The organism is Variovorax sp. GW821-FHT09A10, assembly GCF_059418385.1.
Map to the genome: position 1 here is coordinate 1 of NZ_JBWKPT010000012.1, position 56,167 is coordinate 56,167.

General features: G+C 69.6%; 50 protein-coding genes (1 of these 50 cut by a window edge). 27 read left to right on the forward strand and 23 right to left on the reverse strand.

Annotated elements, in window-relative coordinates; genetic code table 11:
* The first annotated feature begins 343 nt into the window (after positions 1 to 343).
* Together AC07Q9_RS28580 and AC07Q9_RS28585 are read left to right on the forward strand one after the other, a co-directional pair.
* Positions 344 to 2,251 carry an ATP-binding cassette domain-containing protein gene (locus AC07Q9_RS28580; protein WP_492682903.1) on the forward strand — a complete coding sequence of 636 codons (1,908 nt, stop codon included), beginning with the start codon at positions 344 to 346 and terminating at the stop codon, positions 2,249 to 2,251.
* A gap of 106 nt (positions 2,252 to 2,357) precedes the next feature.
* Complete coding sequence (locus AC07Q9_RS28585) at positions 2,358 to 4,079, forward strand: phospholipase D family protein (protein WP_495312625.1); 1,722 nt, start codon at positions 2,358 to 2,360, stop codon at positions 4,077 to 4,079.
* 18 nt (positions 4,080 to 4,097) lie between these two features.
* Here AC07Q9_RS28585 and AC07Q9_RS28590 read toward each other — a convergent pair whose 3' ends face one another.
* The 4 genes from AC07Q9_RS28590 to AC07Q9_RS28605 form a co-directional block, all read right to left on the reverse strand.
* On the reverse strand, positions 4,098 to 5,024 hold the full coding sequence (locus AC07Q9_RS28590; RefSeq protein WP_495312626.1) for a copper chaperone PCu(A)C domain-containing protein: 927 nt from the start codon (positions 5,022 to 5,024) through the stop codon (positions 4,098 to 4,100).
* A gap of 32 nt (positions 5,025 to 5,056) precedes the next feature.
* On the reverse strand, positions 5,057 to 7,345 hold the full coding sequence (locus AC07Q9_RS28595; RefSeq protein ID WP_495312627.1) for a TonB-dependent receptor: 2,289 nt from the start codon (positions 7,343 to 7,345) through the stop codon (positions 5,057 to 5,059).
* Positions 7,346 to 7,464: 119 nt separating this feature from the next.
* On the reverse strand, positions 7,465 to 7,836 hold the full coding sequence (locus AC07Q9_RS28600) for a DUF2946 family protein (protein ID WP_492682909.1): 372 nt from the start codon (positions 7,834 to 7,836) through the stop codon (positions 7,465 to 7,467).
* Between the two features lie 11 nt (positions 7,837 to 7,847).
* Positions 7,848 to 9,104, reverse strand: coding sequence for a TraB/GumN family protein (locus AC07Q9_RS28605; protein WP_495312628.1), 1,257 nt, complete (start codon positions 9,102 to 9,104; stop codon positions 7,848 to 7,850).
* A 64-nt stretch (positions 9,105 to 9,168) separates the two neighbouring features.
* Here AC07Q9_RS28605 and AC07Q9_RS28610 point away from each other — a divergent pair, with 64 nt between their 5' ends.
* Both AC07Q9_RS28610 and AC07Q9_RS28615 read left to right on the forward strand, forming a co-directional pair.
* A complete protein-coding gene (locus AC07Q9_RS28610; protein ID WP_495312629.1) occupies positions 9,169 to 9,582 on the forward strand; it encodes a VOC family protein in 414 nt (137 codons plus the stop codon).
* A 2-nt stretch (positions 9,583 to 9,584) separates the two neighbouring features.
* Positions 9,585 to 10,784, forward strand: a complete 1,200-nt coding sequence (locus AC07Q9_RS28615) for a toxin-antitoxin system YwqK family antitoxin (RefSeq protein WP_495312717.1) — start codon at positions 9,585 to 9,587, stop codon at positions 10,782 to 10,784.
* A 21-nt stretch (positions 10,785 to 10,805) separates the two neighbouring features.
* On the opposite strand, the gene AC07Q9_RS28620 is transcribed toward AC07Q9_RS28615, so the two are convergent.
* From AC07Q9_RS28620 to AC07Q9_RS28630, 3 genes are read right to left on the reverse strand one after another with little or no spacing between them, the layout of a single operon-like run.
* On the reverse strand, positions 10,806 to 11,780 hold the full coding sequence (locus tag AC07Q9_RS28620) for a Bug family tripartite tricarboxylate transporter substrate binding protein (protein ID WP_492744470.1): 975 nt from the start codon (positions 11,778 to 11,780) through the stop codon (positions 10,806 to 10,808).
* Between the two features lie 4 nt (positions 11,781 to 11,784).
* Positions 11,785 to 12,021: a hypothetical protein gene (locus tag AC07Q9_RS28625; RefSeq protein ID WP_492744468.1), complete on the reverse strand. Its 237-nt coding sequence runs from the start codon at positions 12,019 to 12,021 to the stop codon at positions 11,785 to 11,787.
* Positions 12,018 to 13,769, reverse strand: coding sequence for an FAD-dependent monooxygenase (locus tag AC07Q9_RS28630; RefSeq protein ID WP_495312630.1), 1,752 nt, complete (start codon positions 13,767 to 13,769; stop codon positions 12,018 to 12,020). The genes AC07Q9_RS28625 and AC07Q9_RS28630 overlap by 4 nt, the downstream gene beginning before the upstream one ends.
* A gap of 83 nt (positions 13,770 to 13,852) precedes the next feature.
* Here AC07Q9_RS28630 and AC07Q9_RS28635 point away from each other — a divergent pair, with 83 nt between their 5' ends.
* Positions 13,853 to 14,650, forward strand: coding sequence for a helix-turn-helix transcriptional regulator (locus AC07Q9_RS28635; RefSeq protein WP_159279687.1), 798 nt, complete (start codon positions 13,853 to 13,855; stop codon positions 14,648 to 14,650).
* Here the strand turns inward: AC07Q9_RS28635 and AC07Q9_RS28640 are convergent.
* The 3 genes from AC07Q9_RS28640 to AC07Q9_RS28650 form a co-directional block, all read right to left on the reverse strand.
* Entirely contained in the window at positions 14,637 to 15,764 is a 1,128-nt protein-coding gene (locus tag AC07Q9_RS28640; protein ID WP_070063846.1) for a zinc-dependent alcohol dehydrogenase family protein, read from the reverse strand. The two genes, AC07Q9_RS28635 and AC07Q9_RS28640, sit on opposite strands and share 14 nt — an antisense overlap.
* Positions 15,765 to 15,791: 27 nt before the next feature.
* Positions 15,792 to 16,976 (reverse strand): ABC transporter substrate-binding protein, encoded by a 1,185-nt coding sequence (locus AC07Q9_RS28645; protein WP_495312718.1) that lies wholly within the window; start codon positions 16,974 to 16,976, stop codon positions 15,792 to 15,794.
* A gap of 172 nt (positions 16,977 to 17,148) precedes the next feature.
* Positions 17,149 to 18,240, reverse strand: a complete 1,092-nt coding sequence (locus tag AC07Q9_RS28650; RefSeq protein WP_495312631.1) for a fumarylacetoacetate hydrolase family protein — start codon at positions 18,238 to 18,240, stop codon at positions 17,149 to 17,151.
* Positions 18,241 to 18,358: 118 nt separating this feature from the next.
* Here AC07Q9_RS28650 and AC07Q9_RS28655 point away from each other — a divergent pair, with 118 nt between their 5' ends.
* On the forward strand, positions 18,359 to 19,531 hold the full coding sequence (locus AC07Q9_RS28655; protein ID WP_495312632.1) for a DUF3108 domain-containing protein: 1,173 nt from the start codon (positions 18,359 to 18,361) through the stop codon (positions 19,529 to 19,531).
* A 109-nt stretch (positions 19,532 to 19,640) separates the two neighbouring features.
* Positions 19,641 to 19,922 (forward strand): BTH_I0359 family protein, encoded by a 282-nt coding sequence (locus tag AC07Q9_RS28660; protein WP_062478455.1) that lies wholly within the window; start codon positions 19,641 to 19,643, stop codon positions 19,920 to 19,922.
* Positions 19,923 to 19,991: 69 nt separating this feature from the next.
* On the opposite strand, the gene AC07Q9_RS28665 is transcribed toward AC07Q9_RS28660, so the two are convergent.
* Entirely contained in the window at positions 19,992 to 21,047 is a 1,056-nt protein-coding gene (locus AC07Q9_RS28665; RefSeq protein WP_495312633.1) for an AbrB family transcriptional regulator, read from the reverse strand.
* A gap of 64 nt (positions 21,048 to 21,111) precedes the next feature.
* Here AC07Q9_RS28665 and AC07Q9_RS28670 point away from each other — a divergent pair, with 64 nt between their 5' ends.
* Together AC07Q9_RS28670 and AC07Q9_RS28675 are read left to right on the forward strand one after the other, a co-directional pair.
* Positions 21,112 to 21,939, forward strand: coding sequence for a ChaN family lipoprotein (locus AC07Q9_RS28670; protein ID WP_495312634.1), 828 nt, complete (start codon positions 21,112 to 21,114; stop codon positions 21,937 to 21,939).
* A gap of 1 nt (position 21,940) precedes the next feature.
* Complete coding sequence (locus tag AC07Q9_RS28675; protein ID WP_495312635.1) at positions 21,941 to 22,309, forward strand: VOC family protein; 369 nt, start codon at positions 21,941 to 21,943, stop codon at positions 22,307 to 22,309.
* Between the two features lie 19 nt (positions 22,310 to 22,328).
* Here the strand turns inward: AC07Q9_RS28675 and aptA are convergent, their stop codons facing one another.
* Positions 22,329 to 23,663, reverse strand: coding sequence for an omega-aminotransferase AptA (gene aptA / locus AC07Q9_RS28680; RefSeq protein WP_495303027.1), 1,335 nt, complete (start codon positions 23,661 to 23,663; stop codon positions 22,329 to 22,331).
* A gap of 70 nt (positions 23,664 to 23,733) precedes the next feature.
* Between aptA and purU the strand changes: the two genes are divergently transcribed.
* Both purU and AC07Q9_RS28690 read left to right on the forward strand, forming a co-directional pair.
* Positions 23,734 to 24,591: a formyltetrahydrofolate deformylase gene (purU, locus tag AC07Q9_RS28685; RefSeq protein WP_495312636.1), complete on the forward strand. Its 858-nt coding sequence runs from the start codon at positions 23,734 to 23,736 to the stop codon at positions 24,589 to 24,591.
* Between the two features lie 29 nt (positions 24,592 to 24,620).
* Positions 24,621 to 25,862 (forward strand): S1 family peptidase, encoded by a 1,242-nt coding sequence (locus tag AC07Q9_RS28690; protein ID WP_495312637.1) that lies wholly within the window; start codon positions 24,621 to 24,623, stop codon positions 25,860 to 25,862.
* A gap of 9 nt (positions 25,863 to 25,871) precedes the next feature.
* Here the strand turns inward: AC07Q9_RS28690 and AC07Q9_RS28695 are convergent, their stop codons facing one another.
* From AC07Q9_RS28695 to AC07Q9_RS28710, 4 genes are all read right to left on the reverse strand, one after another.
* Complete coding sequence (locus tag AC07Q9_RS28695; RefSeq protein ID WP_070063838.1) at positions 25,872 to 26,246, reverse strand: YXWGXW repeat-containing protein; 375 nt, start codon at positions 26,244 to 26,246, stop codon at positions 25,872 to 25,874.
* Positions 26,247 to 26,358: 112 nt separating this feature from the next.
* On the reverse strand, positions 26,359 to 27,693 hold the full coding sequence (locus tag AC07Q9_RS28700) for a GDSL-type esterase/lipase family protein (RefSeq protein WP_495312638.1): 1,335 nt from the start codon (positions 27,691 to 27,693) through the stop codon (positions 26,359 to 26,361).
* Positions 27,694 to 27,758: 65 nt separating this feature from the next.
* The gene (locus tag AC07Q9_RS28705) at positions 27,759 to 31,055 is read right to left on the reverse strand and encodes a carboxyl transferase domain-containing protein (protein WP_495312639.1); all 3,297 of its coding nucleotides are present in this window, start codon (positions 31,053 to 31,055) and stop codon (positions 27,759 to 27,761) included.
* Positions 31,056 to 31,068: 13 nt separating this feature from the next.
* Positions 31,069 to 32,712, reverse strand: coding sequence for an AMP-binding protein (locus tag AC07Q9_RS28710; protein WP_495312640.1), 1,644 nt, complete (start codon positions 32,710 to 32,712; stop codon positions 31,069 to 31,071).
* An 85-nt stretch (positions 32,713 to 32,797) separates the two neighbouring features.
* On the opposite strand from AC07Q9_RS28710, the gene AC07Q9_RS28715 reads away from it, so the two are divergent.
* The 3 genes from AC07Q9_RS28715 to AC07Q9_RS28725 all read left to right on the forward strand — a co-directional run bounded on the left by AC07Q9_RS28715 (position 32,798) and on the right by AC07Q9_RS28725 (position 38,219).
* Positions 32,798 to 33,487: a TetR/AcrR family transcriptional regulator gene (locus AC07Q9_RS28715; protein WP_070063835.1), complete on the forward strand. Its 690-nt coding sequence runs from the start codon at positions 32,798 to 32,800 to the stop codon at positions 33,485 to 33,487.
* A 32-nt stretch (positions 33,488 to 33,519) separates the two neighbouring features.
* Positions 33,520 to 34,785 carry a branched-chain amino acid ABC transporter substrate-binding protein gene (locus tag AC07Q9_RS28720; RefSeq protein WP_495312641.1) on the forward strand — a complete coding sequence of 422 codons (1,266 nt, stop codon included), beginning with the start codon at positions 33,520 to 33,522 and terminating at the stop codon, positions 34,783 to 34,785.
* Positions 34,786 to 35,000: 215 nt separating this feature from the next.
* On the forward strand, positions 35,001 to 38,219 hold the full coding sequence (locus AC07Q9_RS28725; protein WP_495312642.1) for a bifunctional cytochrome P450/NADPH--P450 reductase: 3,219 nt from the start codon (positions 35,001 to 35,003) through the stop codon (positions 38,217 to 38,219).
* 75 nt (positions 38,220 to 38,294) lie between these two features.
* On the opposite strand, the gene AC07Q9_RS28730 is transcribed toward AC07Q9_RS28725, so the two are convergent.
* The 5 genes from AC07Q9_RS28730 to AC07Q9_RS28750 form a co-directional block, all read right to left on the reverse strand.
* The gene (locus tag AC07Q9_RS28730; RefSeq protein WP_139701313.1) at positions 38,295 to 39,068 is read right to left on the reverse strand and encodes an esterase/lipase family protein; all 774 of its coding nucleotides are present in this window, start codon (positions 39,066 to 39,068) and stop codon (positions 38,295 to 38,297) included.
* An 85-nt stretch (positions 39,069 to 39,153) separates the two neighbouring features.
* Entirely contained in the window at positions 39,154 to 39,789 is a 636-nt protein-coding gene (locus AC07Q9_RS28735) for a TetR/AcrR family transcriptional regulator (protein WP_070063831.1), read from the reverse strand.
* A 30-nt stretch (positions 39,790 to 39,819) separates the two neighbouring features.
* The gene (locus AC07Q9_RS28740) at positions 39,820 to 40,320 is read right to left on the reverse strand and encodes a phasin family protein (RefSeq protein ID WP_495312643.1); all 501 of its coding nucleotides are present in this window, start codon (positions 40,318 to 40,320) and stop codon (positions 39,820 to 39,822) included.
* A 56-nt stretch (positions 40,321 to 40,376) separates the two neighbouring features.
* Positions 40,377 to 40,928: a hypothetical protein gene (locus AC07Q9_RS28745; RefSeq protein ID WP_159274669.1), complete on the reverse strand. Its 552-nt coding sequence runs from the start codon at positions 40,926 to 40,928 to the stop codon at positions 40,377 to 40,379.
* Positions 40,929 to 41,073: 145 nt separating this feature from the next.
* Positions 41,074 to 42,777, reverse strand: coding sequence for a WS/DGAT/MGAT family O-acyltransferase (locus tag AC07Q9_RS28750; protein ID WP_495312644.1), 1,704 nt, complete (start codon positions 42,775 to 42,777; stop codon positions 41,074 to 41,076).
* A 246-nt stretch (positions 42,778 to 43,023) separates the two neighbouring features.
* Here AC07Q9_RS28750 and AC07Q9_RS28755 point away from each other — a divergent pair, with 246 nt between their 5' ends.
* Together AC07Q9_RS28755 and rocF are read left to right on the forward strand one after the other, a co-directional pair.
* On the forward strand, positions 43,024 to 45,075 hold the full coding sequence (locus tag AC07Q9_RS28755) for a prolyl oligopeptidase family serine peptidase (RefSeq protein WP_495312645.1): 2,052 nt from the start codon (positions 43,024 to 43,026) through the stop codon (positions 45,073 to 45,075).
* Positions 45,072 to 46,001, forward strand: a complete 930-nt coding sequence (rocF, locus tag AC07Q9_RS28760) for an arginase (protein ID WP_495312646.1) — start codon at positions 45,072 to 45,074, stop codon at positions 45,999 to 46,001. The genes AC07Q9_RS28755 and rocF overlap by 4 nt, the downstream gene beginning before the upstream one ends.
* Before the next feature lie 13 nt (positions 46,002 to 46,014).
* Here the strand turns inward: rocF and AC07Q9_RS28765 are convergent, their stop codons facing one another.
* Together AC07Q9_RS28765 and AC07Q9_RS28770 are read right to left on the reverse strand one after the other, a co-directional pair.
* Positions 46,015 to 46,707, reverse strand: coding sequence for a DUF2242 domain-containing protein (locus tag AC07Q9_RS28765; protein WP_492682955.1), 693 nt, complete (start codon positions 46,705 to 46,707; stop codon positions 46,015 to 46,017).
* 104 nt (positions 46,708 to 46,811) lie between these two features.
* On the reverse strand, positions 46,812 to 48,086 hold the full coding sequence (locus tag AC07Q9_RS28770; RefSeq protein WP_492687258.1) for a Glu/Leu/Phe/Val family dehydrogenase: 1,275 nt from the start codon (positions 48,084 to 48,086) through the stop codon (positions 46,812 to 46,814).
* A 252-nt stretch (positions 48,087 to 48,338) separates the two neighbouring features.
* On the opposite strand from AC07Q9_RS28770, the gene AC07Q9_RS28775 reads away from it, so the two are divergent.
* From AC07Q9_RS28775 to AC07Q9_RS28825, 11 genes are all read left to right on the forward strand, one after another.
* A complete protein-coding gene (locus tag AC07Q9_RS28775; protein WP_495312647.1) occupies positions 48,339 to 48,794 on the forward strand; it encodes a hypothetical protein in 456 nt (151 codons plus the stop codon).
* A 143-nt stretch (positions 48,795 to 48,937) separates the two neighbouring features.
* The gene (locus tag AC07Q9_RS28780; RefSeq protein WP_062478450.1) at positions 48,938 to 49,405 is read left to right on the forward strand and encodes an Lrp/AsnC ligand binding domain-containing protein; all 468 of its coding nucleotides are present in this window, start codon (positions 48,938 to 48,940) and stop codon (positions 49,403 to 49,405) included.
* Between the two features lie 115 nt (positions 49,406 to 49,520).
* The gene (locus AC07Q9_RS28785) at positions 49,521 to 50,210 is read left to right on the forward strand and encodes a GntR family transcriptional regulator (protein ID WP_099793338.1); all 690 of its coding nucleotides are present in this window, start codon (positions 49,521 to 49,523) and stop codon (positions 50,208 to 50,210) included.
* Between the two features lie 229 nt (positions 50,211 to 50,439).
* On the forward strand, positions 50,440 to 51,378 hold the full coding sequence (locus AC07Q9_RS28790; protein WP_495312648.1) for a fumarylacetoacetate hydrolase family protein: 939 nt from the start codon (positions 50,440 to 50,442) through the stop codon (positions 51,376 to 51,378).
* 64 nt (positions 51,379 to 51,442) lie between these two features.
* Positions 51,443 to 52,459, forward strand: a complete 1,017-nt coding sequence (locus AC07Q9_RS28795; protein WP_495312649.1) for an ABC transporter substrate-binding protein — start codon at positions 51,443 to 51,445, stop codon at positions 52,457 to 52,459.
* Between the two features lie 17 nt (positions 52,460 to 52,476).
* Complete coding sequence (locus tag AC07Q9_RS28800) at positions 52,477 to 53,040, forward strand: VOC family protein (RefSeq protein ID WP_495312650.1); 564 nt, start codon at positions 52,477 to 52,479, stop codon at positions 53,038 to 53,040.
* Positions 53,041 to 53,099: 59 nt separating this feature from the next.
* Positions 53,100 to 53,870 (forward strand): ABC transporter permease, encoded by a 771-nt coding sequence (locus AC07Q9_RS28805; protein WP_495312651.1) that lies wholly within the window; start codon positions 53,100 to 53,102, stop codon positions 53,868 to 53,870.
* A gap of 57 nt (positions 53,871 to 53,927) precedes the next feature.
* A complete protein-coding gene (locus tag AC07Q9_RS28810) occupies positions 53,928 to 54,329 on the forward strand; it encodes a VOC family protein (RefSeq protein ID WP_070063818.1) in 402 nt (133 codons plus the stop codon).
* Complete coding sequence (locus AC07Q9_RS28815; protein ID WP_495312652.1) at positions 54,326 to 55,141, forward strand: ABC transporter ATP-binding protein; 816 nt, start codon at positions 54,326 to 54,328, stop codon at positions 55,139 to 55,141. Before AC07Q9_RS28810 ends, AC07Q9_RS28815 begins: the two co-directional genes overlap by 4 nt.
* 46 nt (positions 55,142 to 55,187) lie before the next feature.
* Positions 55,188 to 56,081, forward strand: a complete 894-nt coding sequence (dapA, locus tag AC07Q9_RS28820; protein WP_495312653.1) for a 4-hydroxy-tetrahydrodipicolinate synthase — start codon at positions 55,188 to 55,190, stop codon at positions 56,079 to 56,081.
* 6 nt (positions 56,082 to 56,087) lie between these two features.
* Positions 56,088 to 56,167, forward strand: partial view of an alpha/beta hydrolase gene (locus AC07Q9_RS28825; protein ID WP_495312654.1) — the beginning only. It continues 763 nt past the right edge of the window; only the first 80 of its 843 coding nucleotides appear in the window; the start codon lies at positions 56,088 to 56,090; the stop codon falls past the right edge of the window.

Sequence of the window (56,167 nt, forward strand, 5' to 3'; positions counted from 1 at the left end):
AGCCGTTTCAGCGAAGCCTTCGATTATGCACTGTTTTTTCAAACCGCGTCAACTTTCGAAGACTTTCTTCACCACTCACAACCAGCACCCCTGAGAGCACCAGTCGCTTCAAACACCAGAGGTATTCAGCAGCGAAGCCCACGAGTATATGACAGATTTCGGCTCGCGCAAGCCAAGTCGGAAGAAACTTGAAGAAGACCTTTGCCGCCCACTTCGAGTCTCTTCCCTGGCTGCCAGCGTCTCTCCCAGGAGACTCCGGCCCCTTCTATATAGGGCGTCACAAAGAAGCCTTCTTCCCCAGCCGCCAGGCGCCTTCACCCGCCCCTCCGATAATCCGTGCCACATGGCACTCATCACACTCCTCGACGCGCAGCTCGCGTTCGGTCACGTCCCGCTACTGGATCATGCGGACTTCTCTCTCCTCGAATCGGAACGCATCGGCCTGATCGGCCGCAATGGCGCCGGCAAGTCGTCGATGCTCAAGATACTGGGCGGGCTGGAAAAGCCAGACGACGGCACGCTGCAACTGCAGCAGAACCTGCGCGTGGCCTACGTGGCGCAGGAACCCGCACTCGACATGGATGCGGACGTCTTCACCGCCGCCAGCCAGGGCCTGGGCGAAGTCATCGCCATCCGTGACCTGTACCTCTCCGGTGCGGACGGCCTCGACCTGGACGCCCTGCAGTCCAAGATCGAAGCCTACGACGCCTGGAACTGGGAGCAGCGCGTCGAAGAGACGCTGCACCGCCTCCACCTCGACCCCACCGCGCGCGTCGGCTCCCTCTCCGGCGGCACGCGCAAGCGGGTCGCGCTGGCCCAGGCCCTGGTGGCCGCGCCGGACGTCCTTCTACTAGATGAACCCACCAACCACCTGGACCTCGACTCCATCGAGTGGCTGGAACAGCTGCTGATCGACTTCAAGGGCAGCGTCGTCACCATCACCCACGACCGCAGCTTCCTGAACCGCGTCGCCACCCGCATCGTGGAACTCGACCGGGGCAAGCTGGGCTCCTATCCGGGCAACTTCGAGCAGTACCTCCTGCAGAAGGAAGAACAGCTCGCCCAGGAAGCGATCATCAGCGCCAAGGCCGACAAGCTGCTGGCCCAGGAAGAGATCTGGATCCGCAAGGGCGTCGAAGCGCGCCGCACGCGCAGCCAGAGCCGCATCACGCGACTGCAGGAACTGCGCGCAAGCCGCGCCGCGCGCCGCGAGGTGCAGGGCAGCGTCAACATGGACGTGGCCTCGGGCCAGTCCAGCGGCAAGATCGTGGCCGAGCTCACCGACGCCACCAAGTCCTTCGGCGAGAAGACCGTGATCCGCGGTTTCAGCGGCACCATCCTGCGCGGCGACAAGATCGGCCTGCTGGGCCCGAACGGCGCCGGCAAGACGACGCTGCTCAAGCTGATCCTCGGCGAACTCGAGCCCGACAGCGGCAAGATCCGCCGCGGCACCAACCAGCAGGTGGCGTACTTCGACCAGATGCGCGACAAGCTCGACCTCGACGCCACGCTGGAAGACTTCATCAGCCCCGGCAGCGAGTGGATCGAAATCGGCAGCCAGAAGAAGCACGTCAAGAGCTACCTGTCGGACTTCCTGTTCTCGCCCGCGCGCGCCAACTCGCCCGTGCGCTCGCTCAGCGGCGGCGAACGCAACCGCCTGCTGCTGGCGCGCCTGTTCGCGCGCCCGGCCAACGTGCTGGTGCTCGACGAGCCGACCAACGACCTGGACATCGACACGCTCGAGCTGCTCGAAGGCCTGCTGCAGGACTACGACGGCACCGTGTTCCTCGTGAGCCACGACCGCACCTTCCTGGACAACGTGGTGACCAGCACGATCGCCTTCGAAGGCGACGGCCGCTGGCGCGAGTACGAGGGCAGCGTGGAAGACTGGCTGATCCAGTCCAAGCGCGCACGCGAGATCGCCGAGCAGCGCCTCGCCTCGGCACCACCGCCGCCTCCAGCCGCCGCCCCGGCCCCGGCGCCCGCGGCTGCACCCGCCGCAGCCCCTACCGGCGGGCCCCGCAAGAAGCTCTCTTACAAGGAGCAGCGCGAACTCGAAGCCCTGCCCGCGCAAATCGAAGCCCTCGAAACCGAGCAGAAGCGCATCAGCGAAATGCTCGAGCTCGACGGCGGCGCCATCTACGCGAGCGACGCCTCCCGTGCGGTCGAGCTGAGCGAGCGCCACGCCAAGATCGACGACGAGCTGCTCGCCGCGCTGGAGCGCCAGGAAGAACTCGGCGCCGGGCGCTGAGCGTCGCCTTCCTGCGCCGATTGGCCGCCCGTCCCACCCACGGCGGGCGCCAACTCGGCTATACATGCGGCACCACCTTCCCCAGCCCCCGGAAAGACCCCGCCGCATGCCCTCTTCTTCCTTCCACGCGTTGGTCCGCCGCAGCGTCGCGCTGCTGGCGATCCTGGTGCTCGGCGCCTGCGCGCAGCTGCCGAAGGAGGTGGACCGCCCCGTCTCGACCGCGCTCGCCTCGCCCGACGGCACGGCGCTGGCCACGCTGCTGCAAGAGCGGCGGCAGGCCGACAAGGCGCGCTTCGACTCGGGCTTCGTCTTGCTCGGCGGCCCGCAGGCCGCCTACGGCAGCCGGCTGGCGCTGATCGAGAACGCACAGAAAACGCTGGACCTGCAGTACTACGCCATCCACGCCGACGCCAGCACCGGCCGGCTGGTGCGCGGGCTGCAGGCGGCGGCCGAGCGCGGCGTGCGGGTGCGCATCCTGCTGGACGACTTCCACACCATCGGCCGCGACGCGCTGGTGCTCGGCCTGGCCTTCATCCCGAACATCGAGATGCGCCTGTTCAACCCGCTCGCGGGCTCGCGCGGCACGGGCTTCAACCGCATGCTCAACGCCATCGGCGAGGTCTCGCGCATCCAGCAGCGCATGCACAACAAGCTGTTCCTGGCCGACAACGTGATGGGCGTGACGGGCGGGCGCAACCTGGGCGACGCCTACTTCGGCAATGCCATCACCGGCAACTTCGTCGACGTCGACGTGCTGGCGGCCGGCCCGATCGTGCAGGACCTCTCGCGCAGCTTCGACAGCTACTGGAACAACGAGCGCGCCTACCCCGTGCAGTCGCTGGTCTCGCGCGAAGAGTTCCAGCACATCCGTGAGCGCGCCCGCCGGGTCGACAAGGAACTCGACGACGAAGCGGCCGAGGCCCGCAACCGTTCGGAGCCGGCCGACGACAAGCCCCGCCCCGGCGCGGCGCCCACGGCCGAGCAGCGCGCCCGCGCCTGGGACGAGAAACCGCTCGACCTGCGCAGCGCCGCCTTCGTCTGGGCGCCGGCCCTGATGCTGGCCGATGCGCCCGGCAAGATCCCGGCCGACAGCGGCCCCGGCGCGATGCGCAACCCCGACCTCGTGGTGAGCCGGCCCGACATGCCCTCGCGCAACGCCGCGGCCCTGGCCGACCTGGCGTCCAGCGCGGACACGGTGGTCGAGGGCCTGCTGCAGCTGATCGGCCAGGCGCGCACCGACCTGCTGATCATCTCGCCCTACTTCGTGCCCGGCCCCGACATGCAGCAGGCCTTTGCCGCGGCGCGCGCGCGGGGCGTGCGCATCCGGGTGCTGACGAACTCACTGGCCTCGAACGACGCCCCCATCGCCCACGTGGGCTACGCGCGCCACCGCAAGGCGCTGCTCGCCGCAGGCGTCGAGCTGTACGAGCTGCGCAGCGAACAGACCAGCTTCGGCAATGTGTTCGGCTCCTCGGGCGGCAGCGGCGTGGGCGGCGAATCGCGCGCGATGCTGCACTCCAAGGTGCTGGTGATGGACGGCCGGCTGCTGGTGGTCGGCTCGATGAACCTGGACCTGCGCTCGCAGCTGCAGAACACCGAGATCGCGCTGCTGATCCGCAGCGGCGAACTCTCGCGCATGGCGGCCGAGCAGATCGAGCGCGGCATGCGCGAACGCTCGTGGCATGTCGAGCTGGTGAAGGGCGCGCTGGTGTGGCAGGCGCCCGAGGGCAGCGGCCTGCAGGACACGGACACCGAGCCCGACGCGAGCGCCACGCTGCGCTTCCTGCTGCGGCTGTTCGGGCCGCTGGCGCCGGACCAGTTGCTCTGACGGTCCGGCTCGACCAGTTCAGTGCTTGTGCTGGTGCGCGCCGCCCGCGGCGGGTGCAGCAGCGGCGGCGCCTTCGGGCGCACCGACCGGCAGCTTCAGCTCCAGCGTCGTCTTCGCGCCCTTGGCGTCCTCGAACTTCAGGGTCATGGGCACGGTCGCGCCCTTGGTCATCGCGCCCTTCAGGTCCATCAGCATCACGTGGTAGCCGCCGGGCTTGAGCTCGACGGTCTTGCCGGCCGGCAGCTCGAGGCCGCCCGCGAGTTCGCGCATGCGCATGGTGTCGCCTTCCATCTTCATCTCGTGCACCTCGGCCACGCCGGCGGCGGGTGTCGAGATGCCGACCAGCTTCGTGCCCGTGGGCGCGGTGAGCTTCATGAAGGCGCCCGTGCCGCTCTGGCCCGGCACCGACTGGCGCACCCAGGCGTCGCGCACGTCGACCGTGGCCACGCCCTGCGCGACCACGTCGAGCTTGGGCGCCGGCGTCTTCAGGCCGGCCGTGGCGGCGCCCGACGCGGGCACTTCGGCCCAGTCGACGCTGCCGACGTCGCAGTCCTGGCGCACCTTGAACCACAGCGGGCCCGGCGTGGCGGGCACCTTGCCGCGCAGCACGAACTCGCCGCGCTCGCTGCCGGGCAGCGCGTTCTGCGGCGTCTCTGCCGTCCAGCGCACTTCGCCTTCGGCGCTGCCGGCCTTGGGCGCGTCGAGCTTCCAGCCCTTGCGTGCCTGCGCGTCGGTGAGCACGAAGCCCTTGGGCAGGCGCACCGCGAGGCCGGTCGTGGCCTTGGCGCCTTCGCAGGCGTGGCCGACGCGGAAGGCGGCGTTGTACTCGCTGCCGACGGTGGCGCCGCCCGGGGGCAGGCTCACGTGGGCACCGGCGGCGCCGGCACCGGCCAGCAGGGCGCAGGCGGCGAGGGTGTGGAACGTAGGGGTCGAAGGCTTCGTCATGGCGTGTGTCCTTGGAGAGGAAAAAGTGAGGGTCAAAGGTCGAACTTGAGTTCGGCCACGAAGGTGCGTTGCGGGTAAGGGTGGAAGGCCCAGTAGGTGCGGTTGTTCAGGTTGTCGATGCCGACGGCGGCGCTCCACTGGCGGTCGATGCGGTAGCGGATGCGCGCATCGACCACGAAGAACTTCGAGAAGCCCATGTAGGCCATGCCGTTCGGGTCGCTGTTGTCGAGCGTGCCGTACTGCCGGCCGCTGTAGCGCGCGCCGACGGTGTAGCTCCACTTCGCATCGGGCCGGTAGGTGGCGAGCAGCGAGGCGCGCACCTTGGGCACGCGCGGCTGGTCGCGCCCCACGCTGGCCGGGAAGCCGCGGTTGGCGGTGATCTTCGAATCGGTCAGCGTGAGGCTGCCGCCCAGGTCCAGCCCCTGGATGCCCGCGTCGACCGTGTTGACCGCCACCTCCAGCCCGCGCGTGCGGATGGCGTCGACGTTCTGCACGGTGCTCACGAGGTTGGTGAGCGCCTGGGTGTACAGCGCGTCTTTCGTGTGCTCGAAGAACAGCGTGGTGCGCAGCACGCCGTCGACGCCCCAACGCTTGAGGTCGCGCTCGGCGCTCAGCTCGGCGGTCCACGAGCGCTCGGGGCGCAGCTCGGGGTTGGTGTTGACGATGCGGTTGCCCTCGATCGAGCCCTGGTAGAGCTCGCTCACGGTGGGCATGCGCACGGCGCGACCGACCGAGGCCTTGAAGTGCCAGTCGGGCGTGGCCTGCCAGGCGAGCGCGGCCTTGGGCGAGACGAAGCTGTTCTTGCGCGGCGCGAAGTCGAGCAGCCGCGCCGCGTTGCCGAGCTGGCCGCCGTACGCCTCCCAGCGCTCGTGGCGCAGGCCCAGCGTGGTCTTCCAGTCTTTGGCGAAGCGCCAAGTGTCCTGCACGTAGAGCGAACGCAGCCGCGTGTTGCCGTTGAAGGCGGAGAACGGCGACACGGCCGGCCCGCCGATCCAGTCGCGCGTGTTGCCGATGGCGCTGCGCAGCCGCGCGGTGTCCTGCTGGACGCCGAAGTCGACCACGTGCGCGCCCACGCCTTCGGCCGAGCCGGTGGGCCGCCAGTTGCCCGCGGCCTTGAAGGTGTGCCAGCCGGTGCCGCCCATGTCGGTGGTGCGGCCGGGGCCGCCGTAGAAGGCGCCGGGCAGCGCCGTGGTCGGCGTGCGCGAGGTGTCTTTCGCGTAGTCGAACAGGCTCGCCGCCACCTCCCAGTCGAACACGCCGCCCGTGTGGCTCTTCACCGAGAGGCCGTGCATGTAGTGCGTGAGCGCCGTCTCGGTCGGCGCGAAGGCGGCGGCCGGCGTGTCGAGGGTGTAGGTGCGTCCGCCGAGGTTCACGCGCCCGCCGTACACCGGCTGGCCGAGCGCATCGCGCAGGTAGGTGTCGGTGCTGCCGTGCGTGGTGTTGTGCCAGGCGCCCAGCGTGTAGGTGGCGCGCACGGTGGGCGAGAAGTCGTAGGCCAGCTTGAGCTTGGCCTGCTCCTGGGTGGTGTCGTAGGCGGTGGTGCCGCCCAGCAGCCACCACGGCTGGTTCGACGGGTTCAGCCCGAGCACCGCGCCGGTGACGGGCGTGCCCGCGCTGCCCACCGTGCCGGCGCTCACGAGCCGGTTGGCGAACGACAGCGACTGCCCCTTGCTGTGGGTGCGCGAGGCGCCGAGCCACCACGACCAGTCGCCGCTGCGGCTGCCCAGCGACAGGTCGAGTTGCTGGCCGCCCGGCGACGAATGGCTGTTGTACAGGTCGAAGTTCGAGGTGAAGCCGCTGAGCTTGACGTGCGCCTCGAGCTGCGTGGGCATGCGCGTCACGTAGTCGACCACGGCGCCCACCGAGTTGCCCGGGTAGGCGGCCGAGAACGGGCCGTAGAGCACGTCGACGCGCTCGATCTCGTCGGGCGACACCATGCCCCAGCGCGGCGCGAAGGTGGCGCCGTTGCCCAGCGGGTTCGACAGCATGATGCCGTCGGCGTAGACCATCGCACGCGCGCTGTTGCCCGTGCCCGAAGCGCGCGTGGCCAGCACCGCGTGGTTGAAGTCGCCGATGTAGCGCTTGCGCACCAGCAGGCTCGGCAGGTACTTGAGCGCGTCTTCGGCGTCGGTCGCGTTGACCGTCTCGGCGATCTGCTCGGCGGTCACGCCTTCGATGGTGGTGGGAATCTGCGTCGGCAGCGAGGTCGGCCGGCCGCCGCTGATGGTGACGGTGCCCAGCGCGCGGCCCGGGGCGGCCGCGGCCTCAGGCGGCGGTGGCTGCTGCTGCGCCCACACCGGCGCGCTGAAGGGAAATGCCATGGCGATCGCCAGGGCGCGGGAATGCTTTTTCAAGGGGAACCGACTCCACGAACTTCAAGCCAGGAGGACCGACTGTTGACACCCGGGGTGCGCAGACAGACAGCGATGGTATGGATCGCTCAGGCGAAGTTCGGGGGCCCGCGCGCCGGCAGCGGCGCGGCGGTGGCCGCGGCATGGCGCGCGGCAGGAATCGGTTGAAGCACGCGCCCCAGCGGCAGGGGCGCATCGAACGCGGCGGCCACGGGCGGCGGGGGCGGCGCGCCGGTCAGCACGCACAGCGGGCAGTCCATGTGCGTGGCGCCCATGTCCTGCACGCCATCTTCGGTGTGCACCACCACCTTGATGGTGCCGGCGCCGGAACACACCAGTTCCATCGCCTGCGGATGCACCACCGGCGACGCCACCGCCACGCCCAGCGACAGCACGAACCACAGCAGCACCCACCGGCCGAGGCGGCCGATCAGGCGGGGGTGGGGGCGCAACGTGTGCATGGCGGTCGCGATTATCGGCGCACTTTGCTGTTGGTGGCCTTGGGGGCGGCACGGGGTGCGGCCTTGCCTTTGGGCGCGGCAGCGGCCTTGGACGCCGGCTTGGCCCCGCCCTTCGCGGCGGCCTTCTGGCCCGTGCCCTTGGCCGCCTTCTGTCCCTTGACGTTCTTGCCACCGCGCACCGCCTTGCGGGCTGGCGGCTCGGGCGCCGCGAGCGCCGGCATCGGCAGCGCCTGCTGCGCTTGCGCCTCGGTGAGCACCGGCGTCACGGTGAAGCCGCGCGCCGCCATCAGCGTGGGCAGCCCCTGCGCGCCGACCATGTGCAGCGCGCCGACCGCGGCAAACGCGCTGCGCCCGCCCGCATGCAGGCGCTCGATGCCGTCGGCCAGCCCGGGGTTGCGGTCCTCGAGCAGGCGCTTCATGAGGCGCTGCTCGGCCGGCGTGTTCAGGCACTCGCACCACTCGGGGTAGCGCGCCAGCCGGGCCGCGTCGCTGCGCGCCCAGATGTCGGCCAGCGTCTTGAGCTGGCCGCGCAGCCGGCCCGACTCCAGCTCGTCGAGCATGGCGTCGATCTGCTCGGCCTCCTCGGCTTCGGAGCCGCCCGTCAGCCAGCGCAGCTGGTCGGCGGCGTTCTCGAGCGCGACGATCGGCTTGTTGCTGTTGCGGGCCGAGACGGCCAGCGTCTCGTCGACGCCGAACTCCGCGTACAGGCCGTCGGCACGCGCCGCCAGCGCGGTCAGCGCCGTGACCTGCAGGATGGGCGGCAGCCGGGCGGTCGAGCCCGGCGGCACACAGGCCTCGGCGTTCTGGCGCTCGAGCCGGCGGGCGCGTTCGCCGCTGAGCACGCGCGCCACCGCGGCCGGGTCGGCCGGCTGGCTCAGGGCGCGCACCGTGGCGTCGTCGCGCGAGTCGAGTTCCAGCGCGAGCGTGTCGCTCTGCGCCATTGCCCTCTGCACGGTGGGGCCGGGGCGCACCCATTCACCGCGCCCCAGGTGCAGGGTGCCGTAGAGCCACGAGGTGCGGCCGTCGCGCTCGATGCGCCACAGCAGGCCGCGGTCGATGCCGTTGCGCAGGCCGATGCCGGGCTTCTCGAGGCTGGCGATGGCCGAGGGCGGGCAGGCAGCGGCATGCGCCGCGACCGCGATGAAACAACCACCGACAGCCGCGAAGGCCTGGCGGGTCAGACGTGCAAGAAGGCGCTGGGGCGCCGGCCGGTCGGTGCCGCGCGACAGCAGGCGCAGCGGTGCGACGAGGGCTCGGAGTATCCGCAAGGCGAGCTCCATGATTAAAGAAAGTCCGGCATTCTCACAGCACCGCTGCCCATAATCCAAAACCATGCAAAGCATCTTTCACCTTGCCTTCCACGTGCGCGACCTGGACGGCGCTCGCCGCTTCTACGGCGACGTGCTCGGCTGCGCCGAAGGCCGCAGCACCGACACCTGGGTCGACTTCGACTTCTTCGGCCACCAGATCTCGCTGCATCTCGGTGAACCCTTCGCCACCACCCGCACCGGCCGCGTCGGCGATGCGATGGTGCCCATGCCGCACTTCGGCATCGTGCTCGCGCTGCCCGACTGGCAGGCACTGGCCGGGCGCCTCGAGGCCGCCGGCACCGACTTCGTGCTGAAGCCGCAGGTGCGCTTCGAAGGCCAGCCGGGCGAGCAGTGGACGATGTTCTACTGCGACCCCTTCGGCAACCCGATCGAGGTCAAGGGCTTCCGTTCGCTCGACACGCTTTACGACAAGTGACCCTGCGCCCGCCCGCTCCCGCTTTTCGGGCGCCCCGGGCGGCCGCGTCCCTCCTCGGCCCGGCCGCGATCGCATTCGCCGCGCTGCTGGGTACCCCGACGGTCCATGCGCAGCAGGAGTGCGAGCTCAACGGCCAGCGCGTGAGCCCGGCCGACGGCAACAGCACCGCCGGCAAGACCGGCCTGATGCGCTGCAAGGACCGCGGCACCGGCGAGCTGCAGCGCGAGCAGCAGGTGCAGAACGGCGTCTTCATGGGCCTGGTGCGCTTCTACGAAAAGGGCAAGCTCGCGCGCGAGCACACCGTCAACGCCAAGGGCAACATGCACGGCCGCGCGCGCGAGTTCGCGCCCGGCGGCCAGGTGCTGCGCGACGCCATGTACGACGACGGCCAGGAGCGCGGCCTGGTGCGCAGCTTCTACCCCGGCGGCCAGCTGCGGCGCGCCACCTTCTACCCCGACCGCGGCACCGAGCGCGCCATGGTCGAGTTCACCGAGCGCGGCCAGATGTCGATGCTGCGCTGCGCCGAGGCGCCCGTGCTGGCGCCGGTGGCCGACGATGCCAGGCTGTGCGGCTTCACGGGCGGGCCGTCGAATGTCGACCTGTTCGACGCACGCGGCACGCTGCGCTCGCGGCTGTCGTACCAGGCCGGCAAGCGCGTGCGCACGCAGGAGTTCTACGACAACGGCAAGCCGTCGGTGGTCGACGAGACCAGCGGCAACCGGCGCGTGGAGCGCAGTTTTTCGTCAGAAGGCGTGAAGCGGCGCGAAACCGTGTGGCTGCTGGTCGGTCGCTCGTCGATCCGCCAGCGCGAGCAGGAGTTTTCCGACCGCGGCTCGCTGGTGCGCGACCAGCGCTGGAACGCGTCGGGCGAGCCCGTGAGCGACGACAGCTTTCACCTCAACGGCCAGCCGCGCAGCAAGGCCGTCTACAGCGGCGCCGGCAGCGAGCGCACGGTCGACGTGACCGAGTTCTACGACAGCGGCCAGCGCGCCGCGCAGGGCCGCTACCTCGCGCCGGGGCGCGGCCGGCAGGTGCCCGTGGGCACGCACCAGCGCTTCAATGAAAAGGGCGAGCTGCTGGCCGAGTCGAGCTTCGACGACAAGGGCCGCGTGACGCGCGAACGCAGCTGGGACGAGAACGGCGAGCTGCAGCGCGACGACGAAGTCTTCGAGGACGGCTCCAGAAAGGCATTCACCCGTTGAGGTGAACGCCCCCCGGCAGCATCAGTCCAGCTTGATGCCGGCCTGCTTGATGATCGGGCCCCAGCGCTTCGACTCCGCGCGCGACAGCGCCGCGAACTGCGCCGGCGTGCCGGGCATCGCTTCCATGCCGAAGTCGTCGAAGCGCTTTTGCACGGCCGGCGTGCTGAAGGCCTTGTTCAGGTCGCTGTTGAGCTTGTTCACCACGGCGGCCGGCAGGCCGGCCGGGCCGAGGATGCCCTGGAACGCGAACACCTCGGTGTTGGGCACGCCCACTTCGGCCAGCGTCGGCACGTCGGGCAGGCGCTTGCTGCGCGCGCCCGAGCCGATGGCCAGCACGCGCACCTTGTTGCCCTGCATGATCGGCAGGCCCGAGGCCAGGTCCAGGAACATGCACGGCACCTGGCCGCCCATCACGTCGGCCATGGCCGGCGCCGCGCCGCGGTACGGGATGTGGGTGATGAAGGTGCCGGTGCGCGCCTTGAACATTTCCATCGCCAGGTGGTGCGGCGAACCGTTGCCCGGCGAGGCGTAGTTGACCTTGCCGGGGTTGGCCTTCACGTAGGCCAGGAACTCCTTGAAGGTCTTGGCCGGGAAGTCCGGGTGCACGACCAGCGCGAGCGGGAACTTGCCGATGGCGCCGATGTAGGTGAAGTCTTTCTCGGGGCTGAAGGGCAGCTTGCTGAACAGGTGCTCGTTGAAGGCCAGCACGGCGTTGTCGGCCGACAGCACCGTGTAGCCGTCGGGCTTGCTCTTGGCGACCAGGTCGGCGCCGATGTTGGTCGACGCGCCGGGGCGGTTGTCGACCACGATCTGCTGGCCCAGCGTCTGGCGCATGGCCTCGGCCAGCACGCGTGCGATCACGTCGGTACCGCCGCCCGCGGGGTACGGCACGACCCACTTGATGAGCTGCGCGGGGTAGTCCTGGGCGTGGGCGAAGGGGGCTGCGGCCACGGCGGCGCCGGAGGCGAGCGTGGCGAGAAGGGTGCGGCGATCCATGAGATCAATCTCCATGTTGTTGTTCGGAAGCGGACAGCGATGGTACGGGCAGCGCGCGCAACGCGTCGGCCAGCGCGGCGCGGCAGCGCGCCTCGTCGCCGACCTGCTCGAACAGCAGCAACGCGAGCCGCGCGAGGAACAGCGATTCGCGTTCGGCGCCGGCTTCGGTGATGGCGCGCGCGCACTCGGCGTACAGGCGGTCGCGGGCGTCGGGGTGGAGCGAGGGGGCGGAGGTCGTCATGCGGGAATGTCCTGTGAAGTGGCAACGGCCGCGCACGCCAGCGCGGCGGGCAGCGCACCGGCCGGCAGGCGGTGCCAGCGCGCGGCCACGTGGCCGTCGGGGCGCAGCAGGTAGACCGCGCCGTCTTGCGCGCCGAGCGCTGCGAAAACGGCGGGGGACGCCTGTGCATCGGCGCCGTCGGCACCAAAGCTAGCGATGGTGCGCACAGCGAAAGGCAAGGCGCCTTGCTGCGCCTGCGCGATGTCAACGGCAGGCAGCGGCGCCACGTCCGGCCGCAGCACCAGCAGCGTGAACACAGGGCCGATCCAGTCGGTCAGGTGACCTTGCGCGAGCGGCTGCTCGGGCATCGCCTCGCCCGGCAGCGGGCCGGCGGGCAGCGCATCGCCCGTGCTCGACAGCGCCGAACCCTCGTAGCGCACGGCCTGCGTCTGGCGCGGGTTGATGAGCTGCGCAATGCCGCGATGCGCCTCCGACAGCGACAGCGCCGCCTCGCGCAGCAGGTCGAAGCCGCGCGAGGGCGGCGACATGAACTCGGTGCTGCGCATCGCGGCCTCGGCGTTGATGTGGAAGGCCGCGATGCGCTCCTGCGAGTACGAATCCAGCAGCGCCGGGCCCGACAGGCCCTGGGCCACGAAGGCCAGCTTCCAGGCCAGGTTGTCGGCGTCGTCGAAGCCCGAGTTGAGGCCGCGAACGCCGAAGATCGGCATCGCATGCGCCGCGTTGCCCGCGAACACGACGCGGCCGTGGCGGTAACTGTCGAGCGTCATCGCACCGGCGCGGTACACCGAGGTCCACACCGTCTTCCACGGCAGGTGGCCTTCGCCGATGGCGTCGAGGTGGCGCTGCACGAACTCGGCCACGGCCGCGGGCTGCAGCGCGTCTTCGGTGCTCTGGCCGGCGCGCAGCTGGTAGTCGATGCGCCAGATGTCGTCGGGCTGGCGGTGCATCAGCACGGTCGAGCCGGGGTTCCACGGCGGGTCGAACCAGGCGCGGCGCTCGGTCGGGTGGCCGCTGTGCAGCTCGATGTCGATGATCACGTAGCGGCCTTCGTAGCCCGTGCCTTCCAGCGCCAGCCCGAGCGACTTGCGCACGAAGCTCTGGCCGCCGTCGCAGGCCGCGAGCCACTGGCCGCGCAGGCGGTAGGCGCCCTCGGCGTTGCGCACGTCGAGCGTCACGCCGTCGTTGTCCTGCGCGAGCGCGGTGAGCTCGGTGCCCCAGCGGATGTCGATAAGCCCCGGCGTCGCGGCGTTGCGGCGCTCGATCTCGTCCAGCAGGTACTGCTCGATGTAGTACTGCTCCAGGTTGATCATCGGCGGCAGCTTCTGCTGCGCGGCCTGCGGCATCTCGAAGCGGAACACCTCGGCCGTCTTGTAGAAGCTGCGCCCGACGCTCCATGGCAGGCCCTTGCCCATGAAGGCCGGCAGCGCGCCCAGGCGCTCGACGATCTCCAGGCTGCGGCGCGAGATGCAGGCCGCGCGGCTGCCCACGCAGACCGTGTCGTCGGCCTCGAGCACCACGCAGCGCACGCCGTGGTTGGCGAGCCCCAGCGCCAGCACCATGCCCACCGGACCGCCGCCCGCGATCACGACGGGGTGGCGGCCGGGCTCCATGCCGTCGGCGCCGAGCGACGGCAGCCGGGGCGCGAAGCGCGTGTAGTGGAAGGCGCCGACCGAAGGCGGCAGCGCGGTCGCGGAGGGCGGCGGCGGCACGGGGCCGGTGGCGGCGTCGGCGGTACGGGTGGTGGTCATGGAACGGGATTGTCCCGATGCACCGCCCGCGCCAATGTCATAACTTCGTAGGAGGTATTTACCCTAGTCTCCCTTCGACACCCATGAAACGCTGGCGCCTCCACCCTGCCGCCGACGCCCAGCTGTCAGCGGCCGTCGTCGGCGACGTGCTGGCGGGCATCGGCACGCCACACCTGGCGGCCAGTTGCCTGGCGGCCATGCACCGTGTGATGCCCGTCACCTTCTGCACCGTGTTCGGCGTCGACGCCACCGGCCGCATCGAGACCGTCTCGGCCGCCAGCAGCTACGGCCACACGGCCGAGCGCACCGCCGAGCGCTACGTGGCGCAGCGCTTCGACCGGCTCGACCCCCACATGGCCTGGCTGGCCGCGCGCAAGCTGCCGAAGCGCGCGCAGCTGTGGATGGGCCACCAGCACGGCGACGAGGTGGCCGACCCCGCCTACCGCGCCGCCTGCTACGGCGACGTGGGCATCCGCGAGCGCAGCTCGGTGCTGCTGCTGCGCCCGAGCGGCCAGCGCGTGGCCGTGAGCTTCTACCGCAGCCTGGCGCAGCCCGAGTTCGGCGAGACCGACTTCGGCGTCATCGCCGCCCACGCCACCCTGCTGGCCGACGCCGCCAGCGCCCACAGCCGCAGCGCGGCGGCCGTGCACGAGGCGGCCGCGCCCACCCTCGCCTCGCGGCTGTTGACGCTGAGCCTGCGCGAACGCGAGGTGATCGGCCACCTGATGGCGGGCCGCACGGCGAAGGAGACGGCGCGCGTGCTGGGCGTGGAGCTGAGCACGGTGCGCACGCATCAGTACCGGGCGTTCCGGCGGTTGGGGATTCGGACGCAGAAGGAGTTGCTGCGGGGTGCGATGCCTGCGGCCGTCACGGCATCGTGACGATCTGCCGGATGGCCTCGCCGCGCTGCAGGCGGTCGAAGCCCTCGTTGATCTCCTCGAGCTTCAGGCGCCCGGTGAGCAGCCGGTCCACGGGCAACTTGCCCTGGCGGTACAGCGCGATGAAGCGCCCCAGGTCGCGCCGCGGCACGCAGCTGCCGAGGTAGCTGCCCTTGAGCGTGCGCTCCTCGGCCACGAGGTGCCAGACCGGCGTGTTCAGCGTCTGGATGGCGGCGGGCAGGCCCACGGTCACGGTGGTGCCGCCCCGGCGCGTGACCTTGTAGGCGAACTCCAGCGCCTTGGCCGAGCCCACCATCTCGAGCGCATGGTCGACGCCGCCCTCGGTCATGTCGCGCAGCCGCTTGGCCGCATCGGGGTCGCTGGCGTTGACGCTGTCGGTGGCGCCCAGCGCGAGGGCGAAGTCGAGCTTGTCCTGCGCCAGGTCGACCGCGATCACGCGCGCGGCGCCCGCCGCCAGCGCGCCCATGAGCGCGGCCAGCCCCACGCCGCCGAGCCCCACCACGGCCACGGTCTGGCCCGGCCGCACCTGCGAGGTGTTGACCACGGCCCCGACGCCCGTCACCACCGCGCAGCCGAACATGGCCGCAATTTCCAGCGGCAGCTCGCGGTCGATCTTGTGCAGCGAGCGGCGCGACACCGTCGCGTACTCGGCAAAGGCCGACACGCCCACGAAGTGGTCCATCGGCTCGCCGCGGTACGACAACCGCCGCGCGCCGCCCAGCAACGTGCCCGCCACGTTGGCCGCGCCGCCCGGCTCGCACAGCGCGGGCCGGCCCTCGGCGCACGGCGCGCAATGGCCGCAGCTCGGCACGAACACCAGGATCACGTGGTCGCCCGGCGCCAGGTCGGTCACGCCCTCGCCCAGCGCCTCGACCACGCCGGCCGCCTCGTGGCCCAGCACGATCGGCGTGCGGCGCGGCCGGTCGCCGTTGAGGATCGACAGGTCCGAGTGGCACAGCCCCGCGGCCGCGATGCGCACCAGCACCTCGCCGGGGCCAGGCGGCGCCAGCTCGACCTCCTCGATCTCGAGCGGTCGGCTCTGGGCATAGGGCGCGGGAGCGCCGAGGCGCTGCAGGACGGCGGCACGGACTTTCATGGGGTCTCCTTGGGTTCGGTCAGGCGATCAGGACTTCGCTGCGGCAACCAGCGGGCACTTGCTCTTCGACAAGGGCTGGAAGGCCTTGTCGCCGGGGATCGTGGACAGCACCGTGTAGTAGTCCCACGGGTACTTCGACTCGGCGGGCTTCTTCACGCTCACCAGGTACATGTCGTGCACCATGCGGCCGTCGGCGCGGATCGTGCCGCCCTGCGCGAAGAAGTCGTTCACGGGCAGCGCCTTCATCTTCGCGGCCACCGTGGCGCCGTCGTCGGTGCCCGCGGCCTGCACCGCCTTCAGGTAGTGCGTGACCGCCGAGTAGGCGCCGGCCTGGATCATCGAGGGCATTTTTTTCATGCGCTCGAAGTAGCGCCGCGCCCAGGCCCGCGACTCGGGCGTGCGGTCCCAGTAGAAGCCGGTGGCGAAGGTCATGCCCTGCGCCTGCGCCAGGCCCAGCGCATGCACGTCGTTGATGAACATCAGCATCGGCACCACGCGCTGCTTCGGCGACACGCCGAACTGCCGCGCCGCCTTGACGGCATTGACCGTGTCGCTGGTGGCGTTGGCCAGCGCGATGGTGTCGGCCCCCGAGGCCTGCGCCTGCAGCACGTACGACGAGAAGTCGCTCGCGTTGAGCGGATGGAACACGCTGCCGATCACCTTGCCCTGCAGCTCGCCGACGAACTCGGTCATGTTGGCGGCCATGGCCTTGCCGAAGGCGTAGTCCACGCCGAGCAGGAACCAGGTCTTGCCGCCCTGGCGGCTCACGCCCTGCGCGGCGCCGTTGGCCAGCGCGTAGGTGTCGTAGGTGTAGTGGACCGAGGTCGGCGCGCAGGCTTCGTTGGTGAGCGCCACCGAGGCGCCGCCGGTGTTGATCGACAGCTTCTGCCGCTCGCGCGCCAGGTTGACCACCGACAGCGCGACGGCCGAGTTGTTCATGTCGAAGATGGCGTCGACGCCGTCGCGGTCGTACCAGGTGCGTGCCAGCGAGGCGCCGATGTCGGCCTTGTTCTGGTGGTCGCCCGAGACCAGTTCGATGGGCCGCCCGAGCACCTTCCCGCCGAAGTCCTCGATGGCCATGCGCGCGGCCTCGACCGAGCCGCGCCCCGCGGTGTCGGCGTACAGGCCCGACATGTCCGACAGCACGCCCACGCGCACCTTGTCGTCGCTGAGCTTTTGGGCGGCGGCCTGCCCGGCCAGCGCCATGCCCATCCCCACCCATGCGCACAACGCGCGCCCCGCCAGCTTCGGCATGCCCATGGACCTGTCTCCTTGCAGTGAACGGATCGCTGCATCCTAGGCAGCGCCCGCCGCGCAGGGTTGGGCTTTGCGGAACGGGGGCTTCCGGCCAGCCGAACGGGGAGAAACCCCGACAGGGCCCGCGTCAGCCTTCGGCGGGTTCCGGGGCGGTGCCGGTGTCGGTTCCGGCCTGCGGCTTGGTGAGCGACACCGGCGCCTCCACCGGCCGCCCCGCCGTCGACACGATCTCCTGGTCGATCGCGCCGAACAGCGAGCGCCCGTCCAGGCCCTTCATCTCGATGCGGATGGTGTCGCCGAACTTCATGAAGTCGGTGGCCGGCGCGCCGTCCTGGATGGTCTCGATGCAGCGCTTCTCGGCGATGCACGAGTAGCCCTTGGGCCATTCCATGCGGCCGTTCTTCTCGACGCCCTTGTTGCTCACGGTGCCGCTGCCGACGATGCTGCCGGCGCGCACGTTGCGGGTCTTGGCGATGTGGGCGATGAGCTGGCCGAAGTGGAAGGTCATCTCGGGGCCGGCGTCGCACAGGCCGACCTTGCGGCCGTTCCAGCTGCTTTGCAGCGCCAGGTGCACACGGCCGTCCTGCCAGGCCTCGCCGAGCTCGTCGAGCGTGACGGCCACGGGGCTGAAGGCGGTGGCGGGCTTGCTCTGGAAGAAGCCGAAGCCCTTGGCCAGCTCGGCCGGGATGAGGTTGCGCAGGCTCACGTCGTTGGCCAGCATCACGAGGCGGATGCCGTCGAGGGCTTGGTCGGGCGTGGACCCCATCTTCACGTCGCCGGTGACGACGGCGATCTCGGCCTCGAAGTCGATGCCCATGGCCTCGCTGGGCACGATCACGTCGTCGACCGGGCCCAGGAAGTCGTCGCTGCCGCCCTGGTACATGAGGGGGTCGGTGTAGAAGCTCTCGGGCACCTCGGCGTTGCGCGCCTGGCGCACCAGCTCGACGTGGTTCAGATAGGCCGAGCCGTCGGCCCACTGGTAGGCGCGCGGCAGCGGCGCCATGCACTGGGCGGGGTCGAAGGGAAAGGCGTGGCGCGCGCGGCCGTGGTTGAGGGCGTCGTACAGGTCCTGCAGCTGCGGGCTCATGAAGCCCCAGTCGTCCAGCACCTGCTGCAGCCGGCTCGCGATGCCGGTGGCGTAGTGGGCGAGCGTGAGGTCGCGCGAGACGACGACCAACTGGCCGTCGCGCGAGCCGTCCTTCAGGGTGGCGAGTTTCATGGTGCGGGCGTGAGCAAGAAAAAGGGCGCGGCGCCGCGCCCACTAAACTGGTTGAACGGGCGGCAGTGTACCGAGTGGACTTCGTGAACCTCGGCGCCGCAACCCACTCCACACACCCATGTCGACGCATGTCGCGCCCCCACCGCTGTCCCTCGGCCTGCCCGGGCGCCCGTCCTGGCGCGCGCTCGCGGGGCTGACACTGATGGTGGCGCTGGCGCACCTGCTGCTGCTCGGGCTGGCGCCGATGGCCATCGGGCCGGAGCCCTCGCCGCTGGCCAGCAAGTTCATCACGCGCACGATCGTGATCGCGCCGCCCGCGGCGCAAGCCCCCGCGGCACCGGCCGCCGCGCCGGTCGCGGCCAAGCCGCCGCCACCGGCCAAGCCCCGGCGTCCACGCGAGGCGTCGGTGCCCAAGCCCAAGCCGGCCCCGGCGCACGTGCCGGACGCGCCGGCCCAGACGCCGCCCCCCGACACGCCCGACCAGACCGCGCAGGCCGCTACAGATTCAGGAGCAACCGCCCCCGAAGCGCCGGCCAGCGCCCCGGCCGCCGCCACCGGCACCACGGCCGGTGGCACGCAAGGCGGCACGACCACGGCCGGCAGCGGCGCCTCGGGCACCATCGCCGGCACCCAGGCGCTGCGGATTCCGGGCTCGGTCACGCTCGATTTCGAAGCCACGGGCCAGAAGGGCGCCTCCCCGCAGCGCGGCGTGTTCGGCGAACTGGTCTGGCTGCAGGACGGCACCCGCTACGACGGGCGGCTCACGCTCAAGGCGGTGTTCTTCACCCTGCTGAACTGGCACAGCACCGGCAAGATCGGCCCCTCGGGCCTGGAGCCCGAGCGCTATTCGGAAAGCCGCAAGGCCGAGGTGGCCTCGCATTTCGCGCGCGACCAGGGGCAGATCATCTTCAGCAACAACGCGCCGTCGGTGCCCCTGCAGCCCGGCGCGCAGGACCGCATGAGCGTCATGATGCAGCTGGGCGGCCTGCTGGCGGCCAGCCCGGGGCGCTACCCGGCCGGCACCCGGATCTCGGTCCAGACCGTGGGCGTGCGCGACGCCGAGGTCTGGGTCTTCGAGGTGGGCGACGAGGAGCAGCTGAGCCTCCCCGCCGGCGACTTCACCACGCGCAAGCTCACCCGCACGCCGCGCAAGGATTTCGACCGGAAACTGGAGCTCTGGCTGGCGCCGCAGTACGGCTATCTGCCCGTGCGCATCCGGCAAACCGAGGCAAATGGTGATTTTGCTGACGCCCAATTGCGCAAACCCCTACCCCAGGCGCCCGCCAATTGAGGCAAAAAGGCTCACATATCAACGGCGCGACGACAACTGTTCTTGAAACTGGCGCGTTGATTGCTATCTAACCCCCATGAACGCCATCGACATCCTCACAGGGCCCGCCATGAACATGCTTTACGACTCCGAGTCCTTCGTCGTCGTGCACGTGCAGCCGAACGACGGCGACGAGCCCAGCACGACGCCCAACGGCCCCGTGCTGGAACGCCACGGCTTCGAGATCGTCGACAAGCGATCGGGCAAGGAGGTCTACCTCGACGGCTCCTGGGCCGAACTGTTCCAGCAGCAGATCGCCGCCTGGCAGCTCAACACGCCCACGCAGGAAGAGGTCGAGGACACGCTCGAGGGCTACGCCGAGCTGGCGCACACGCCGGTGCTGGTGCACTGAGCGGCCTGAGCCTCCCGGACGAAACAAGCGCCCTGCGGGGCGCTTTTTCTTTGCCGGTGTGCTGCGCCCTCAGCGCTCGGTCCAGCGGTACATCGGCCCCACGATCAGCAGCACCGCCACCAGCCGGCACACCTGGAAGGCCGTGACCACCGGCACGCCCAGTTGCAGCACCTTGGCCGTGATCGACATCTCGGCGATGCCGCCGGGCGAGGTGCCCAGGATCATCGTGGCCGGGTGCAGCCCGGTCGCCCCGGCCAGCAGCCAGGCCGCGCCGGCGCACAGCACCAGCATGCCGACCGTGCCCAGCGCCACCGAGCCGAGCCAGCGCGGCGCCGTGTGCAGGAACTCGCGGCTGAAGCGCACGCCCAGGCTCACGGCAATCACCAGCTGCGCGGTGTTCGACAGCCAGGTCGGCACCGCCGACAGCGACTGCCCGGCGACCGTGAAGCCCATCGCCACCAGCAGCGGCCCCATGAACCACGGATTGGTGCGGCCCAGCGCCCGCATCACGAGCCCGCCCACACCGGTGGCCAGCACCAGCAGGGCCAGCCCGGCCGGGTTCACCTCGCGCACGCCGGGCGGGTGGATCTCCAGGCCGTGCAGCCCGCTCCACTGCATCGCGAACGGGATCGTCACCGTCACGACCATCAGCCGCAGGCTGTGTGCGGCGGCCACCAGGTCGGTGCGCGCGCCGGCCGATTCGGCCAGCAGCGTCATCTCCGAAGCCCCACCGATGGCGCCTGCGAAGTAAGTCGTGGCTCTCATGGATTTCGCCGGCACATGCGGCATGCGCGCCGCATGCACGCGGTGCAGCCAGCGGCCGAAACCCCAGCCCAGCAGCAGCGCCCAGCCGATGGCCAGCAGGATCGCCCACCACACGCCGGCCACCAGCGTCACCACCTGCGGCGTGAAATACAGGCCCAGCGCGGTGCCGATGACCCACTGCCCCATGTTGCGCAGCGGCGTGTGGCTGGCGGTCGGCAGGCCCGCGATCGAGGCCAGCGACACCGCGAACAGCGGGCCGATCATCCAGGGCAGCGGGGTGTGCAGCGCGACACAGGCGAGTGCGGCGGCCAGCGCCAGCAGCAGCGTGGCCAGCACGCGAAGGGGAAAACGAAAGGACACGGGCAGAGAAAGCAGCGGAAAAGGACGACAGCCCGGTGCAGGGCGCCGGGCATAGTATGGCGGGATGCCTCCTCGCCCTTCCCGTGCTTCCCGGTTCCTCGCGTCCCTGGTCGCCGCCGCCCTGCTCGCCGGCTGCGCCGCGCTGTCCGCCGAGGCGCCCGTCGCGCGCCGCGTGGCGGCCCTGCTGCCGGCCGATGCCCTGCTGCTCGGCGAGCAGCACGACGCCCCCGAACACCACACGCTCGAGCGCGAGACCGTGCAGGCCCTGGCCGAGCGCGGCCAGCTCGCCGCCCTGGCGCTCGAGATGGCCGAAGAAGGCCGCAGCAGCGCCCGCCTGCCCACCGATGCGACCGACGCGCAGGTGCAGGCCGCCCTCGGCTGGAACGACAAGGCCTGGCCCTGGACGCGCTACGGCCCGTCCGTGATGGCCGCCGTGCGCGCCGGCGTGCCGGTGGTCGGCGCCAACCTGCCGCGTGCGCGCATGAAGGACGCAATGGCCGACGTCTCGCTCGACGTGCAGCTCAACGGCGAGGCCTACGCCATGCAGCAGGAGGCCGTGCGCGAGGGCCACTGCAAGCTGCTGCCCGAATCGCAGATCGGCCCGATGACGCGCATCCAGGTCGGTCGCGACCGCGCCATGGCGCAGGCGCTGGTGAAGGCCCGCCAACCCGGCAAGACGGTGGTGTTGATTGCCGGTGCCGGCCACGTCACCAAGGTGCTGGGCGTGCCGCAGCACCTGCCGACCGATGTGTCGGTGAAGACCGTCCACCTGCAGGCCGGTGGTTCGACTGAGGACGACACCGCCGCCTACGACGCCACCTGGCGCACGCCGGCGCTGCCCGAGAAGGACTACTGCGCCGAACTCAGGCAACCGCCCGCCAAGCGGCCCTGAGATGAACCCGGTCTCCTACTTCGAGATCCCGGTCCAGGACATGGAGCGCGCCCTGCGCTTCTACGGTGCGGTCTTCGGCTGCGCCTTCGAGCGCGCGACCGTCCACGGCAACGACATGGCGTTCTTTCCGCATGCCGAAGGTGGTCGCGGTGCGAGCGGCGCCCTGGCCCAGGGCGACAGCTACGTTCCGGGGAAATCCGGCGCACGCCTGTACTTCAGCGTGCCCGACATTCAGGCCACGCTGGCCAAGGCCGTCGAGGCCGGCGGCACCGTGCTGTTCCCGGAAACCGAGGCGGGAAGCTTCGGTTCCGTGGCGGAGATCGAAGACCTGGAAGGCAACTGCATCGCGCTGCACACCGCAGCGCGATGAACCGGCTACCGGCCGCCGTTCAGGCGTGCTTCCTGATCGAATCCGCCAGCGTGTTGACCAGCGTGTCGATGTGCTGCTTCTCCACGATGTAGGGCGGCGCAATCACCAGCACGTCGCCCGCGGCCCGCACCAGCGCGCCCTTGTGGAAGCAGTCGAGGAACACCTCGTACGCCCGCTTGCCCGGTGAGCCGGCAATGGGCGCCAGCTCCACCGCCGCCGCCAAGCCCAGGCTGCGGATGCCGATCACGTTCGGCAGGCCCTTGAAGGTGCTGTGGAAGGCATCGCCCAGCACCTTGCCCATCTCGCCGGCGCGCGCGAACAGGTTTTCTTCCTTGTAGAGATCGAGCGTGGCCACCGCCGCCGCGCAGGCCACCGGGTGGCCCGAGTAGGTGTAGCCGTGGAAGAACTCGACCACGTGCTCGGGCGCGTCGGTCTTCATCATCGCGTCGTAGAGCTTGTCGCGGCAGATCACGCCGCCCAGCGGAATCACGCCGTTGGTCACGCACTTGGCGAAGTTCAGCATGTCGGGCACGACGCCGAAGAAGTCGGACGCGAAGTTGGTGCCCATGCGCCCGAAGCCGGTGATCACCTCGTCGAAGATCAGCAGGATGCCGTGCTTGTCGCAGATCTCGCGCAGGCGCTTCAGGTAGCCCTGCGGCCCCAAGTACCAGCCGGCCGAACCGGCCACCGGCTCCACGATGATCGCGGCGATGTTGCTCGGGTCGTGCAGCGGCAGGATGCGCGTCTCGAGCTCGACCAGCGGGTCTTCGGCCCACACCGGCTCCTGGTTGTGGATGTAGGCATGGTTCACCGGGTCGTGAATGAAGCGCATGTGGTCCACGCGCGGCAGGAAGGCCGAGCCGAACACCTTGCGGTTGCCCGGAATGCCGCCCACCGACATGCCGCCGAAGCCCACGCCGTGGTAGCCCTTCTCGCGGCCGATGAACACGTTGCGGTGGCCTTCGCCGCGCGCGCGGTGGTAGGCCAGCGCCACCTTCATCGAGGTGTCGGCGGCCTCGGAGCCCGAGTTGCAGAACAGCACCTTGTTCAGGTCGCCCGGGGCCAGCGCGGCGATCATCTCGGCCGCCTTGAAGGCCTTGTCGTTGCTGACCTGGAAGGCGGTGGCGTAGTCCAGCGTGTCCAGCTGCTTCTTGATCGCCTCGTTGATCGGCTTGCGGTTGTGGCCCGCGCCCACGCACCACAGCGAGGAGATGCCGTCGACCACCTTCTTGCCGTCGTGCGTGGTGAACGTCATGCCGTCGGCCGCCACGAACACCCGCGGGTCCTTCTTGAAATGGCGGTTGGGCGTGAAGGGCAACCACTGGTTGTCCATGTTGAAGTCCTGGAAGGCCATGTCTCGCTCCTGCGGTTATGTATGGAGGGAAAATCGCGATTCTGGCACCCCTGCCACAATCCTGCCCCTGATGACGACCACTACGCCTGCCTACATCCTGAACCTCTCCTGTCCCGACCGGACGGGCATCGTGCACGCCGTGTCGGGCTTCCTGCTCGAGCGCGGCGCCAACATCGAAGAGGCCGCCCAATACAACGACCACGGCACCGGCCTGTTCTTCATGCGCGTGCGCTTCGCCTGCGCTGACCACAGCGAAGCCGTGCTGCGCGAGGAGCTGAAGGCCTTCGCCACCGGCTTCGGCATGAGCCTGCAGCTGCACGCCGCCGCCGATCCGATGAAGACCGTGATCCTGGTCAGCAAGGAAGGCCACTGCCTGAACGACCTGCTGTTCCGCTGGAAGAGCGGCCTGCTGTCGATCGACGTGCGCGCCATCATCTCGAACCACCGCGACTTCTACCAGCTGGCCGCCAGCTACAACGTGCCCTTCCACCACATCCCGGTGACGGCCGCGACCAAGGCGCAGGCCGAGGCGAAGCAGCTGGAGATCATCGAGGCCGAAGGCGCCGAACTCGTGGTGCTCGCGCGCTACATGCAGATCCTGAGCAACGACCTGTGCAAGAGCCTGGCCGGCCGCGCGATCAACATCCACCACTCGTTCCTGCCCAGCTTCAAGGGCGCCAAGCCCTACTACCAGGCGCACGACCGCGGCGTGAAGCTGATCGGCGCCACCGCCCACTACGTGACGGCCGACCTGGACGAAGGCCCGATCATCGAGCAGGACGTGGCCCGCGCCGACCACACCGACACGGTCGAAGACCTCACGGCCCGCGGCCGCGACACCGAAAGCCAGGTGCTGGCCCGCGCCGTGAAGTGGCACAGCGAGCACCGCGTGCTGCTGAACGGCCACCGCACGGTCGTGTTCCGCTAACCCTCAACCCTCCTCACCGCCGCTCCCAGATGCGCCTGCAGCTTCCGCTTTTCGCCCTCGCTGCCGCTCTGGCAGCGCCCGCCACCTTCGCCCAGGACGCACGCGCCGGCGGCGCCCCGCTGGCGCCCGACGCGCTGTTCGCGCGCGTCTCGCCCAGCGTCTGGGTGGTGCAGGCCAGCGACGCCCAGGGCAAGGTCCTGGCCACCGGCAGCGCGGTCGCCACCGGCCCGGGCACGGCCGTCACCAGCTGCAAGCTGCTGGCCAAGGCCAGCGCCGTGGCGCTGCGCCGCGACAACGTGAGCTACGGCGCCGCGCTGGAGCACCCGGACGTCGAACGTGACCTGTGCCAGCTGCGCATCGCGAACCTCGTGTCGCCGACCCTGGGCGTCGTGCCCGCGGGCGCGCTGCAGGTCGGGATGCCGCTGTACGTCATCGGCGCGCCACGCGGGCGCGAACTGACGCTCGGCATTTCCATGCTGGGCGGCGTGCGCCGCAACGCCGCGGGCGCACTCGAGTCGCTGCAGTTGGCCACGCCGACCGAGGCAGGCCTGGCCGGTGCCGGCCTGTTCGATGCGCAAGGTCGCCTGGTGGGACTCGTCGCGGGCTCGGTCCCGGCAACCCTCGCCATGCCGGCCGCGTGGATCGCAGAGCTGCCGACGCGCGGCCAACGCGCCATCGAGCGCCTCGCCGCCCAGCCGGCTCCGCCGTCGCTGCAGCGCCCGAGCCTCGTGGAGTACCAGCTGCACGACCGGCTCACCAACACGCACCGCAAGGTGATCTACCGCGCGGACACGGCCACCACCACCGACGATCGCCTCAGTTTCAACAACGGCGGTTGGATCGAGAAGCCGGGCGGCGAGGTGATCGGCGTCACGACGGCCGTGGCCGGCGAGTTCGACAGCGTCATGCCGCCGGGCGGTTGGGCCCGGCCGAGCCTGGAGCCCGATGCGGCCTGGGCCTCCGAGTACGACACCACCATGGGCGGCACGCGGATCAAGATGGACCTGCGCGCCAGCGTGGTGGACGACGCCGCCACGCTGCCGTTCGACGGCCGCGAGCTCAAGGTGGTGAAGATCGACTACCGCGGCCACACCCAGCGCTTCGCGAACGCGGGCGCCTGGAGTGGCAACCAGTACGGGACCTACCGCGCCAGCGTGTGGTTCTCGCCGGAGCTGGGCCGCGTCGTCCGCTTCGAAGTGCAGACGCGCGGCGGTGCGAGCGGCGGCGCGTTCCAGGTCAGCGAAGTGCTCGAGCTGGTGAGCATCCGCTAGCTCTATCGATCAATTGCGGTACGGGTTGTCCGGACGCCGGTCCTGGCGGTTCGGCACGCCGTCGCCGTCGCGGTCCCAGCGGCCACGGTTGTATTCCCAGCGGCCATTGTTCTCGCGCCATTCCGGCGCGCGGTAGGCATAGCCCGGGCGGGCACGCACGTACATGCCGCGCACCCACACATGGCGACCGCCACGCCACTCATAGTGACCCGGCGACCACACGTAGCCGCGACGCGGCGGCGGCATGCGCTCGTAGCGCGGCGGGGGCGGCGGCCCCTGGATGGTGATCACCGCCTGCGCCTGCGCGGCCGTGGGAACGGTCAGGGCGCCCACCGACAGCAGCGAAGCGGCACCGATGGAAAGAGCGACTGCGAGTGTTTTCATGAGAAAGCCCTCATGTTGTTGGAGGAGCCTTCATGCTGCCGGGACCGTGTGAAGCGCCTGTAAGCGCCGCGCGAAATCTTGTGTAGAGCTGTTTCCCTGCGGCAGACGCGCTTTATTCCTGCAGCTCGCGCAGGTCGATGGCCGCGGCCATGGCCGCGTGGCCGGCGCGGTTGGGATGCAGGTGATCGCCGCTGTCGAATGTCGGATTCAGCTGACGCGGCGCAGCGGGGTCGCGCAGCACGGCATCGAAGTCGATCACGCCGCCCACGTCCTGGCGGCTGCGCACCCAGCGGTTCACGGCCTCGCGCATGGCCTCGTTGGCGTCGGTGCCGTAGAGCGTGTTGCCGAAGGGCGGCACGGTGCCCAGCAGCACCTTCACGCCCTTGGCGCGCGCCTGCTTGACGAGCTGCCCCAGGCCCTCGGTGATGCGCTCGGCCGTGGGCACGTCGTGCGGCGGCACCTTCAGGCCGGGAATGCCCGCGAAGATGGCGCGGCCGATGTCGTTGGTGCCCAGCAGCACGATGACGTGCGTCACGCCGCTCTGGCCCAACGCGTCGCGCGCGAAGCGCGACAGGCCGTCGGGACCGATGCCGTCCACCAGCAGCCGGTTGCCGCCGATGCCGGCGTTGATCACCGACACCGCATGCGCGGCCTGCGGGCTGTCGCGCAGCCGCGTGGCGAGCATGTCGGGATAGGCGCCATCGCCCGACTCGCCGCCGCCCGCGGTGATCGAATCGCCGAACGCCACCACGGTGCGCACGGGCTTCGTGGTGAGCACGTCGAGCCCGGTCACGATGTGGCTCATCGGCAGCGTCGTCGCCTTCGACAGCCGGGGCGACGCCACGGCGTTGCCATGGGCCAGCCAGCCCGTGTCGGTGGACAGCAGGTACATCGTGGCGAAGGGGGTCGCGCGGTCGAGAAAGAGGCTCACGGCCACGGCCTGGCCGGCCGCGACGCTCAGCGCCACGCCGTCGCTCCATGCTTCCGCGCCCGGCGCCACGGTGACGCTGGCGCGGCCGCCGAAACGCAGCGTGCGCAACGAGGCCGGCGAGACGGCATCGCCGCCCGTGCCCAGCGCCACGGTGGCGGCGGCGATGCGCAGCGGCGCCTTGCCGAAGCGGTTGGACACGCGCACGCGGATGCGCTCGCCGTCGAGCGTGGGGCGCATCATCTGGCGCAGCGTCTGGCCGCGGAAGATGTGGTTGCCTGGCCCGCCGATGGCGTTCGTGGCGGGGTTCGCGTCCAGCTCGGCGAAATCGAGCGGCGCCACGGCCCAGCTCGCCACCCAGCGGGCCTCGGCCGGCTGGCGCGCGGGCGGCTCGACCTTCTCGGCCCACACCGCCTGCATGCCCACGAGCAGCACCGCCAGGCCGAGGACGGCCAGCCAGTGTGCGGGGGAGACAGCGGCATCGCGCAGACGCGCGCGCCAGCGGGCGGAAGGGTTCATGCGTGCAAAGCGGCCCAGTGTACGGAGCCGCCTTGCCCGCGCAGGTGACGAGGTCTAAGCCTGCGTTACCAAGTGTCGACGTAGGCCGAGACCGCCTCGGCCGGCCGCGTGGCCGACGCCAGACCGCGCACCAGCCAGCTGCGTGTGTCGGCCGGGTCGATCACGGCATCGATCTCCAGCGTCTGCGCCATGTGGATCGCCTCGCCGTTCGCGTACTGCTGCGCCACCAGCTGCTTGAAGAGCGCGTCGCGCTCGGCGCCCTCGGGCACGGCCGCGAGTTCCTTGCGAAAGCCCAGCCGCACCGCGCCTTCGAGGCCCATCGCGCCGAACTCGCCGGTGGGCCAGGCCACGGTGAACACGGGCGCATCGAAGCCACCGGCGGTCATGGCCTGCGCGCCCAGGCCGTAGCCCTTGCGCAGCACCACCGCGAAGAAAGGCACGCGCAGATGCGAGGCCACCATGAACATGCGGCACACGTGGCGCACCTGCGCCTGCGCCTCGACCTCGGGCCCGACCATGAAGCCGGGCGTGTCGCACAACGACACGATCGGTAACCCGTGGGCATTGCACAGTTGCATGAAGCGAGCGGATTTGTCGGCCGCCTCCACGTCGATCGCGCCGCCCAGGTGGTGCGGGTTGTTCGCCATGAGACCGACCGGCTTGCCCTCGATGCGCGCCAGCGCCGTGACGATGCCCGCGCCGAAGCCCGCGCGCAGTTCGAGCAGCGAGCCGGTGTCGGCCACGCCGCGCATCGCAGCGCGCACGTCGTACACGCGCAGCCGGTTCTCGGGCACCACGTGGCGCAGCGTGCGCGGATCGGCGCACTGCCAGTCGGTGGTTGCCCCCTGGAAGTAGGAGAGGTACTGCTTGGCCGCAGCGACTGCCGCAGCTTCGTCTTCCACCAGGATGTCGATCACGCCGTTGCGCGACTGCACGCTGCTCGGCCCGATCTGCTCGGGCGCGAAGGTGCCCAGGCCACCGCCTTCGATCATCGCGGGGCCGCTCATGCCGATGTTGCTGCCCTGGGTGGCAATGATCACGTCGGCGCAGCCCAGCAGCGCCGCGTTGCCCGCGAAGCAGCGCCCGTGCACGATGCCGACCACCGGCACCTTGCCCGACAGCGCCGCGAACTGGCTGAAGGTGTGGTTGTTCAGGCCCGCGACGATCGGCATGTCGGTGTCGCCCGGCCGCCCGCCCCCGCCCTCGGCGAACAGCACCACCGGCAGCTTGAGCTGGTGCGCCACCGCGAGCAGCCGGTCGGTCTTGTGGTGGTTGCGCATGCCCTGCGTGCCTGCCAGCACGGTGTAGTCGTACGCGAGCACGGCGCAGCGCGACTTCTCGGGCCCGAACTGCTTCGCGTTGACGCTGCCCAGCCCGGTCACCATGCCGTCGGCCGGCGTGTTGGCGATGAGGTCTTCGAGCGTGCGGCGGCGCGTCTGCGCGGCGATGGCGAGCGCGCCGTACTCGATGAAGTTGCCCGGGTCGCCTGCCATGTCGCACAGGTCGGCGATGTTCTCGCGCGCGGTGCGCCCGCCCTGCGCATGCCGCTTGTCGACGGCCGCCTTGCGGTTGGCATCGAGCGTGGGCGCATGGCGGTCGATGACCTTCTGCAGGTCGGGGCGGATCGCGTCGAGGTCGTGCGCGACGCGCGCCTGCGCCTCGACGCCCTGCGCATCGACGGCCTCCAGCCGCACCAGCGACTGGCCTTCGACGAGGTAGTCGCCGGGCGCGGCCAGCAGCGCCAGCACGCGGCCGGCCACGGGCGCGTGCAGCAGGTGCTCCATCTTCATGGCCTCGAGCACGCCCAGCTGCGCGCCGGCGGGCAGCACGTCGCCCACCGCGACCTCGAACTGCACCAGCTTCGCGGGCATCGGCGCCTTGACGGTGAGGCCGTCGTCGTCTTCTTCGTCCGGTGCCGGTGCGCTCACGGCGGCGGGCGCGGTGACCTTCTTCGTGTGCTTTTCAAATGCCTTCGCGTCGGCGAGCAGATCGCCCAGGTGCGCTTCCACGAAGCGCGTGTGCACCGCCTGCGTCGCGAACTCGGGCCGCGCGGCAATGGCGCACAGCAGCGGCAGGTTGGTGGCGATGCCGTCGATGTGGCATTCGTCGAGCGCGCGCAGCGAGCGGCGCAGCGCGTCCGCAAAACGCGGCGACGGCGAATGCACGATGAGCTTGGCCAGCAGCGTGTCGTAGTGCGGCGAAGGCGCCAGGCCGGCGTAGCCGTGCGTGTCGACGCGCACGCCGGGGCCGGCGGGCAGGTCGAAGCGCGCGAGCTTGCCGCCCGCGGGGCGTGCGTTGCCCTGCGCATCGAGCGTCTCGGCGTTGATGCGCCACTGCACCGCGAAGCCGCGCTGCGGCGCCGTGCAGCCGGCCTCCACGCCGAGCGCGTCCAGCGTGTCGCCCGACGCGACGGCGATCTGCAGCTGCACGAGGTCCAGCCCCGTCACCGCTTCGGTCACTGTGTGCTCGACCTGCAGGCGCGGGTTCGCCTCGATGAAGACGAAAGGCAGGGTCGTCGACGCGGCATCGACCAGGAATTCGAAGGTGCCGAGGCCGCGATAGCCCACGGCCTTGGCCATGCGCAGCGCGGCCTGCGTGACCTGCGCGCGCAGCGGCTCGGGCAGCGAGGGGCTCGGAGCGATTTCGACCAGCTTCTGGAAGCGGCGCTGCAGCGTGCACTCGCGCTCGCCGAGGCTGGCCACGGCGCTGCCGTCGCCGAGCACCTGCACCTCGATGTGCCGCGCGTTGCGCATCAGGCGCTCGACGTACACGCCCTCGATGCCGAACGCCGCCTTCGCTTCGGACATGCAGCGCGCGTGCGCCTCGGGCAGCTCGTCGGCGTTCAGCACGGCGCGCATGCCGCGCCCGCCGCCGCCGCCGATGGCCTTGACCATCACGCCTGCGCCCTGCGCGTGCTGCTCGGCGAAGAAGGCCTGGGCCTGCGCGAGCGTCACCGCGCCCGCGCTGCCGGGCATCACGGGCACGTCGCACTGCGCGGCCAGTTCGCGGGCACGGGCCTTGTCGCCGAACAGGCCCAGCTGCTCCGGCGTGGGGCCGATGAAGACCAGGCCCGCGTCGGCGCAGGCCTGTGCGAAGTCGGCGCGCTCGCTGAGGAAGCCGTAGCCGGGATGCACCGCATCGCAGCCTTGCGCCTTCGCCACCGCGATCAACGCGGCCACGTCGAGGTAGGCCGAAGGGCCGGTCGCGTCGAGCGCCACCGCCACGTCGGCCAGCTGGACATGGAGCGCGGCGGCATCGTCGCGCGCATGCACCGCCACGCTGGCGATGCCCAGGTCGCGCAGCGCGCGCACCAGGCGCACGGCGATCTCGCCGCGGTTGGCAATCAGAACTTTGGAAAACACGCGAGGAAGCCTTTCAGGTCTTGTCTTTGAGCAGGCGGCGCAGCACCTTGCCCGCGCCCGTGGTGGGCAATGCATCGATGAAGCTCACGGCGCGCGGCGCCTTGTAGCTCGCCATGTTCTCGCGCGCCCAGGCCACGAGCGCGTCCGCCTCGAGCGCAGCGCCGGGCTTGCGCACGATGAAGGCCTTCACGACCTCGCCCTTCTCGGGGTCGGGCTGCGCGATGACGGCCGCCTGCGCCACCGCCGGGTGCTTGATGAGGATGGTCTCGACCTCTTCGGGGAACACGCTGTAGCCCGAGACCTTGATCATTTCCTTGAAGCGGCCGATGAAGGTGAGGTAGCCGTCGGCGTCGAGCTTGCCCATGTCGCCCGTGTGCACCCAGCCGTTGCGCAGGGTGGCGGCCGTGGCCTCGGGCTTGTTCCAGTAGCCCTTGAACGAGCCGGCGCTGGTGAGCACGATCTCGCCGACCTCGCCCGTGGGCATGTCGGCCTGCGTCTCGGTGTCGATGATGCGGATGGTCACGCCCGGCACCGGTACGCCCTGCGTGCCCCAGCGCGGCGCCACGTGCGGCGTGTAGGTGTCGCAGGTGTGGGTTTCGCTCAGGCCGTAGGCGGCCTCGAACGAGCTGCAGTGGTTGGCGTGCGAGCGCCACTGCGCGGCCAGCGGCTCGGTGAAGGCGATGCCGAAGCTGGTCACCGGGTTCATCTTCAGGCTCGACAGGTCGAAGCGAGCGATGTCGGGCACCTGCATGCAGGCCACGTTCATCGGCGCGATGCTGTACCACCAGCTCACCTTGCAGGCGGCAATGGCCTGCAGCACGGCGCGCGGATCGAAGCGGTGCATCAGCACCGAGGCCGCGCCGCTGAGCACGGGCACGTTGACGCCCATGAGCATGCCGGCGATGTGGTACAGCGGCGCGATCGACAGCAGCACGTCGCTCGGCCCCACGCCGTTGCAGTCGGCCGCGGCGCGCGTCTTGAAGAGCGCATTGCCGTAGCTGAGCATCGCGCCCTTGGGCAGCCCGGTGGTGCCCGAGGTGTAGGTCATGAGCGCGATGTCGTCCATGTCGATGGCGACGGGCTGCGGCGTGGCGCCGCTGCGCATCACGGCAAGGAAGTCTTCGCAGCCTTCGGGCACGGTGCGTTCGGCCGTGCGCTCGGCGGACAGTTCGGCCGGCAGGTCGAGCGTGGGCTCGGCGGGCAGCAGGTCGGCGTAGTGCACCACGAACACATGCGCCAGTGCGCTCTCGGCCTGCACCTTGCGCACCACCGGCACGAGCGGCGCGGCCGCGACGATCACGCGCGCCTTCAGGTCGTTGACCTGGTAGGCCAGCTCGTGCTCCTTGTTGAGCGGTCCGCTCGGGCAGACGATGGCGCCGATCTTCTGGATGCCGAAGTGCGCCACCAGGTACTGCGGGCAGTTGTTGAGGAACAGCACCACGGGTTCGCCCTTGGCCACGCCCAGGGCCTGCAGGCGCGCGGCGAAGGCGTCGCTCGCGCGGTCGAGCTCGGCCCAGCTCAGGGCCTGGCCATACCAGAGGCAGGCGGTGGCGTCGCCGCGCGTGCGTGCGTGGTCGCGCAGGTAGGCGTGCAAGGGCTGCTGCACGCGCGGCGGCAGCTCCTTCAAGCGTTGCGGGGTGGCGGGCGTTGTCTCCATGGCGTCACTTTCTCAGGGTTATCGATAGCCGCCTGCGCATGGCCGGCGCTTGCCAATGCGGCATGGTGCACGAACAATCCTACCCATGGGTATAACTTCCGCGACACCGAACAAACCCTCTGCCACGCACACGGCGCTGGCGGCGCAGCCGCACCTGCCGCAGGGCACGGGCCGCCAGCGCGCGGCCACGCAGGGCACCGACCTGCAGCGCGAGCGCATCCTGCAGGCGGCGGCGCAGCTGTTTGCCGCGCAGGGCTACGCCAACACGACCATGGCGCAGATCGTGCGCGAGCTGGGCGTGACCAAGCCCTTCGTGTACTACTACTTCCGCGACAAGCAGGAGATCTTCGAGACGCTGTCGTGGCGCCCCGCGGTCGACTGCTTCACCGCGCTCGACTTCGCCGCCGCCGACCCGCGCCGCGCGAGCGAGAAGGTGATGGAAGGCATCGAGCGGCTGATCCGCGCCACCATCTCGCACCACCCGGTGGCCTTCTTCGCCTACCGCGAGCCGCAGGTGTACCGCCCCGAATACCTCGAAGCGCAGAAGAAGCTCGCGCACCACTTCTACGACCTGCTGTGCCCGCTGCTCGAAGAAGCCCGGCGCGACGGCGACCTCGACTTCGACGAGACCAAGATCACCGCGCTCGCGGCCTGCAGCCTGCCAGGCTTTCTCTACAGCTGGTACCGCCCCGGCGGGCGCCTCTCGCCCGACGAGGTGGTGGCGCAGCTCACGAAGCTGGCCAGCCGCGTGATCGGGCTGCGCGCGACGCACTGATTCCGTCTTTCACACACCCTCCGGAGACACCCATGAAGCTCACGCATGCGCCCCTGGCGCGGATCGCCCTTGCCTCCTTGTTTGCCATCGCCGGCACCGCGGTACAGGCGCAGGCCCCGCAGCCGACCTACAAGATCGCCTACATCGATCCGCTGTCGGGGCCGTTCGCCAACGTGGGCGAGCTGATGCTCATGCACACGCAGTACGCCATCGAGGACATCAACGCCAAGGGCGGCGTGCTCGGCGGCATGAAGCTGCAGCTGCTGCAGTTCGACAGCAAGCTCTCGGCGCAGGAAAGCCAGAGCGCGCTGCAGGCAGCGATCGACCAGGGCGCCAGGGCGATCGTCACGGGCGGCTCGGGCTCGTCGGTGGTGACGGCGCTGGTGCTGGCCGTGGCGCGCTGGAACCAGCGCAACCCGGGCAAGGAGCTGATCGTGCTGAACCACTCCTCGATCGACCCCGAGATGACCGGCAAGGGCTGCAGCTTCTGGCACTTCCAGACCGAGGCCAACACGGCGATGAAGATGAAGGCGCTGGCCAACTACATCAAGAAGACGCCGGACGTGAAGAAGGTCTACCTGCTCAACCAGGACTATGCCCACGGCAAGCAGTGGGCCAGCTACGGCCGCCAGCTGGTGGGCCTGGCGCGCCCCGACATCCAGTTCGTCGGCGAGACGCTGCACCCCATCGGCCGCGTGAAGGACTTCGCGCCCTACATCGCCAACATCAAGCAAAGCGGCGCCGACTCGGTCATCACCGGCAACTGGGGCCAGGACATGACGCTGCTGCAGAAGGCCGCGGGCGACGCGGGCTACAACCTGCGCTACTTCAACCACAGCGCGGGCTCGGTGCCGGGCACCGTCACCGCCGTGTCGCAGGCCAAGACGGGGCAGCTCACCTGGGTGGCCGAATGGCACCCGGGCCAGGCCGACACGCCGAAGGTCGACGCGCTGGCCAAGGCCTACAAGGCCAAGACGGGCAAGGACTTCCTCGCGCCGCGCATCGACCTGACGCCGCGCCTGCTGGCCGCCGCCATCGCCAAGGCCGGCAGCGCCGACACGGTGAAGGTCGCGCGCGCCCTCGAAGACCTGAGCTTCGACTCGGTGGTGGGCCCGGTGCGCATGCGCGGCGAAGACCATCAGCTGCTGCTGCCGCAGGTGGTGAACACCATCGCGCCGGTGGACGGCAAGGCGGTGAAGACGGGCTGGGAAGGCACCAACTACGGCTTCCGCACCGATGCGGTCTATACCGGGAACGAGCTGGCGCAAGGCACCGACTGCAAGATGGTCCGGCCCTGATGGAATGCTTTCGGGGGATGTGCCCGGGCCACCGGTCTGGGGCACGCTGCCAGGCCGTGGCCGCACTGTGAATGGCGATCACGCTGACTCTGTGAACGGCCCCGTCGCCTCCTAAGGGAAACCCCGTCCTGCCCACCCCCCGTGCCATCGGGATACTCCGGTTTCGCATCCCGGACATCCGAAGCGGGTCCCTACGTAGGCACAAGAAGGCACACATGGCAGGAAAGAACTCGCTCCATCCGATCCCCCATCCGGCGAAGAAACCCTTCGTCGGCAATCTGCTGTCCATCGGCTCCGACTCGCCGGTGCTCGACATGTGGAAGATCGCGCAGGACCTCGGCGGCATCTACTGGCTCGACATGCCGGGCATGCCGGTGATCGTGGTGTCGTCGCCCGCGCTGGTCGACGAGCTGTGCGAAGAGCCGCGCTTCGACAAGAGCACGCGCGGCGCACTGCGCCGGCTGCGCGCCGCGTCGCACGGCCTGTTCACCTCCGACACGCACGAGGAGACGTGGTCGAAGCCGCACAACATCCTGCTGGCCAACTTCAGCCAGCGCGCGATGCAGGCCTACCACCCGATGATGCTGGACATCGCGGGGCAGCTGGTCACCAAGTGGGAGCGCCTGAATTTCGACGAAGAGGTGGACGTGGTGCGCGACATGACCGCGCTCACGCTGGACACCATCGGCCTGTGCGGCTTCGGCTACCGCTTCAACTCGTTCTACCGCGAGGGCTTCCATCCTTTCGTCGATGCGATGGTGCGCACGCTGGAGACGGTGCAGAACCGGCGCGGCATTCCGCTCGAGGAGCTGATGCTCAAGAAGGAGCTGGCGCAGCAGCGCAAGGACATCCGCTACATGCACAAGATGGTGGAAGACATCATCGAGGAGCGGCGCGCCAGCGGCGCCGACATCGCCACCAAGCCCGACCTGCTGAGCTACATGATCGCGGGCGTGGACAAGAAGAGCGGCGAGAAGCTCACCGACAAGATGATCCGCGACGAGTGCATCGAATTCCTCATCGCAGGCCACGAGACCACCAGCGGCCTGCTCTCGTTCGCCATCTACTTCCTGCTGAACAACCCCGAGGCCATGGCCAAGGCGCAGGCCGAGGTCGACAGCGTGTTCGGCGGCGACACCACGCAAAAGCCCACCTACGCGCAGGTCAACCGCCTGCAGTACGTGATGCAGGTGCTGAAGGAGTCGCTGCGCCTGTACCCGACCGCGCCCGCGATCTCGATGCGCGCGAAGGAAGACACGAAGATCGGCGGCCAGTACACGATCAAGAAGAACAACATGGTCATCATGCATGCGCTGGCGCTGCACCGTGACAAGGGCATCTGGGGCGAGGACGCCGACCAGTTCAACCCCGACCACTTCAGCCGCGAGGCCGAGCGCGAGCGACCGGTGAACGCCTTCAAGCCCTTCGGCAACGGCCAGCGCGCCTGCATCGGGCGGCAGTTCGCCCTGCAGGAGGCGGTGCTCACGCTGGGCATGATCCTGCAGCGCTTCAACCTCGTCGATCACACGGGCTACAAGCTCAAGATCAAGGAAGCGCTGACGATCAAGCCCGAGAACTTCAAGATCAAGGCGCTGCTGCGCGACCCGGCCTCGCGCCCGCGCGGCAACGCAGAGGCGACGGCCGCGCCCGCCACGCCGACGAAGCCCGCCGCGCGCAAGTCGCAGGCGGCGCGCCACGGCACCTCGCTGCTGGTGCTGCAGGGCTCCAACCTCGGCACCGCCGAAGACCTGGCGCGCCAGCTGGCCGAGGCCGGCGAGCTGCGCGGCTTCTCGACCCAGCTGGCCTCGCTCGACGACTACGCCGAGCGGCTGCCGGCCAGCGGCGCGGTGGCCATCGTCTGCGCCTCGTACAACGGCGTGGCGCCCGACAACGCAGCGGAGTTCCACCGCTGGCTCGACAAGGCCGACGATTCGCTCAACGGCGTGCGCTTCAGCGTCTTCGGCTGCGGCAACACCGACTGGGCCGCCACCTACCAGGCGGTGCCGCGCCGCATCGACGAGCGGCTCGAAGCCTTGGGCGCCGACCGCGTGCACGAGCGCGGCGAAGGCGATGCGCGCGAGGACATGGACGGCGCCTTCCAGGACTGGAGCGACGCGCTGTGGCCCGCGCTGGTGAAGACCTTCGACATCAAGAACGGCGCCGACACGCCGGCCGAGGCCGAGCCGCTGTACACGCTCGAAGAGCTGCCGCCGCCGCAGAAGAACGCACTGGTCGATGCGCTGGGCGCGGTGCCGTTGCGCGTGATCGAGAACCGCGAACTGCAAAGCGCCGGCGCCAACGGCGAGGCCGGACGCTCCACGCGCCACGTCGAGCTGATGCTGCCCGAGGGCGTGAACTACGTGCCCGGCGACCACCTGAGCGTGGTGCCGCGCAACAGCCCGGCGCAGGTCGAGCGCGCGATGGCGCGCTTCGGCTTCGACCGCTCGGCGCACGTGCGCCTGTCGGCCGTGCCGGGCCGCAAGGCGGCGCTGCCGGTGGACCAGGTCATCGCGGTCGATCGCCTGCTGGGCGACTACGTCGAGCTGCAGGACGTGGCCACGCGCAAGCAGATCGCCACGCTGGCGGCGCACACCGAGTGCCCGTTCACCAAGCCGAAGCTGCAGGCGCTGTCGGGCAGCGACGAGGCCTCGCAGGCCGCGTACAAGGCCGAGGTGCTGCACAAGCGCAAGTCGCTGCTGGAGCTGCTCGAAGAGCACCGCGCCTGCCAGGTGCCGTTCTCGGTGTTCCTGGAAATGCTGTCGCCGCTGTCGCCGCGCTACTACTCGATCTCCTCGTCGCCGACGATGACGCCGGGGCGCTGCAGCGTGACAGTGGGCGTGGTGAGCGCGCCCGCACTGTCGGGCAACGGCACCTTCGAAGGCGTGTGCTCCAACTTCCTGGCGCGCGCCGAGGCCGGCGACACGGTGCACGGCGTGATCCGCGAGACCACGGCCGAGGGCTTCCGCCTGCCGGAGGACGCGAACCGGCCGCTCATCATGATCGGCCCGGGCACCGGCCTGGCGCCGTTCCGCGGCTTCCTGCAGGCGCGCGCCGCGCAGGTCGAACGCGGCGACGCGCTGGGCGAGGCGATGCTGTTCTTCGGCTGCCGCCATCCCGAGCAGGACTTCATCTACGCCGAAGAGCTGCAGGCCTGGTCGCACCGCGGCCTGATGAAGCTGCACACGGCCTTCTCGCGCGCCGGCGACCGCAAGGTCTACGTGCAGGACCTGATCCGTGAACAGGGCGCGGCCGTGTGGAAGCTGCTCGAAGCGGGCGCCGTGGTGTACGTGTGCGGCGACGGCTCGCGCATGGAGCCCGACGTGCGTCGCACGCTCAGCGACCTTGCGCGCGAGCACGGGCAGGACAGCGCGGCGTGGATGGACCAGATGATTGCCGAGCAGCGCTATGTGCTCGACGTGTGGGCCGGGGCCTGAAGAACCAAGCCTGGAGCCCCAAAGAAAAAGACCGGCATTCGCCGGTCTTTTTTATTTGGAGGTGATCGCCTCAGGTCAGATGTTGCGGTCCGGGTCCGGGTACACCAGCGGCCCGAGCATGCCGCGGTTGAACGGCTTCCACTCGCCCTCGGGCTGCGCCAGCCGGTCGGCCACCGCATAGAGCACGGCCGGGTGCGCGCCGAGCCCCAAGTGGCTCGCCACCACCTCGATGTTCTCGGACTGCGGGCCGGTCTTCTCGAGGCTGCAGCGCCAGGCCACGACACCGTCGGTGCGGCTGAAGATCGAGGTCGTGGGCACGGGCGGCGTGGGTTCGACGAACTTCATGCGGCGCGGGTCGTGCGAGCTCTGGCCGCTCACGCCTTCGTACACGCGCCAGGCGTTGGTGGCGCGCGGGCTGCCCGAGAACGGGCTGCCGAGCGTGATGACGTTGCGGATGAGGTCCTTCTGCGCCGAGGCCAAGAGCCGCGCGTAGACGCCGCCCAGGCTCCAGCCGATCACGCTGACCTTCTGGCCGCTCTTGTCGGCCAGGGTCTTGAGCAGGTCGACCATGCCGTCCTCGACGCCGGCGCGCGGGCCCAGGTTGCGGCCCTGGCCCCAGCCGTGCGCGTCGTAGCCGCGGCTGCACAGGTAGCGGCGCAGCAGCAGCGTGGAGACGTCGCTGGCCACCAGGCCCGGCAGCACGAGCACGGGGTGCCCGTCGCCGCGCGGCGCGAGTTGCAGCAGCGGCCACATGGCGAGGCCGGCGCCGGTTTCCCAGAGGGCGCGCGCTTCGGCCAGCAAGAGCAGGCGCGACGGCGGAGCGATGGGTTCGTGGGTGGCGGTGGTCATGATGGCGGCTTCCTTTCTGTTTCTTTCTTCTATAGGACGACGATGGGGGTGCGAAGTTGCATTCCCCGTCGGACGACGACTTCATTTATCCGAGGTATTTGCCCCTCAGGTAATCAAGATAAGCCCTCGATTCGCTGGAAACATACGGAGAAACCAGCGTGAGTGTGTAGAAAGCCGCCAAACCGGGGTCGGCTTGCGCCAGGGCGTCGCGCCCCGGCACCAGCCGTTCGAACGAGAGCCAGCAGGTGGTGGTGAAGACCATCTGCAGCGCCAGGATGCGCGCCTGCTCGGCGCTGGTCTCGATCACGCCCGAGGCCACCAGCCCTTCGCACAGCGTCTGGGCCGCCAGCAGGTTCTGCGCGGTCATGGCCTGGGCGCGCTGTCCCAGGGCCGGGTACTCGCTGGCCAGGAAGGCCATGTCGCGGTAGATGAAGCGGTATTCGTCGATGGCCTCGAAGCGCAGGTGCAGTGCGAGCCACAGGTCGTCGATGGCGGCAATGGACGCCGACGAGCCGTTGAGCACCTCGAGCCGTTGCTCGAAGCGCCGGAACAGCCATTCGACGATCAGCTGCTTGGCCTTGAAGTGGTAGTGCAGGTTGCCCGGGCTCATGCCGAGCTCGGCCGCGATCTTGTGCGTGGACACGGCCGGAAGACCTTCCGCGTTGAACAGCGCAAGGCTGGTCTGCAGGATGCGATCGCGCGTGGTGTTGGAGCTGGCCACAAGCGGCGTGTTGCGTGCGTTGCGTGCCGCTCAGCGCTTGCCGCCGGAGCCACTTGAACTGGACGGTTTCTCGAGTCTGGCGAGGCGTTCGCGCAACTGCGCTACCTCGTCGCGCAGGGCCTGCACCTCGTCGGCGCTGGGCATGCCCAGGCGTTGCAGGGCGGTGGCGACACGCTGGTCGAACACGTCCTCGAACTTGCGGATGCCGAAGGTGTCCAGGCTGGGGAAGCCGCGCGTCAGCGCCGCCTTGGCACCGGCCGCGTCGGCCTTGCCGTGCCCGATGCCGAGCAGGCCTTCGATCACGTTGGCCTGGCGCTTGGCGACGTCGTTGCGCACGTTGTCCAGCGCCTTGAGGCCGGCGCGCAGCAGCGCTTCGGCCTTGTTGGTGCCGGCCGCCGCAGTGTCTGCGGACGGTGCTTTCGCAGCCGGCGCCGCCTTGCGGGGCGCGGCCTTCTTCTTCGCCGCCGGAGCCTTCTTGGCAGGCGCCGCCCTCTTCTTCAACTTTGCAGTGTCATCGGGACGGGTCGCCATGCGGTGGGTGCTCCAGGGGCGTAAGGAATGAAAAGGGCGCGATCGGCGCCCCGGGATCAGGCCGCCTTGCGGGCAGCGCGGCGAACCGGCTTCTTGGCCGCAGCGACCTTGGCCTTCACGGTGCGCACGGGGGCGGCTTCTTCGGTGCCGCTCACTCGGGCTTCGATCTGCTTGGTGCCGGCAACGATGCGGTCAGCGATCTGCACCGACACGGTGGCGAAGGGCTGGTTCACGGCCGACAGGGCGTTCAGCACGGTGGTGGCAGCGGGCGATTCGATCTGGGCGACGCGGTTGGCGACGGTTTCGATGCCGCTGGTGGTGCCGGCAGCGACGCGGTCCATCGCGTTCACGATGCGGCTGGTGTCGATGTCCAGGCGGTTGGACAGGAAACCATGCACCTTCTCTTGCGCGCCGATCAGGTTGGCCTTGATCTGCTCGCTCACCATCGGGATCTGGCGGTTGCCCAGGAATTCGCTGTAGCGCGAAGCGGCACCGCCCAGCAGGCGTTGCACGCCGGTGCGGTAGGCACCGACCAGGGTCTTGCCGGCGTCGTTGTACTGGCCGACGACGTGGATGGCGGCGGAAGCGATGTTGGTTTGCGTGGACATGTGAGATTTCCTTGAAGTTGAGTGGCTCGCGGGGAATCGCGATGGGCCAATCATCTTCCGCAGGGCCTAGGCCTGGAAAACTAGAACGGTCGGAAAACTAGTCCAACTGCCCCAATTTTTTTCCAGGCCGGGCCGGCCCTGTCGATCATGCCGCAGCGGCACGGGGCGATGCGGCGGCCTTGCGGGCCGCGGGCCGGGGTGCGGCCTTCTTCGCTGCAGCCTTCCTGGCAGGGGCTTTCTTCGCTGCCGCCTTGACCGGTGCGGCCTTGGCAGGCGCCTTCTGCGCCGCCTTCTTGGCGGCAACGGCCTTCACCGGCGCCTTCTTGCGCGCGGCCGGCTTGCGGACGGGTGCAGCGGCCTTGACTTCTTCTTTCTCTTCCGGCGCAGGCGCGGCCACGGGCTTGGGCGCAGCCGTCGCACCGGCGGCGGCCGGGTACTTCTCGGTGAGCGACATCAGCAGCTTGTGCTCGGCCAGCAGGTAGTCGCCGATCTCGGTGATGTCGGGCACGGCGCGGCGGCAGGCGATCAGGCCGTAGTCCATGCGGCCGTTGTAGCTCTGCACGGTGACGTTGAGCGCCGTGCCATGGCTGGCGATCGACACCGGGTAGTAGCAGGTGACCAGCGCGCCCGCGAAATACATCGGGAACGGCGCGCCCGCCACGTTCGAGACGGCCACGTTGGCCGCCGGCGGCAGCAGGTTGACGATGCCCGAACGGCCCACCATCGAGGCGATGCCCGACATCAGCCAGGGCGCGGCAAAGGTCGGGAAGTCGTCCAGGATCACCGCCTTGAAGCGGTTCATCGTCGACTTGGAGCTGTTCGACGAGGTGTTGATCGCCTTCAGCCGCTGCACCGGGTCGGTGATGTCGGTGGCCAGGCTCACGAGGATCATGCTGGCCTGGTTGTTGGCCGTCTGGTCGCCGGCCTCGCGCAGGCTCACGGGCACGCCGGCCACCAGCGGCTTGGCCGGCAGCTCGTTGTTGTCGGCCAGGTAGTGGCGCAGCGCGCCGGCCACGGTGCCCAGCACCACGTCGTTGAGCGACACGCCGAAGTGCTTGGCGATGTACTTGGTCTCGGCCAGCGAGATGGTGCGCCCGGCGAAGGTGCGCTGGTTGGTGATCGACACGTTCAGCGAGGTGCGCGGCGCGAAGAGGTTGAACTTCTTCGGCGCGGCGGCCACCGCCTTGTCGGCCGCCTTCTCGTCGGGCTTGGCCAGGCCGCCGATGGCGCGTGCGATGGCCGGCGCCATCTTGAACAATTTGACGTACTGCTGCGCCGTGTTGCGCAGCGCGGCGGTGGCGAGCTCGGCCATGCCCAGTTGGTAGCCGCTGCTGCGCGGACGCGCACGCGGCGGCTTGATCACGCGGCCCGTGGCCTCCAGGTCGAAGATGGCCTTGCCCACTTCGACACCGGCCTGTCCGTCGATGCCCGCATGGTGCACCTTGGTGTACAGCGCCACCTGGCCGCTTTGCAGGCCGTCGATGATGAAGAACTCCCACATCGGGCGGCTGCGGTCGATGAGCGTGGAATGCAGCCGTGCCACGTACTGCTGCAGCTGGCGGTTGGTGCCGGGCTTGGGCAGCGTGATGTGGCGCACGTGGTAGTCGATGTCGATGTCGTCGTCGTCCACCCACACGGGGTTGGACATGTCGAAGGGCATCAGCGCGAGCTTGCGCGTGAACACGTCGGCCAGGTGGATGCGGCTGGCCATGAAGGCCTTGGCGTCTTCGTAGAAGTCGCCCTTGTAGCCCTTGGGCAGGTCCAGCACGTTGAGGGAACCCACATGCATCGGCATCTCGGGGGTTTCCAGGTGCAGGAAGGTGGCATCAAGACCGCTCAGGTGTTTCATGTGTGGTTCTCCTCGTTGGGGCATGCGCCGTCCGGCAGGATACCGTGGGCATCGCGTTCGTGGGCCTTCGCTTCTTCAGTGTTTCCACCGGGGGAAGGCACGCGCGAGACAGGGGTTTGCCCCAAGCTTTGGCGGGGTGCGCGTCCACTTGTAATGAAAAAATCAACGCGCCCTACAGGCCGCAACCAGGCCGCAACAACTGCTCACAGGCGGGCGCGGTCACGGGGGCTTCGTACACTGTGCCGCATGACCTCTGCGCACAACGAAGACCCCCATCTCTGGCTCGAAGACATCGACGGCGAAGCCGCTCTGGACTGGGCTCGCCAGCAGAATGCACACGCCGTTCACACCTATGCGCAGTCGCCGGCCTTCCAGTCGATCGAGCAGGGCCTGCTCGAAGTGCTCGACTCGGACGCGCGCATTCCGATGGTCAGCAAGATCGGCGCGCTGTACTACAACTTCTGGCGCGACAAGGCGCACCCCAAGGGCCTGTGGCGCCGCACCACGCTCGATGAGTACCGCACGCCCGAGCCCGCGTGGGAGACCGTGCTCGACCTCGACGCGCTGGCCGCGCAGGACGGCGAGAACTGGGTCTGGCACGGCGCCGACTGCCTGGAGCCTGCCTACGAACGCTGCCTCATTTCGCTCTCGCGCGGCGGCGCCGATGCCGACGTGGTGCGCGAGTTCGACCTGGTGAACCTGGCGTTCGTCGAAGGCGGCTTCGCGCTGCCCGAGGCGAAGAACCACGTCACCTGGAAAGACATCGACCACCTGTACGTGGGCACCGATTTCGGCCCCGGCTCCATGACCAGCTCGAGCTACCCGCGCCTGGTGAAGGAGTGGCGGCGCGGCACGCCGCTGGCCGAGGCCGTCACCGTGTACGAAGGTGCGCACGAAGACATGTCGGTGAGCGCCTGGAGCGACCACACGCCCGGCTTCGAGCGCGACTTCGTCTCGCGCCAGATCGACTTCTACGACAGCGAGACCTGGCTGCGCGCCCCCGACGGCACGCTGGCCAAGATCGACGTGCCCGACGACGCCAACACCGGCGTCACACGCGAGTGGCTGCTGATCGAGCCGCGCGAAGACTGGACCGTGGCCGGCCGCACCTACACCGCCGGCTCGCTGCTGGCCGCGCGCTTCGACGACTACATGGCCGGCGCGCGCGAACTCACGCTGCTGTTCGAGCCCGACGACACCACCGCGCTCGACGACTACTCGTGGACGCGCCACCACCTCATCCTCAACGTGATGCACGACGTGGTGAACCGGCTCGAGGTGCTCACGCCGCCGGCGGACGGCCTGGGCGAGTGGGCCCGCGACAGCCTGGGCGGCGCGCCCGCGCTCTCGTGCGTGGCGGCCGGCGGCATCGACGAGACCGAGAGCGACGACTACTTCCTGACCGTGAGCGGCTTCCTGCAGCCGACCACGCTGTACATCGGCACCCTCGGCCAGGGCGAACCCCAGCCGCTGAAGCACAGCCCCGGCTTCTTCGACGCCTCGCGCTTTCGCGTGAGCCAGCATTTCGCGACCTCGGCGGACGGCACGCGCGTGCCCTACTTCGAGATCGCCGCGAAAGACCTCGTGGCCGACGGCACGAACCCCACGCTGCAGTACGCCTACGGCGGCTTCGAGATCTCGCTGGAGCCGAGCTACAGCGGCGGCATCGGCCGCGCCTGGCTCGAACGCGGCGGCGTGTACGTGGTGGCGAACATCCGCGGCGGCGGCGAGTACGGGCCGCGCTGGCACCAGGCCGCGCTGCAGGAGAACCGCCTGCGCACCTGCGAGGATTTCGCGGCCGTGTCGCAAGATCTGTTCGCGCGCGGCATCACCTCGCCCGCGCACCTGGGCGCCATGGGCGGCAGCAACGGCGGCCTGCTCATGGGCAACATGCTCACGCTGTACCCGCAGCTGTACGGCGCCATCGTGAGCGAGGTGGCGCTGCTCGACATGAAGCGCTACACGCAGCTGTCGGCCGGCGCCTCGTGGATCGCGGAGTACGGCGACCCGGAACTGCCCGACGAATGGGAATTCATCCAGACCTTCTCGCCCTACGAGAACGCCAAGGCCGACACGCCCTACCCGCCCGCCCTTTTCACCACCTCCACGCGCGACGACCGCGTGGGGCCCGTGCATGCGCGCAAGATGCACGCGAAACTGCTCGCGCAGGGGCACGACAGCAGCTTCTACGAGAACATGGAAGGCGGCCACAGCGCCGCCGCGGACAACAAGGCGTCCGCCTTCATGGATGCGCTCGGCTACGCCTACCTCTGGCACCACATCGGGAGACCGACATGAACAGCAGCAGCACCGGGACCACCACCCTCGAACTGATCGGCGCGCCGACCGACATCGGCGCCAGCGTGCGCGGCGCGGGCATGGGCCCCGACGCGCTGCGCGTGGCCGGCCTGGCCGAGGCGCTGGCGGGCCAGGGCTTCACGGTGCTCGACCGCGGCAACCTCGCGGGTCCGGCCACGCCGTGGGCACCGCCAGCCAACGGGCTGCGCCACCTCCCCGAGGTGATCGCGTGGAACCGCTCGGTCTACGCCGCCGTCGACACCGCGCTGGGCGCCGGCCACGTGCCGGTGATGCTGGGTGGCGACCACTGCCTGGCGATCGGCTCCATCAGCGCCGTGGCCTGGCATGCACGCCAACGCGGCAAGAAGCTGCGCGTGCTGTGGCTCGACGCGCACTCCGACGTCAACACCGAGACCACGAGCCCCAGCGGCAACCTGCACGGCATGCCGGTGTCGTGCCTGCTGGGCCACGGGCCGGCGGACCTCACGGGCTGGAGCGGCGAGCCCGCGGCGCTGACGCACGACGCGATCCGCTTCATCGGCATCCGCAGCGTGGACGATGACGAGAAGCAAGCGATTCGCACGCTCGACCTGACCGTGTTCGACATGCGCCACATCGACGAGAACGGCATGCGCACCACCATGACCGAGGCGCTTCAAGATGTGGACGAAGACACCCACCTGCACGTGAGCTTCGACCTCGATTGCCTCGACCCGGCCGACGCGCCCGGCGTGGGCACGGGCGTGCGCGGCGGGCCGACCTACCGCGAGATGCAGCTGTGCATGGAAATGATCGCCGACACGGGCCGGCTCGGCTCGGTCGATGTGGTGGAACTCAACCCCGCGCTCGACGTGCGCAACCAGACGGCCGAGGTGGCGGTGGAGCTGATCGAGAGCCTGTTCGGCAAGTCGACGCTGGTGCGCTGACTGCCGAGCCTGTTCAGCCGCGGTTGGGCGACGGCGCCACCGGGAAGGTGGTGGCGGCGGGGCGCGTGGCGGGCTTCGGTGCGTCGTCGGCGTCGGCGGGTGCCGCATCGGCCGGCATGTCGGGGCCGCCGCCCTGCAGGAAGCGCTCGACCAGCGTGAAGAAGCGGTCGTAGAAACGTTCGTCGCTGAGCGTCTCGCTCGCCACCTTGACCATCGCCTCGTTGCTGCCGCCGAAGGGCAGCGAGAGCGAGCCGATGGCGCCCACGCCCAGGCTGGCCGAGTTGCTGCCCTTCTTCAGGCCGTAGCGGTCCTGCAGCGCGGTCGCGAAGGCCACGGTGCTGCGTCCGGCCGAGGCGCTGCCAGTACCCATTTCTCGCGCGCAGACCACGCGGAACTCGACCTCGACGTGCGTCTCGGCCGCGGGCTGGAAGCTCTTGCGCGCGGTCACCAGGTCGGCGTTGGCAGCCGTGACCATGTAGCCCTGGCTCAGCAGCGCACGGCGCGCCGCCTCGCAGGTCTGGGCCTCGCTGGCGGCGTAGTTGCGCGTGTGGGTGGTGGTCGAGTCGAAGTCTTCGGGCTCGTAGGTCTGGCGCGTGCCCAAGGTGCCGCAGCCGGCCAGCACGAGCACCGACAGCAGGCTCGGGAACAGAAACGCCGGCACGCGGGCCGGCGAAGAGAAGAAGGCAGCAGAAGAGGTGGGGGGCATGGCAGGGCGGGAAGGACACCGGATGCTAACCAACCGGCGGCTTCGCTTCGAGCCCCCGGCAGGCCGGGGGTTCCCGAAAGGCCCTGCAAGCCCCGGAGATCGCGTCAGGGGTACAGACCGCGTTCCTGGCGCGCCATCAGGATGCGCTCGCAGGCCACCGCGTAGGTGGCGGTGCGCAGCGGGATCTTGTGCTTGTCGGCCGTGTCCCAGATCTGGTTGAGCGCGTTCATCATGATGCGATCGAGGCGCACGTTGATCTCGTCCTCGTCCCAGAAGAAGGACGAGAAGTCCTGCACCCATTCGAAGTACGAGACCGTCACACCGCCGGCGTTGCAGATCACGTCGGGCACGACCAGCACGCCGCGCTCGGCCAGGATGTCGTCCGCCTCGGGCACCGTCGGGCCGTTGGCGCCTTCGAGCACCAGCTTGGCGGTGGTCTTCTTGGCGCGCTCGGCCGTGAGCTGGCCTTCGAGGGCGGCCGGGATCAGGATGTCGCAGGTCACGTCCCAGAAGTCTTCGTTCGGCACGATGTCGCCGCCGGCCTTGAAGCCGACCACGCCGTCGGTGCGCGAGATGGGCACCAGCTGGGCCAGATCGAGGCCGTTGGTGTTCACGATGGTGCCGGTGTGGTCCTGCACTGCGACGATCTTGGCGCCTGCCTCGACGAAGAGTTCGGCCGCGACCGAGCCCACGTTGCCGAAGCCCTGCACCGCGATGCGCGCGCCGCGCAGGTCCATGCCCAGTCGGCGGGCCGCTTCACGGCCGGTGACGAACACGCCGCGGCCGGTGGCCTTCACGCGGCCCAGCGAGCCGCCCAGGTGCAGCGGCTTGCCGGTGACCACGCCGGTGGCGGTGCCGCCGACGTTCATCGAGTAGGTGTCCATCATCCACGCCATGATCTGCGCGTTGGTGTTCACGTCGGGCGCGGGGATGTCGGTGTGCGGGCCGATGATGATGCCGATCTCGCTGGTGTAGCGGCGCGTGACTTTCTCGAGCTCCTGCAGCGACAGCTTCTTCGGGTCGACGCGGATGCCGCCCTTGGCACCGCCGTACGGCAGGTTGACGGCGGCGGTCTTGATGGTCATCCAGGCCGACAGCGCCATCACTTCTTCGAGCGTGACGTCGGGGTGGAAGCGCACGCCGCCCTTGCCCGGGCCGCGGCTCATGTTGTGCTGCACGCGGTAGCCCTCGAAGTGGGCGATGGTGCCGTTGTCCATCTCGATCGGCACGTCGACGATCAGCGCGCGCTTGGGGCGCTTGAGGGTTTCGACCCAGCGCGCCAGCGGGCCGAGGTACGGCACGACGCGATCGACCTGCGACAGGTAGGTGCCCCAGGGGCTGTTGGCCGTCGGATTGACGAAGGAGAGTTTCTCGTTCATGGAAGATTCCCTTGGTTGGAATGGATGGGCGCAACGATATGCCGACTGAGGGCCGCGCGCCATGGCTTATGCATGCCGCGATGGCGGTTATGCAAGAGAAGTTGGAAGGCCCCTTGCGGTCCCTCTCGGCGCGGCCCGATGCAGGTGGATACGCACATGACAAAACCGTCATCCAGACGTTATCGGTCGCGTGGATGCGCTTCGTACAGTCGTTCTCACCAACCAAGCAACCACCTCAAGGAGTGAACGAACATGAAGCTGTCTTCCACCACCCGCCTTCTGAACACCGCCGCCGTCGCCGCCCTGCTGGGCCTGGCCGCCGCGCCGAGCTTTGCCGGCAACTACGCCGAAGGCGACCCGCGTCCCGCGCCCTTCGCGTCCTCGACGACGCGCGCCGCCGTGACCGCCGACGCCCAGCAGTGGCTGAAGACCGCGCCCACCCAGGGCTACAACGAGAACATGGGCCAGGAGCCAGTCGCGGTCTCGGCCAACAGCCGCGCCGCTGTGGCCGCCGACACGCAGCTGTGGATCCGCTCGGGCCTGGCCGCCCAGCAGTCGGGCGAAGCCGGCGCCGACACGTCGCGCCCCGGCTACCGCGAAGCCCAGGCCGCCTACACCAAGCTGCGCGAAGGCCCGGCCTACGGCGCGCTGGTCGACCAGCTCTCGGGCCGCCAGGCTGCCGCACCCGGCGCGACCACGGTGCGTTGAATGCGGTGACCCACGGCTTTCGGTAGTCCAAATGACTGCGAAAGGGTAGTCCAACGGCATTTCCTTGGTTCTATCTCCTATGGCCGTGGCAAATAGGCCGCATTTCTTGCAGTCGATCGGTGCGTGCGCCGGATAATTCTCGAATGCTTGATCTGGACCGCATCGATCTGCGCCTGCTGAAGATCCTTCAGGAAGACGGCCGCATCACCAACCTCAAGCTGGCGGAGGCGGTCGCGCTGTCCCCCACCGCCGTGCTGGCGCGCGTGCAGCGCCTCACGCGCGACGGCTTCATCCTGGGCTACGAGGCCCGGCTCGACCCCTACAAGCTGGGGCGCGGCTTCACCGTGTTCGTCGAGGTCCTGCTCGACCGCACCACCGCCAACGTGTTCGACCAGTTCAAGGCCGCCGTGCAGGTGCGCGACGAGATCATGGAATGCCACATGGTCGCCGGCGGCTTCGACTACCTCCTCAAGACCCGCATGGCCGACATGGCCGCCTACCGCGAGTTCGCCGGCACCGTGCTGTGGCAGCTGCCCGGGGTGCGCGAGACGCGCACGTATGCGGTGATGGAAGAGGTCAAGAGCAGCGCGCGCCTGCCGCTGGGGGTCTGAGGCGCACGCCCGCCCGGGGCGTTTGGGCCGGCGTTATTGCATGCGACAATTAAATTTTGTCGACAATATGTCGTCCCACGCCACGTGGGCGGCACGCCCCCCGAAGAAGCAAACCATGGAAAACGAGCCTGGAAAAACGCTGTCCCAGACCATCTCGGACCGCCTGGCCGAGGAAATCGTGCTGCGCCGTTTCCAACCGGGCGAGCGCCTGGACGAACAGACGATCGCGACGCGCTTCGGCGTCTCGCGCAGCCCGGTGCGCGATGCGCTGCGCCAGCTCGCCTCGACCCGGCTGATCGAGCACCTGCCGCGCCGGGGCTTCTCGGTGGCGACGATGGCCCCCGCCGACCTGGACGGCCTCTTCGAAGCCTCCGGCGAACTGGAAGCCCTGTGCGCCAAGCTGTGCGCGCTGCGCGCCGCGCCGTCGGAGCGCAAGCGCATCGAGTTCGTTCACCAGCAAGCCGGGCGCGCCGCCGCCGAGGGCGACGCGAAAGCGTACGCCGCGCTGAACGAGGAATTCCACGCGCTGATCTACGCCGGCGCCCGCAACAAGACACTGCAGGACCTCGCACTGAGCCTGCGCCAGCGCCTGGCCCCCTTCCGCTCGCAAGGCTTCTTCACGACGGAAAACCGCCTGCAGCATTCCCATGTCGAGCACGAAGCCCTCGTTGCCGCCCTGCTGGCGCACGACGGTGACGCCGCCGCCGCCGCCATGCACAGCCATGCGGCCAACTCGGCGATGAACGTGCTGCAGCACTTCGACGGCAGCGCCTCCCGCACCCCGTCGTCCAGCGCCGCCGCCTGACGCGGCTGCCGCGCCCTCTTCCTCCCTCCCGTTTCCGCTGCCCGCCCCGGCCCGCCGTTCCCGGCGCAGGCCGGCCGCGGCGTGCGTGCGCACGCCCGTTTCAGTCACGCCGCGACAAGCCCTTGACGTTCGTGAACACCAAAACATAAAATTGCACACAATTCGCAGACACTGAATGCAAAACACCTGTCGCGGATTCCAACCCACCTACAAAAGAGGAGTCAATCGAATGTCCTGGATCGCGCTCGCCACTTACCGCCGCGCCGGCGGGCTTGCCCCCGCCCTGGTGCTGGACGACCAGCTGTACGACCTGGAGGCGGCCCGCGCGGCCGGCCTGCCGCCGCTGCCCGAAGCCTGGGTCACGCAAGGCGTCGAAGCCATGCTGGGCGACTGGGCGAACGCCCAGGCCTGGCTGCGCGACGCCACGCCCATCGCCGCCGCGCTGGCCGCCTCGAGCGCCATCCGGCCGGTGGCCGACGGCGCCGCGGCCGTGGCTGCGCCCTTCGTGCCGAGCCGCATCTTCTGCGCCGCCTCGAACTACGCCTCGCACGCCAACGAGATGGGCACCGTGCTGGCGGCCAAGTCGCAGAGCAAGCCGTACATGTTCCTGAAGCTCTCGAACACGGTGATCGGCAACGGCGAGACGATCCAGATGCCGCCCGAGACCAGCAAGCTCGACTGGGAGGTCGAACTCGCCGCCGTGATCGGCAAGCGCTGCCGCCGCATCTCGGTCGAGGACGCGCTGGACGCCGTGGCCTGCTACACGATCGTCAACGACATCTCGGCGCGCGACCTCAACATCCGCGGCGACTACCCGTTCAAGCACGACTGGTTCCAGGGCAAGTGCCACGACACCTTCGCCCCCATCGGCCCGTGGCTGGTGCCCGCCTGGCAGATCCCCGACCCGCAGGCCGTGCAGATGCGCCTGGACGTGAACGACGAACCCATGCAACAGGACAGCACGGCCAACATGATCTGGACGGTGCGCGAGCAGATCGCCTACCTGTCGACCATCGTCACGCTCGAACCCGGCGACGTGATCGCCACCGGCACGCCGACCGGCGTGGGCATGGGTCGGGGTATCTACCTGAAGGCGGGTGACCGGCTGGTGGCGAGCATCGAGGGCATCGGACGGCTGGCCAATCAAGTGCAGGCAGAGCGCGTCTGAGCGTCGCCGCGGCGGGGCCACGGCCCCGTTCTTTCGCATCACAACAAGGTATGGAGACAACGACATGCAACCCACCCGCAGAGGATTCGCCGCGCTCGCGCGCGCACTGACCGGCCTCGCCTGCAGCGCGCTGCTGGCCGGCGCGGCCCCCGCGTTCGCCCAGGAGAAGGTCACCTACAACATGGCCTGGCTGCCGCAGGGCAGCTCGGTGGGCGTGATCGTCGCGCAGGCGCAGGGCTACTTCCGCGAGCTGGGCCTGGACACCGCCATCGTGCGCGGCTACGGCGGCAACCGCACCGCCAACGAGCTGGACCAGGGCCAGTTCGAGTTCGGCTATGTCGACCCGATCAGCCTGGTGCTCAACCGCGCCAACGGCGGCAAGATCCGCATGATCGGCGCCATCAACACGCGCTGGCCCGCGGGCATCTGCTTCGACATCAAGCGCCACCAGCCGAAGACGCCCGCCGACATGAAGGGCCTGCGCCTGGGCGGCGGCTCGGCCTCGCCGGTGCACAACGTCGTGCCCGCCTGGCTGGAGCTGAACCGCCAGCCCAAGGACAGCATCCGCCTGCTGCGCATGGACCCCGCCGTGGTCGACGCCTCGCTGATCGAAGGCAAGGTCGACCTGGCCGAGTGCTGGCGTGGGAGCAACCGCGCCGTCACCCAGAAGCAGGCCCAGGCCGCGGGCGTGACGCTGGGCTGGATCGAATACAGCGACTTCGGACTGGACGCCTACGGCAGCGGCTTCGCGGCCAGCGAAGACCTGATCAGGAAGCGCCCCGAGGTGGTGAAGAAGTTCCTGCGCGCGTCGTACCGCGGCTACGAGTTCGCCATGGCCAACCCCGAGCAGGCGGCCGATCTCATGGTGAAGATGTTTCCCACCACCGACCGCGCCGTGGCGCTGGCGCAGATCAAGGACATGAACGACCTGCTGGTCGACCCGGCAGCCAAGGCCAAGGGGCTGGGCCACCTGCGCGAAGACCGCATGCGCGCCACCGTGCAGTTCGTCGACAAGGCCTTCGGCCTGGGCGGCAAGGTGAAGCCGCAGGACGCGTACAGCAACGACCTGCTCGCACCATGAGCGCGGGAGCAACACCGATGGTTCAACGCCCCCGTCCCCAGCGCCTCGGGCACGTCGTGCTCAACGTGCGCGACCTCAAGGCCTCCGTGCGCTTCTACACCGAGATCGTCGGGCTGGAAGTGTCCGACCACATCGAGGACCAGATGGCCTTCCTGCGCTGCGGGAACGACCACCACGACCTGGCGCTGGCGCAGATTGCGCCCGGCGATCCGCAGCATGCGGCCACCTACACGCCGGGGCGGCCCGGGCTGGAGCACTTCGCCTACCAGCTCGGCTCGCTGGCCGAGATCGAGGACGCCGCGCGCTACCTGCAGGCGCAGGGCATCGACATCGTGCGCGGCATCGGCAAGCACGGGCCCGGCGAGAACCTGTTCCTCGTGTTCAAGGACCCCGACGGCAACTACTGCGAGTTCTACGCGGAGATGGTGCAGATCACGCCCGCGCAGCCCTACACGCCCCGCGTCTGGAAGAACGACCTCGCGGCCTTCGACCAGTGGCACTTCGACCGGTTCGTGGTGCCGCCACCCGAGTGGGGCCCGCGCACGGCCCGGGACGAAGACAGCGACGACCCGAAGCGCTGAACGCCCACCACGCGACAAGACAAGACACCACACATAAAAAAGATCCGGAGACAAGACACATGCACCCCGCCCCTTCCTCGCGCGCCGAATCGTGGCGCAGCTTCACCGACCCCGCCCTGCTGTTCCTCGCACTGGGCCTGCTGTGGGAAAAATCGGTCGACGTGTTCGGCATCAAGCGCTACCTGCTGCCGCCGCTGTCGCAGGTGCTCGACAGCCTGTGGACGAACCGCATGGCGCTGCTCGTGCAGTCGTGGGTCACGACGCAGGAGGTGCTGGCCGGCTTCGCGCTGGCGGCCGTCGGCGGCGTGCTGCTCGGGCTCGCGATCCACGCCATCCCGGTGGTGCGGCGCGCGCTGTACCCGCTCATCGTGGTGTTCCAGGGCCTGCCCAAGATCGCGCTGGCACCGCTCATGGTGATCTGGTTCGGCTACGGCGACACCTCGAAGGTGCTGATGGCCTTTCTCTTCGCCTTCTTCCCGGTGGTGATCGCCACGATGGGCGGACTGGCGGGCACGCCGGCGCACCTGGTGGAGCACTTTCGCGCCATCCGCGCTTCGTCGTGGACCACCTTCCGCCGCCTCTACGTGCCTTCGGCCCTGCCGTCGATCATGGACGGGCTGCGCTCGGCCATGCCGCTGGCCGTGATCGGCGCGATCGTGGGCGAGTTCGTCGGCTCCGAGCGCGGGCTCGGCCACCTCATCCTCGAGGCCAATGCCAACGCGCGCACCGACTACCTGTTCGCCGCGCTGGTGGTGATCTCGGTGGTCGCCGGCCTGCTGTACCTGTTGGTCGAGCTGGCCGCCAAGCGCATCTGGTGGCGCGGGCTCTGAGCCCCTTCCTTTTCTCTTTCGCCTTTTTCCAAAGATTTCAACTCAGGAGACATTCCCATGGCCAAACTGCGTCACATCGCCCTTGCCGTTCCCGATCCCCAGAAGGCGGCCAAGTTCTACAGCGAGGTCTTCGACCTCACCATCGTCGAACCCACGCACTCGCCCATCGCCGACGGCGTGTACCTCACGGACGGCACTATCTGCCTGGCGCTGCTGAACTACAAGACCGACGAGGCGGCAGGCCTTGAAAAGGGCAAGGACTGGATCGGCACGCACCACTTCGGCTTCTGGGTCGACGACCTGGACGCGCAGCGCAAGGCCATCGAGGACCACGGCGGCACCTTCTTCATGGACCTGCCGCACGACAAGAAGAGCCTGTACTACGAGATGAAATTCCGCGACCTCGACGGCGTGGTCTTCGACATCTCCGAAGGCGGCTGGGTGGGGGCTCGCAAGTGAAGCCTGGGACCGTGGCCACCGGCGAGGCGCCGGTGCGCGCCCCCGGAGCCATCGACACGGCGATCGGCGTCAGCCGCGTCGCCAAGACCTTCGACGCGCGCCACAGCGTGCGCGCGCTGGAGCAGGTCGACTTCACGGTGCAGCGCGGCGAGTTCGTCTCGATCCTGGGGCCCAGCGGCTGCGGCAAGAGCACCCTGCTGCGCATCGTGGCCGGGCTGATCCAGCCCGACACGGGCGGCGAGGTGCGTGTGCTCGACCACCTGCAGACGCGGATGTCCGACGACGTGGGCGTGGTGTTCCAGACCCACAACATGCTGCCGTGGGAAACCGTGGAAGCCAACATCCGCCTCGCGGCCGAAGTGCGCAAGCTGCCGAAGAAGGACATCGACGAACGCGTGGAAGCGCTGCTGCCGATCCTCAAGCTGGAGAAGTTCCGCCGCAACTACCCGCACGAACTCTCGGGCGGCATGCGCCAGCGCGCCGCGCTGGGGCAGATCCTCGTGATGCGGCCCCAGGTGCTGCTGCTCGACGAGCCCTTCGGGGCGCTCGACGCGCTCACGCGCGACCAGCTCAACGTCGAGCTGCTGCGGCTGTGGCAGGAGATGCGCCAGACGGTGATCCTCATCACCCACAGCATCTCGGAGGCCGTCTTTCTTTCGGACCGCGTGCTCGTGATGTCCGAGCGGCCGGGACGCATCGTCGAGGACATTCGCATCGACCTGCCGCGCCCGCGCGACCCGCGCACCACCAAGGAAGCGGCCGCCTTCGGCCACTACGTGGTGCAGCTGGGCCACCTGATGGGCGTCGACTGACGCCGCCCGTCGCCCCCTCTTCGTTCTTCTTCCGGAGCTCTCTGCCTTGAACCTCTCGAAATTCCACGGTGTGGTGCCCGCCACGGCCACGCCTTTCACCGCCGACCACCGGCTCGACGAAGCCCGCGTCGGCGAGCTGATCGACAGCTACATCCGCGCCGGCGTGCACGGCATTTCCGTCGCCGGCAGCCAGGGCGAGTTCTTTGCCCTGGAGCGCGACGAGCACATCCGCCTGCTGGAGCTGTCGATGCGCGCCATCGACGGCCGCGTGCCGCTGTATGCCGGCACCGGCGGCGCCACCACGCGCGACGCCATCGCGCTCACGCAGGCCGCCGAAGCCCTGGGCGCAGACCTGGCGCTGGTGATCACGCCGTACTTCGTGCAGCCCACGCAGGACGAACTGGTGGCCCACTACACCGCCGTGGCGCGCGCGACGAAGCTGCCGGTGATGCTCTACAACAACCCGCCGCGCACTGCCGTCAACGTGCTGCCCGCCACGCTCGCGCGCTGCATGCAGGCAGCCGACAACATCGTGGGCATGAAGGACTCGGGCGGCGACCTCACGCAGTCCATCGAGTACCTGCTGACCGCACCGCGCCCCGCGCTGCTGTTCTCGGGTCGCGACACCATCGCGCTGTCGATGATGTTCCACGGCGCGCAGGGCACCATCTCGCCCGCCGCCAACGTGTTCCCCGAGCTCATGGTGCGCATGTACGACGCGCTGCGCACCGGCCGCCACGACGAGGCGCTGCGCGTGTCGAACATCTTCGCGCCGCTGCGCGCGGCCTGGGCCTGGGGTTCGTTCCCGGTCGTCATCAAGGAAGCGATGACGCTCGCGGGCCGCAGCGCCGGGCCGACGCGCCCGCCCGTCGCGGCGCTGCCGGATAAGGTGCGCGCCGACCTGCGGGCCGTGGTCGAGCGCATCGGCGCCAGCGCGTAACCCGCCATGCCGCCGAACCCCACGGCCGGCGACGGCGAGCGCCGCTACAACGCGCGCCTGGCCGTCCCGCACTACCAGGACATCTT

Bases quoted from the DNA above. Each gene is read 5' to 3' on its own strand.
- AC07Q9_RS28795 (WP_495312649.1), top strand. From the start codon at position 51,443: ATGCAACCCACCCGCAGAGGATTCGCCGCGCTCGCGCGCGCACTGACC.
- AC07Q9_RS28800 (WP_495312650.1), top strand. From the start codon at position 52,477: ATGGTTCAACGCCCCCGTCCCCAGCGCCTCGGGCACGTCGTGCTCAAC.
- AC07Q9_RS28750 (WP_495312644.1), bottom strand. From the start codon at position 42,777: ATGAAACACCTGAGCGGTCTTGATGCCACCTTCCTGCACCTGGAAACC.
- AC07Q9_RS28640 (WP_070063846.1), bottom strand. From the start codon at position 15,764: ATGAAAGTCCGTGCCGCCGTCCTGCAGCGCCTCGGCGCTCCCGCGCCC.
- AC07Q9_RS28610 (WP_495312629.1), top strand. From the start codon at position 9,169: ATGCAAAGCATCTTTCACCTTGCCTTCCACGTGCGCGACCTGGACGGC.
- AC07Q9_RS28600 (WP_492682909.1), bottom strand. From the start codon at position 7,836: ATGCACACGTTGCGCCCCCACCCCCGCCTGATCGGCCGCCTCGGCCGG.
- AC07Q9_RS28590 (WP_495312626.1), bottom strand. From the start codon at position 5,024: ATGACGAAGCCTTCGACCCCTACGTTCCACACCCTCGCCGCCTGCGCC.
- aptA (WP_495303027.1), bottom strand. From the start codon at position 23,663: ATGGCCTTCCAGGACTTCAACATGGACAACCAGTGGTTGCCCTTCACG.
- AC07Q9_RS28630 (WP_495312630.1), bottom strand. From the start codon at position 13,769: ATGACCACCACCCGTACCGCCGACGCCGCCACCGGCCCCGTGCCGCCG.
- AC07Q9_RS28785 (WP_099793338.1), top strand. From the start codon at position 49,521: ATGGAAAACGAGCCTGGAAAAACGCTGTCCCAGACCATCTCGGACCGC.
- rocF (WP_495312646.1), top strand. From the start codon at position 45,072: ATGAACAGCAGCAGCACCGGGACCACCACCCTCGAACTGATCGGCGCG.
- AC07Q9_RS28765 (WP_492682955.1), bottom strand. From the start codon at position 46,707: ATGCCCCCCACCTCTTCTGCTGCCTTCTTCTCTTCGCCGGCCCGCGTG.
- AC07Q9_RS28595 (WP_495312627.1), bottom strand. From the start codon at position 7,345: ATGGCATTTCCCTTCAGCGCGCCGGTGTGGGCGCAGCAGCAGCCACCG.
- AC07Q9_RS28695 (WP_070063838.1), bottom strand. From the start codon at position 26,246: ATGAAAACACTCGCAGTCGCTCTTTCCATCGGTGCCGCTTCGCTGCTG.
- AC07Q9_RS28655 (WP_495312632.1), top strand. From the start codon at position 18,359: ATGTCGACGCATGTCGCGCCCCCACCGCTGTCCCTCGGCCTGCCCGGG.
- AC07Q9_RS28780 (WP_062478450.1), top strand. From the start codon at position 48,938: ATGCTTGATCTGGACCGCATCGATCTGCGCCTGCTGAAGATCCTTCAG.
- AC07Q9_RS28710 (WP_495312640.1), bottom strand. From the start codon at position 32,712: ATGGAGACAACGCCCGCCACCCCGCAACGCTTGAAGGAGCTGCCGCCG.
- AC07Q9_RS28625 (WP_492744468.1), bottom strand. From the start codon at position 12,021: ATGACGACCTCCGCCCCCTCGCTCCACCCCGACGCCCGCGACCGCCTG.
- AC07Q9_RS28650 (WP_495312631.1), bottom strand. From the start codon at position 18,240: ATGAAACTCGCCACCCTGAAGGACGGCTCGCGCGACGGCCAGTTGGTC.
- AC07Q9_RS28745 (WP_159274669.1), bottom strand. From the start codon at position 40,928: ATGTCCACGCAAACCAACATCGCTTCCGCCGCCATCCACGTCGTCGGC.
- AC07Q9_RS28805 (WP_495312651.1), top strand. From the start codon at position 53,100: ATGCACCCCGCCCCTTCCTCGCGCGCCGAATCGTGGCGCAGCTTCACC.
- AC07Q9_RS28675 (WP_495312635.1), top strand. From the start codon at position 21,941: ATGAACCCGGTCTCCTACTTCGAGATCCCGGTCCAGGACATGGAGCGC.
- AC07Q9_RS28670 (WP_495312634.1), top strand. From the start codon at position 21,112: ATGCCTCCTCGCCCTTCCCGTGCTTCCCGGTTCCTCGCGTCCCTGGTC.
- AC07Q9_RS28700 (WP_495312638.1), bottom strand. From the start codon at position 27,693: ATGAACCCTTCCGCCCGCTGGCGCGCGCGTCTGCGCGATGCCGCTGTC.
- AC07Q9_RS28580 (WP_492682903.1), top strand. From the start codon at position 344: ATGGCACTCATCACACTCCTCGACGCGCAGCTCGCGTTCGGTCACGTC.
- AC07Q9_RS28660 (WP_062478455.1), top strand. From the start codon at position 19,641: ATGAACATGCTTTACGACTCCGAGTCCTTCGTCGTCGTGCACGTGCAG.
- AC07Q9_RS28775 (WP_495312647.1), top strand. From the start codon at position 48,339: ATGAAGCTGTCTTCCACCACCCGCCTTCTGAACACCGCCGCCGTCGCC.
- AC07Q9_RS28720 (WP_495312641.1), top strand. From the start codon at position 33,520: ATGAAGCTCACGCATGCGCCCCTGGCGCGGATCGCCCTTGCCTCCTTG.
- AC07Q9_RS28585 (WP_495312625.1), top strand. From the start codon at position 2,358: ATGCCCTCTTCTTCCTTCCACGCGTTGGTCCGCCGCAGCGTCGCGCTG.
- AC07Q9_RS28635 (WP_159279687.1), top strand. From the start codon at position 13,853: ATGAAACGCTGGCGCCTCCACCCTGCCGCCGACGCCCAGCTGTCAGCG.
- AC07Q9_RS28810 (WP_070063818.1), top strand. From the start codon at position 53,928: ATGGCCAAACTGCGTCACATCGCCCTTGCCGTTCCCGATCCCCAGAAG.
- AC07Q9_RS28725 (WP_495312642.1), top strand. From the start codon at position 35,001: ATGGCAGGAAAGAACTCGCTCCATCCGATCCCCCATCCGGCGAAGAAA.
- AC07Q9_RS28770 (WP_492687258.1), bottom strand. From the start codon at position 48,086: ATGAACGAGAAACTCTCCTTCGTCAATCCGACGGCCAACAGCCCCTGG.
- AC07Q9_RS28715 (WP_070063835.1), top strand. From the start codon at position 32,798: ATGGGTATAACTTCCGCGACACCGAACAAACCCTCTGCCACGCACACG.
- AC07Q9_RS28730 (WP_139701313.1), bottom strand. From the start codon at position 39,068: ATGACCACCGCCACCCACGAACCCATCGCTCCGCCGTCGCGCCTGCTC.
- purU (WP_495312636.1), top strand. From the start codon at position 23,734: ATGACGACCACTACGCCTGCCTACATCCTGAACCTCTCCTGTCCCGAC.
- AC07Q9_RS28755 (WP_495312645.1), top strand. From the start codon at position 43,024: ATGACCTCTGCGCACAACGAAGACCCCCATCTCTGGCTCGAAGACATC.
- AC07Q9_RS28645 (WP_495312718.1), bottom strand. From the start codon at position 16,976: ATGGGCATGGCGCTGGCCGGGCAGGCCGCCGCCCAAAAGCTCAGCGAC.
- AC07Q9_RS28690 (WP_495312637.1), top strand. From the start codon at position 24,621: ATGCGCCTGCAGCTTCCGCTTTTCGCCCTCGCTGCCGCTCTGGCAGCG.
- AC07Q9_RS28740 (WP_495312643.1), bottom strand. From the start codon at position 40,320: ATGGCGACCCGTCCCGATGACACTGCAAAGTTGAAGAAGAGGGCGGCG.
- AC07Q9_RS28620 (WP_492744470.1), bottom strand. From the start codon at position 11,780: ATGGATCGCCGCACCCTTCTCGCCACGCTCGCCTCCGGCGCCGCCGTG.
- AC07Q9_RS28790 (WP_495312648.1), top strand. From the start codon at position 50,440: ATGTCCTGGATCGCGCTCGCCACTTACCGCCGCGCCGGCGGGCTTGCC.